A 54,866-nucleotide genomic window follows, 5' to 3' on the forward strand; every position below is an offset into this window, starting at 1 on the left:
TCACCATATTGGGCCGACATTTGTGGCCAAAGGGCGAATGGGGATTGCGCACGCGCGTCCTGGTCGCGCTGGCGCTCCTTGTTTTGGCCAAAGTGGCCAACGTCTACGTACCGATCCTCTACAAGCATGCCGTCGATGCGCTCGGCACGCCGCAAGGCCAGGCGATGGCGGTGCCTGTCGCGCTGATCCTGGCCTATGGCGGGGCGCGCGTGCTGGCGCAGGCCTTCGGCGAGGTCCGCGATGCGGTCTTCGCGCCGGTCGGGCAGCGCGCCATCCGCAATCTCGCGCTGCAGGTCTTCGGCCATCTCCATGGCCTGTCGCTGCGCTATCACCTCGAGCGCCAGACCGGCGGGCTGAGCCGCGTCATCGAGCGCGGCACGCAGGGCATGGAGTTCCTGATCCGCTTCACGACCTTCAACATCCTGCCGACGCTGCTCGAGATCGCCATGGTCGGCGCCATCCTGTGGCGGCTCTACGACTGGCGCTTCACTGCGGTGACGCTGGGCGTGATCGCCGGCTACATCGTCTTCACGATCACGGTCTCGGAATGGCGCATCCAGTTCGTGCGGCGCATGAACGATGCCGACACCGACGCCAACGCCAAGGCGATCGACAGCCTGCTGAACTACGAGACGGTGAAGTATTTCGGCAACGAGCGGCACGAGGCGCGGCGCTACGACGTCGGCCGGCGCCGCTACGAGACGGCGGCGATCCGGTCGAGCCGCACGCTCTCCCTGCTCAACATCGGGCAGGGCGTGATCATCGCGATCGGGCTGGCCGCCGTGATGGTGATGGCGGGCGGCGGCGTCGTCGACCGCACGATGACCGTGGGCGATTTCGTGGCGGTGAACGCCTTCCTGCTGCAGCTCTATGCGCCGCTCAACATGCTGGGCTTCGCCTATCGCGAGATCCGCGGCGCGCTGGTGAACATGGAGAAGATGTTCGGCCTGCTCGACGTGCCGCCGGAGATAGCGGACAGACCCGACGCGCCGGCGCTGAAGATCGGCGGCGGCGAGATCGTGTTCGATCACGTCGATTTCCACTACGAGAAGGCGCGGCCGATCCTGCACGACGTGAGCTTTCGCGTGGCGCCCGGCGATACCGTCGCCATCGTGGGCTCGAGCGGCGCGGGCAAGTCGACCGTCTCGCGCATCCTGTTCCGCTTCTACGACGTGGCGGCGGGACGAGTGCTGATCGACGGGCAGGACATCCGCGATGTCCGGCAAGCCAGCCTGCGCGCGGCGATCGGCGTCGTGCCGCAGGACACGGTGCTGTTCAACGACACGATCTACTACAACATCGCCTATGGCCGGCCGGAGGCGACCCGCGAGGAGGTCGAGCAGGCGGCGAAGCTCGCGCGCATCCACGACTTCATCATGGCCTTGCCGCAGAAATACCAGTCCACGGTCGGCGAACGCGGGCTCAAGCTGTCGGGCGGCGAGAAGCAGCGCGTGGCGATCGCACGGACCATCCTCAAGGACCCGCGCATTCTCCTGTTCGACGAAGCGACCAGCGCGCTCGACACGCGCACGGAGCAGGAGATCCAGCGCTCGCTCGAGGAGGTGAGCCGCGGTCGAACGACATTGGTGATCGCCCATCGCCTCTCGACCATTATCCATGCCGACGAGATCGTGGTGCTCGATCGGGGCCGCGTGGTCGAGCGCGGCCGGCACGGCGAGCTGCTGGCGCGCAATGGTCTCTACGCCGACATGTGGCGGCGCCAGCAGGAAGCCGCCGCCGAGGCCGAACGCAAGGTCGATGCCGAAGCCGGAGAGCTGCCGTCCTTCCGCTCGGAAGGGCACTTGCGTGTCGCCGAATAGCGTCCCGGCGCGCCGGCCGCTGGTGCCGATCCTCGCTGCCTGCGCCGCCGCCGGGCTGCTCGCGGGCGCGTCCTGGCCGCTCGTGCCGCTCGCCCTCGAGCGTCAGGGCGTCGACAAGGCTTCGATCGGCGTCATCGCCGCCGCCTGGGGTATCGGCATGCTGCTGACGGCCACGCGCATTCCCCGTCTCGCGGCCCGGTACGGCACGGTGCCGCTGATGGTCGGCGCCGTCGTCGTGGGCGCGGCGGTCTCGGTGGCTTACACGTTCACCAGCAGCCCCATCGTCTGGTTCGCGCTCAACCTGACGCATGGTGCGGTCGATGGCGTGCCGTGGGTCCTGAGCGAGATCTGGATCAACATGGTCGTCGAGGAACGCCATCGCAGCCGCGCCATGGCGATCTATGCGATCCTGATCGCGGCCGGCATGGCGCTGGGCCCGTTCGTCCTGCAGGCCGTAGGCGTCTACGGGCCGTTGCCGTTTCTCACCTGCGCCCTGATCGCCTTGTTGATCGCGCTCCCGCTGTTGCCGTACTGGAAAAGCGCACCGGCGATCGCGCCGCAGGCGGGAAGCGGTTTCGTGGCCGTCGTCCTCGCCGCACCGCTCGCCATGCTCGCCGCCTTCTCGACCGGGGTCGGCGAGCAGGTGGCGTTCAGCTTCCTGCCGGTCTATGCGGTGGGCGCCGGCGTGGCGCCGAAGACCGGTGCGCTGTGGCTTTCGGCGTTCGTGGTCGGAAATCTCGTCCTGCAATGGCCGATCGGCTGGCTGGCCGACCGCGTCGATCGGCGCGCCGTGCTGGCCGGCGCCACGATGGCCAGCGCCGCACTTGTCTTGTTGTTGACGTTGGCGCCGGCACATTCGCCGATCGTACTGGTCATCGTCCTTTTGTGGGGCGGGATTTCGTTCGGCATCTATCCTCTGGGGCTGGCGCTGCTCGGCCGGCGCTTCAGGCACGGCGACATCGCGCGCGCCAATACAGTGTTCTCGATGCTCTATATCGGCGGCGGCCTTGTCGGCCAGCCGCTGACCGGCGCCGCCATGGACCAATTCGGCGATGTCGGCCTCGGCTGGACGCTGGCCTTCTTCTATGTCGTGGCGGCGACCGGCGCGTTGTTGGCGTTGCGTGGGAGCGAGGGCGATCGGCATGTCGTCGAATAGCGTTGTTGCGGCGCCATGGCGCGCCCTGCTGCCGGTCTACGTCGCCTGCCTCGCCTTCGGCGTGCAGGTCGGCGCGTCGCTGCCGCTGGTGCCGCTCGCGCTCGAACGACGCGGCGTCGACAATTTCACGATCGGGCTCGTGAGCGCGGCCTGGGGCATCGGCATGGTCGCGACCGCGCATCGCATCCCCGCTGCCGCGGCGCGCATCGGCGCCACGCCGCTCATCTGCCTTTCGCTGCTGGTGACGGCGGCGATCGCCATCGCTTTCGCCTACACCGAAAGCACGCTGCTCTGGTTCGGGCTCAGCCTGCTGTCGGGCGTGTCGGGCGGTGTTCCCTGGGTCGTGAGCGAAATCTGGATCAATCTGGTGGTCGACGAGGGCCGTCGCGGCCGGGCCGTTGCGGTCTACTCGACCCTCGTCGCGCTGGGGCTCGCCGTCGGGCCTGTGATCCTTCAGGTCGTGGGCGTCTATGGGCCGCTGCCTTTCCTGGCGACGGCCGCCCTCACATTGTTGATCGCTGTCCCCTTGCTGCCGAGCTGGCGCACGGCGCCCGTGGTCGAGGAGAGCGCCTCCGGCGGCTTCCTGCGCACGGCGATGCTGGCATCCGTCGCGATGCTCGCGGCCTTTGCCTGCGGCCTGGGCGAGCAGGCCGCCTTCAGCTTCCTGCCGGTCTATGCGGTGGCGGCCGGCGTTCCGCCGCAGACCGGCGCCATGTGGCTTTCGGCCTTCGTGATCGGCAATCTCGCCCTGCAATGGCCGATCGGCTGGGCCGCGGACCATTGGGATCGCCGGAAGGTCCTGGCGATCTGTGCGCTGTTAAGCGCCGCCATGACCATCCTGCTGCCGATGATCGATCTGCACGGCTCGGGCATCCTTGCCCTGCTGCTGCTGTGGGGCGGCATTTCGTTCGGCATCTACACGGTGGGGCTGGCATTGCTCGGCCAGCGCTTCACCGGCGGCGACATTGCCGCCGCCAATGCGGCCTTCACGATCCTCTACACGGTCGGCGGGCTCGTCGGCCGGCCAATCACCGGCGCGATGATGGACGTGGCCGGGGCTCGCGGCTTCGGTCCGTCAATCGCGGTCTTCTACCTGATTGCCGGCGTCGGCGCCTTGCTGGCCTTGCGCCGGCGTGGCTGATAAAGCTTGCCTATCATGAGTCCGTCGGCTGCCAAATCCAGCGTCGCCGCCGATCCGCTGCTGCCACCATTGCTGGCTGGCGACCGGCGGGCGCTTGCCCAGGCGATCACGCTGATCGAGTCGACCCGGCCCGATCACCGCGAGCGTGCCGACGCGCTCCTGGCCGCCGTATTGCCGCATGCCGGCAAGGCGGCGCGGCTCGGCATCACGGGCGTGCCCGGGGTCGGCAAGTCGACCCTGATCGAACGCTTTGGCCTGTCGCTGCTGGAGCGGGGGCGGTCGCTTGCCGTGCTGGCGATCGACCCCTCGTCCAAGCGCGGCGGCGGCTCGATCCTGGGCGACAAGACGCGCATGGAGGAGCTGTCGCGGCGGACTGCAGCCTTCATCCGGCCATCGCCGGCCGGCGCGACACTGGGCGGCGTCGCCCGGCGCACGCGCGAGGCCATGCTGCTCGTCGAGGCGGCGGGCTTCGACACGGTGATCGTCGAGACGGTCGGCGTCGGCCAGTCCGAGACCGCCGTCGCCGACATGGTCGACATGTTCATCGTGCTCTTGTTGCCGGCCGGCGGCGACGATCTGCAGGGCATCAAGCGCGGCGTGATCGAGCTTGCCGACCTGATCGTGGTCAACAAGGCCGATGGCGACCTGAAGGCCACCGCGCGACGCTCGGCCGCCGACTACAAACATGCGCTGCGTATGCTGCGCTCTCCGACCGCGGGGTGGACTCCGGAGGTGACGACCTGCTCGGCGCACACCGGTGAGGGCGTGGCCGAGCTCTGGACGATCGTCGAACGCTTCAACGAGGCGGTGGGCGAGAAAGGCATTGCCCGCCGCCGTGCCGAGCAGGCCCGGGCCTGGATGTGGAACGAAGTGGGCGAGACCCTGCTTGCGGAATTGCGCAAGCATCCCGACGTCAAGCGGCTGGTGAGCGGGCTGGAGCGCGATGTCGAAAGCGGACGCTGCACGCCCGCCGCCGCCGCCCGTCGTATGCTGGAAGCGTTCCATGGCCGCTAAGTCCCTCGTCCGGCGGGCCCGCCGTGCCGCCCAAAAGACCGAACTGCCGTTCTGGAAGCGCAAGACTCTCGCCCAGATGACCAAATCCGAGTGGGAGTCGCTCTGCGACGGCTGCGGCATGTGTTGCGTCAACAAGCTGGAATACGAGGGCACGGGCGAGCTCGCCCAGACGGATACCTGCTGCAAGCTCCTCGATCCCAGGACCGCGCGCTGCAAGGACTACAGGAACCGCAAGAAAATCGTGCCGGACTGCATCCAGCTCACCCCACAAGTGGTGGCCAAGATGGACTGGCTCCCCAAGACCTGCGCCTATCGCCTGGTCCATTTCCGGCAGGATCTCTACTGGTGGCATCCCTTGGTCTCGGGTGACCCGGAAACCGTGCATCAGGCGGGAATCTCGGCCCGCGGCCGTGTGATTCCGGAGGATCAGGTCGAGGATATCAGCGAAAGGGTCGTGGATTGGTTCGCTTGACGACCTACCGTCGGGCCCTTAAAAAGCCGGCCGTCCCGCCCGTTGGCGGGATCGTTTTTTAGCGGAAATCGCCATGCCCCGTCGTTGCGCCCTGTCGGGCAAGTCCGTCCAGTACGGCCACAATGTGAGCCACGCCAACAACAAGACCAAGCGCCGGTTCATGTCCAACCTGCAGGTCGCTTCGGTCCTGTCCGACATGCTGGGTCATTCGGTGCGCCTGCGGCTGACGCCGCGCGGCATCAAGACGATCGAGCACAATGGCGGCATCGATGCCTACCTGCTGGGCACCAACGACGGCAAGCTCAGCCCCGAGATGCTCAGCCTGAAGCGCAGGGTCGTCTCGGCCAAGGCCAAGAAGGATGCAAAAAAGGCCGCGTAAGCGGCCTCAGACCGCTGACAAACCCCTGGCATTTGCCAGGGGTTTTTGATTCAAGGCGGTATGCTGAAGAAGGCGCTACCGCAACAGATCGAACTCGAACTCGTGGCGATCGAGGGTCTGGTTCCGAAGGATCACCTGCTCCGCAAGATTGAAGCGGTGATCGATTTCTCGTTTATCCATGAGCGTGTGGCGGGGCTTTACTGCCCCGACAATGGGCGCCCGCCGCTGGATCCGGTGGCGATGTTCAAGGCCCTGTTCATTGGCTACCTGTTCGGGATCCGCTCCGAACGGCAGTTGGTGCGCGAGATCGAGGTCAACATCGCCTATCGCTGGTTTTTGGGGCTGAAGCTGACCGATCCGGTATTCGACGCCTCGACGCTGTCGCAGAACCGACGCCGGCGCTACAACGACACGTCGGTCGCGCAGGACATCTTCGATGCGATCGTGGAGCAGGCGATCCGTCACGGCCTGGTCGATGGCACGGTGCTGTACACCGACTCGACGCACCTGAAGGCCAACGCCAACAAGAACCGCTATGACGTTGCCGTGGTCGCCAAGTCGCGTTCGGACTATTGGGATGCGCTTGATGCAGCGATCGGGGAGGATCGTGCCGCGCACGGCAAGAAGCCGCTGAAGGACAAAGCGCGCCAGCCGATCGAGAAGGAGACCAAGGTCTCACGCACCGATCCGGAGAGCGGCTACATGGTGCGTGACGGCAAGCCGAAGGGCTTCTTCTATCTCGACCACCGCACGGTCGATGGTCGCCTGGGCATCATCACTGACACCTATGCGACGCCCGCCAACGTGCATGATTCCATCGTGTATCTCGGCCGCCTCGACCGCCAACGCCGCCGCTTCGACTTCAATGTCGGCGCCGTCGGCCTCGATGCCGGTTATGCGACCACTGGCATTGCCAAGGGCTTGGAGGAGCGCGGTGTACTGGGCGTGATCGGCTATCGCCGACCGACGCCGCCGCGATCCGGCATGATGCCGAACAAGGCCTTCCACTATGAGGCAGAGGTGGATGGCTATCGGTGTCCGCAGGGCCAGCTTCTCACCTACGCCACCACCGATCGCACCGGATATCGACACTACACCAGCGATCCGGCCATTTGCAGAGCCTGCCCGTTGCTCGCTTCCTGTACGTCCAGCGCCAACGCAACGCGCCTGATTACCCGTCATGTCTGGGCCGAGGTTCGCGAGCGCACCGACGCTCATCGGCTGACCCCTTGGGGCAAGCGCATCTACAAGCGACGCAAGGAGACGGTCGAACGCTCCTTCGCTGATGCCAAGCAACTCCACGGCCACCGCTATGCCCGCTTCCGTGGTCTCCTCGCCGTGGCCTGCCAGTGCTTGCTGGCTGCCGCTGCCCAGAACATCAAGAAAATCGCTCTCGCAATGGCGCCTATCCCCGTTCCGGCCTGATCCGATCAAATTCCAACACCATCAACAAAAAACCCCGCTGAAAAATCGACGGGGTTTGTCAGCGGCCTGAGGCCGCGTAAGCGGCCTTTTACTTTGCCAGCTCGAACATCAGCAGCAGATTGCGCTGCAACGGGTTGAAGTTGTTGTCCGAGATCAGCCAGAGCAGGGTCTCTCCGTGCGATCCCGTGGCGGCGGACAGGCCTTCCAGATTGTCGACGGCATAGGGCGAGGCGAGAAAGGCCAGCTCCCTGGCATGGACGGCGGCGCCGGGCGCGAGCTGGCGGGCCTCGAACTGCATGACCCTGACCCGCACGCCGCGCACGATGTCGAAGGCGCGTTCGAGGAGGGCGAACGAGCCGTCCGGCAACCGCGTGATCGCCGTCGGATGGAACGACGGCGCGGTCGCGTACTCGAAACGACTCCAGGCATAATGGCCCTCGCCCGACGGCACGCCGATCCAGCCGACGTTGAAGCCTGGCCGCACCGAATATCTCTCGCTGATCGCGACCAGGCGGCCGTCAGGCAGGGCGGACAGAGCCTCGACACCGCCGTTGAACGGCTGGCGGCGGAACTCCAAGGGCAGGTCGACGGCGACCGGAATGCCATCGAGCGTGGGATAACGCCAGAGGCGGTGGTGGCGCTCGAACGACACCATCCACGAGCCGTCGGGCATATGCGTCATGGCCTCCGCATCGGCCCAGTCCTTGGCGGCCAGCGGCCTGCCGTCGGGCTGGCGCAGCGGCCCGATCCGGCCATCGCTCAACCCCGCGAGATTGCCGTCCTGGTCGTACTCGATGGTGGCTGTGAACCAGCCGCCGACGTCGGAGACCGAGGTGAGACGACGACCGTCGGGCGTCACGCTCAGGTCCGACCAGCCGCCGAAGTTGGCCGAGCTGGCGCTGAGCGAAAGCCCGCCGCGCCAGATCAGGCGGCCGACCTGCCGCTCGGCGGAGGCGTCGAGCCTGAACGGTTCCTGCTGCGCGCCGATCTCGATCGGCAACGACTGGGCATCGACCGGCGCCGCCGGCGGAACGGCGGCGCAGGCGACCGCAAGCAAGAGCAACAGGAAGACGACAGGGCGTACCGACCGGCCCAGGGAATGGTCTTTCGGGGCGGTCAGGCCGCGCGACGGCTGCCTGGCTTGTGGCCAGACCTCGCGACGCGGGCGGCGCGAACGTCCTTGTTGTCCTCCTCGTCGAACAAGGCGGCGAGCTGCTCCATCATCGTGCCGCCGAGCTGATCGGCGTCGACGATGGTGACCGCACGCCGGTAGTAGCGCGTCACATCGTGGCCGATGCCGATTGCGATCAGCTCGACCGGCGATCGCGTCTCGATCCAGTCGATGACGTCGCGCAGATGGCGTTCGAGATAGTTGCCGGGATTGACCGACAACGTCGAATCGTCGACCGGCGCGCCGTCGGAGATCACCATCAGGATCTTGCGCTCCTCCGTCCGCGGCAGCAGGCGGTTGTGCGCCCACAGCAGCGCCTCGCCGTCGATGTTCTCCTTGAGGATGCCCTCGCGCAGCATCAGGCCGAGGCTCTTGCGCGCCCGCCGCCACGGCGCGTCGGCCGGCTTGTAGATGATGTGGCGCAGATCGTTGAGGCGGCCCGGATTGGCGGGCTTGCCGGCGGCGAGCCACTGCTCGCGGCTTTGGCCGCCTTTCCAGGCGCGCGTCGTGAAGCCCAGGATCTCGACCTTGACGCCGCAGCGCTCCAGCGTGCGCGCCAGGATGTCGGCGCTCATCGCCGCCACGGTGATCGGCCGGCCGCGCATCGAGCCCGAATTGTCGATCAGCAGCGACACCACGGTGTCGCGGAAGTTCGTGTCCTTTTCCTGCTTGTAGGACAGCGAGTGCATCGGGTTGGTGATGATGCGCGTGAGCCGCGCCGCATCGAGCATGCCCTCGTCGAGGTCGAATTCCCAGGCCCGGTTCTGCTGCGCCAGCAACCGGCGCTGCAGGCGGTTGGCGAGCTTGCCGATGACGCCCTGCAGATGCGAGAGCTGCTGGTCGAGGTGGTTGCGCAGGCGGCCGAGTTCCTCGGCGTCACAGAGCTGGTCGGCCTCGACGATCTCGTCGAACTTGGTCGTGTAGGCGTGATACTGCTGGCCGAGCGGCTCGTTGCTGAGTGCCCCCGGCGGCAGCCACGGCCGTTCGGCGCGACCGGGTTCCTCCTCGTCGCCCGAGCCCATCTGCATCTCGGTCTGCGCCTGGTCGGCGACGGTCTCGGAGGCGTCCTCCTGCTCGGAGGCATCCTCGGTTTCCTCGCCCTGCGCGCCGTAGCCCTGGGTCTCGCTGGAGTCGCTCTGGTCGTCGCCTGTCTCGTTGGACTGCCCGTCGGCGTTCTCCTGGTCCTGCGAGTCCTCGGGATCCTCGTCCTGCAGATCCGCCGATTCGTCGCCGAGCTTCAGATCGCGGATGAGCTGGCGCGCGGCGCGGGCAAAGGCGTCCTGGTTGGAAAGCGCGTCCTTGAGCTTCTGGAAGTCGCGGCCGGCGGCGGACTCGACATCGGCGCGCCACATGTCGACCATCGCCTTGGCCGATTCCGGCGGCGCCGCCCCCAGAAGCTGCTCGCGTGCGATCAGGCCGATCACATCGGCGATCGGGGCATCGTCCTTGGTCTTGATCCGGGCATGGCCCCGCTGATCCGAACGCTGGCGCCACAGCGCCGCGAGATTGTCGGCAACGCCCGCCATGCGGCGTGCGCCGAGGGCCTCGACGCGCACCTGCTCCACCGCCTCGAAGATCGCCCGCGCGGTCTCGCCGCGCGGCACGCGGCGCAGATGCATCTTGCGGTCGTGATGGCGCAGCTTCAGCGCCATCGAATCCGCCTCGCCGCGGACGCGGCTGACATCCTCCACCGGAAGGTCGCGCGCCGGCACGGTGATGCGCGCCTCCTGGCCCAGCAGCGAACCGCCGTCGGGCACGAACGAGACGTTCACATCCCGGCGCGAGATCGCCCGCATGGTGGTGGCGGTGACGCGGCGGAACTCCTCGAGCGGAGTCGTGTCCTTGGCCATCGGCGCGCCTTCAGTGCAGCTTGCCGCCCTTGCCGCTGCTTGGCGGCAGGTCCCTGCCGAAGCAGCGCTGGTAATATTCGGCAAGCGTGCTGCGCTCGACCTCGTCGCACTTGTTGAGGAAGGTCAGTCGGAAAGCGAAGCCTATGTCGCCGCCGAAGATGCGCGCGTTTTCAGCCCAGGTGATCACCGTACGCGGCGACATCACGGTCGAGATGTCGCCGGCGATGAAGCCCGCCCGGGTGAGGTCGGCGAGCGCCACCATGGCCGAAATGATCTTGCGGCCCTCCTCGTTGTCGTAGGATGGCGTCTTGGCCGCTACGATGTTCACCTCCTGCTCGTGCGGCAGGTAGTTGAGCGTGGTGACGATCGACCAGCGGTCCATCTGGCCCTGGTTGATCTGCTGCGTGCCGTGATAGAGGCCGGTCGTGTCGCCGAGGCCGACCGTGTTGGCCGTCGAGAACAGGCGGAACGCCGGATGCGGGTGGATCACCTTGTTCTGGTCGAGCAGCGTCAGTTTGCCCTCGACCTCGAGCACGCGCTGGATCACGAACATGACGTCGGCGCGGCCGGCATCGTACTCGTCGAACACCAGCGCCGTCGGGTTCTGCAGCGCCCACGGCAGGATGCCTTCGCGGAACTCCGTCACCTGCTTGCCGTCGCGCAGCACGATCGCATCCTTGCCGATCAGGTCGATGCGGCTGATGTGGCTGTCGAGGTTGATGCGGATACAGGGCCAGTTGAGGCGGGCGGCGACCTGCTCGATGTGGGTCGACTTGCCGGTGCCGTGATAGCCCTGGACCATGACGCGGCGATTGAAGGCGAAGCCTGCAAGGATCGCCATCGTGGTGTCGTGATCGAACAGGTAGGCGTCATCGACCGCGGGCACGTGCTCCGTGACGGTGCTGAAGGCAGGCACCTCCATATCGGTGTCGATGCCGAACACCTGGCGGGCGGAGACCTTGATATCCGGCACCCCCGAGATGTTCTGGCGGGTGGCGGTCGTGGTAGAAGCCATCACACGGTTTCCTAACAAAACAAAGCCCGCCAAATTGCGGGCCTAAGTACAATAGTCGCAGGCCCTTTTGTGCGCTGCAAGCGGCCAATTGGCAGGCCAGATACGCGCCACCGTCACTCGGCCGGCAGATGTTCCGACGCCCGCAGGGTGGAATAGGCCGCGTTGATCTTCTTCAGCTTTTCCTCGGCCTCCCGCGCCCCGCCATTGGCATCGGGATGATGCAATTTGACCAGTTCCTTGTAACGAGATTTCACGTCCGCCTGGGTCAACGGCCATGAAAGTTCAAGAACCTCGATAGCGCTGCGCTCCGCAGGCGTCAGTTGCTCGCTGCCATCCACTCGCGCCGGCGGCCGTTCGCCGAGGCCGGCATCGTCGCTCAAGCCGAGCGGATCATGGAACCGCGGGCCGCCGCTGCGGGCCCCCAACGGCCAGACAGGCCGACGCCAGATCGTATCGGCCCGAATATGTTGCTCGATCTGGGCCGCATCAAGGCCGGCGAAATAGTCCCATCGCTTGTTGTAGTCGCGCACATGCTCGAGACAGAACCAGCGATATTCGTTCAGCCGGTCGCGCGCGCGAGGCGCGCGATATTCACCGTGCAGCCGGCAGCCGGGCGCCTCGCACACCCGCACGAAGGGCGGGGCGTCGTCGATCGCGGTCAGAGGTTTGGCTCGCCGTCGCGGCATTCGGCTAATATGTAAGCAAGCGATTGGCCGGACAAGAGAGGCGAACGATGGGCGCGGTGGCAATGGCGATTGACAAGAAGCTTCGAGAGCGCTTCGCGCCGCTGCGGCTCAGCATCGAGGATGAATCAGCGCGGCATCGCGGCCATGCCGGCTATCGCGAAGGCGGCGAATCCCATTTCCGGGTCGAGATCGTGTCGTCCGCCTTCGAGGGTCAGAGTCGGGTCGTCCGCCAGCGCCTCGTCTATCAGGCGTTGACGGACGAGTTTGCCGCCGGCCTGCACGCACTTGCGCTGACCACGCTTACGCCGCAGGAAGACCGCAGGTCATAGGATCAGCCGTCGAGCTCGATCTCCTTGCCGGCGGCGGCCGCGCGCACCGCGTCGGCGCCGGGACCGGTGTAGAAATGCGGCGCCCAGCGCTTCACTACCTCGCCGTCGGCCGACCAGGCGTGGCAGGTATCGATGACATAGGGCTTGCGTGGCGGTTTGGCCGCGCCGTTGCCGGCGGGCCTGGGTGCAATGCCGCTCTTCGCCCGATGGGCGCGGTTGAGCTCGCGCGCCTTGCCCGAGGAGACGGTCTGGAACGCCGTCGTTGCGACCGGCCCCAGGAGCTCGACGATATGGGTGCAGCCATGCACGCCGCCCAGCCGGGCGCGCACCTCGCGGTGGAAGCCGGCGCCGATCCGAAGGCCGATCAGCTTCTTGAAGTCGGGCGCGATCTGTCCGCAGATCTGGTAGGGCGACTTGTCCGTCACCGCCTCGACATCGACGATCGTGAACTTGTGGTCGAGCGTGAGGCGGATCGACATGTCGTGCACGTGTTCGCCGGCCTTCAACGGCCCGCGCCATTCGTTGGGATGCTCGTAGGTCTTCTCGTCGGTGATGCGGCCCTCGATGTCCCACAGGCCGTCGTCGCGGAAGAAGCCCTGGCAGGTGACGCGACGCGTATGCAGATGCTGTCGCCCGGCAGGCGGCGAAAGCGGCATGGCAAATCCTTTCGGCTGGTCCTCAGACGTTGGGCGCCTGTATGGCGTCGGGCGGCACGATGCGCAACTCGGCGATGCGCGTGCCCTCGCGCTTCAAAATCTCGAACCTGAAGCCGTAGAAGGCGTAGGTCTGGCCGACCTCCGGAATGCGCCGGGCCTCGTAGAGGACGAGGCCGGCAATGGTCGTGGCCACGTCCTCGGGCAGGTCCCAGCCGAACTCGCGGTTGAGATCGTGGATCGGCACGCTGCCCTGGCAGACGAGGCTGCCGTCCTCGCGCGGCACCACGCCGTGCTTGATGGCGTCGTGCTCGTCCTCGATGTCGCCCACGATCTCCTCGATGATGTCCTCCAGCGTGACGATGCCCTGCATGACGCCGTACTCGTCGACCACGATGGCGAAGTGCTCGTGGCGGTCCTGGAAGGCCTTCAGCTGGTCGAACAGGATGGTCGATTCGGGGATGAACCAGGGCGGCGTCATGACGTCGGCGATGCGAACCGTGTCCGGTCCGCCGGCCGCCTTGACCGCGCGAAACAGATCCTTGGCATGGACCACGCCGACGATGTTGTCGGGCTGCCCGCGATAGAGCGGGATGCGGGTGTAGGGCGCGGCCAGCATCTGCGTCACGATGGCGTCGGTCGGCTCGTCGGCATCGATCAGCGCCACGCTGCCGCGGTGGACCATGACGTCGCCGACCGTCCGGTCGCCGAGATCCAGCACCGAGCGCAGCATCGCCTTCTCCACCGGCGCATCCTCGTCGAGGTGGTCGATGCCGTGCAGCTCGATGGCCCCACGCAGGAGTTCGGCATGCTCTTCCGGGTCGGGCGCGCGGTCGGTGCGGATGCCGAGCCGATGCAGGAAGAACCGCGAGATCCAGGACACCGCGCGCGCCGCCGGGCCGAGGATAGTGAGGCTGACGAGGATGGACGGCGCCAGCATCAGCGCCACGCGGTCGGCGCGCAGCAGGGCCCAGGTCTTGGGCATTACTTCGGCAAAGATCACCACCATGACGCCGATCGCCACGGTCGCGTAGACGACTCCCGCGGCACCGAACAGCGCGGTCAGCACGGCGGTGGTGAGCGAAGCGGAGAAGATGTTGACGACGTTGCTGCCCAGCAGGACGGCGCTCACCGCCTCGTCCTTGCGATCGAGCAGCTGGTTGACAAGCTTCGCCTTGCGATTGCCCTGCTGGGCGAGGCGATGCATGCGCGGGCGCGAGGCGCCGGTGATGGCCGTCTCGGCCGCCGACAGATAGGCGCCGAGCAGGAGGCACAGCAGCACCAAAGGGGCTGCGGCAATCAGCGGGACGTCGAACTCCATGGATCGTCAGGCGGCGATGGCGGCATCGACAAGATCGCGCAGTGCCGCCATATCGACCTCGCGCGTGACGAACGCCTTGCCGATGCCGCGAGCCAGGACGAAGGTCAGACGGCCGGCTTCGGCCTTCTTGTCGCCGCGCATATGGTCGATCAGCCTTGCCGTATCCCATCGCCTGCGGTTGTCGCCGCCGATCGTGCGCAGCCGCACCGGCAGGCCGACGGCGCTGAGATGGCGGCGCACGCGCTCGGCGTCAAACGCGGGACAAAGGCCGAGCTTCGCTGACAGGTCGAAGGCGAGGGCCATGCCGGCGCCGACCGCCTCGCCGTGCAGCAGATCGGGCCCGAAGCCGGTCTCGGCCTCCAGCGCATGGCCGAACGTATGGCCGAGATTGAGGAGCGCGCGCAGGTCGGCGGTCTCGCGCTCGTCTGCCGCGACGATGCGCGCCTTCGCTCGGCAGCTATGCTCGATGGCGCAAGCGCGCGCGGCCGGGTCGCCCGCGACCAGAGCGGCGCCATGCGCCTCGCACCAGTCCCAGAAGGCGGCGTCGTCGATCAGGCCGTACTTCGCCACCTCGGCATAACCCGCCAGCAGTTCGCGGTGCGGCAGGGTGTCGAGCACGTCGGTGTCGGCGATCACCAGGCGCGGCTGGTGGAATGCGCCGACGAGGTTCTTGCCGTGCCGCGTGTTGATGCCGGTCTTGCCGCCGACCGACGAATCGACCTGGGCCAGCAGGGTGGTCGGCACCTGGATGAAATCGACGCCACGCAGCAGCACGGCGGCGGCGAAGCCGGTCAGGTCGCCGACGACCCCGCCGCCCAGCGCCACGAGCGTGGTCTTGCGGTCGGGCCGCCGGTCGAGCAGATCGTTCATCAGTCGGCCGAAGGCCGCGAACTCCTTGCTGCTCTCGCCCGCGGGCACAGTGACGTTGCCGGCTTCGATGCCGGCCTCCTTGAACGAGGCGGCGAGGCGGGCGCCGTATAGCGGCGCCACTACGTCGTCGCTCACCACGATCACGCGCGGCGCGGCGAGCAAAGGGGCGGCCAGCTCTCCCACGCGATCGATGAGCCGCGATCCGATGACGATGTCGTAGGCTCGGCCGGCGAGATCGACGCGGACGGTCCGGGCAGGGGAGGCTCGAGCGCTCATGCCGGCGCTTTCGCAGGTTGTGCGGCAAGATGCCGGCGCAGCGCTTCGATCACCTGCTCGGTGGTGACCTCGGCCGGTTGCGCCGTCGAATCCACCACCAGGTCGGCCTCGGCGTAGATCGGGTAGCGCTGGGCCATCAGCCGGGCAAGGATGTCGCGTGGATCGCCCTGCCGCAGCAGCGGCCGATGGGCCCGCTTCTTCACGCGCTCGAACAGGACGTCGAGATCGGCACGCAGCCACACGGTGATCGCCTGCGCCCGCAGGAGTGCCCGCGTGCTGGCGTCCATGTAGGCGCCACCGCCTGTGGACAACACGTGCGGCGGCCCCTCGAGCAGGCGCGCGATGACGCGCCGTTCGCCCGCCCGGAACTCGGTCTCGCCATGGCGCTCGAAAAATTCCGCTACCGTGCAGCCCGCCGCGCGCTCGATCTCGTCGTCGGCGTCGATGAACGGCAATTCCAGGCGCACGGCGAGCCGTTTGCCGATCGCGGTCTTGCCCGCACCCATCAAGCCAACGAGGGCCACGGCGCGGGACAAGGAGGGAGTGGAGGACGAATCGTTCACTTCATGCAGGGATGTCGCGCAAACCGGCGGCAGTTTCAAGCGACCGGCGATTGCCGGCCCGGCGTCGGATGGGTAGGTTGCCGCCGTGGCGCCCATTCGTTCCAGATCTCATTTTCGTACGGCCGCGCCCGTCAGGGTGTGGCCGTTGGTGATGGCCTTCATTGCCCTGGTGCTGGTGGCTGGCGGGCTTCTCCTCGTCGTGTTCGAGCCCCGTCCGCCCATGCGGCATTTCGAGGTGGCTGTCCCCAGTGATCGCTTTGCGCGCTAGCGCCGTCTTTTCGGTCGGCCTCGTGCTTTTGGCTGCCGGCGGCTGTGCGCAAAGCGCCAACGACCGGCCGAACGGCTTCCTGACCGAGAAGACCGGCGGCATGCAGGCGGATGCCTGGTCGGGCACCTCGCTGGCCTCGGCCAAGCAACTCGTGTCGGGTCTGCCGGCCGCGCCGCGCAGCCGGGCGCTGCGCGACCTGCAGTTCGAGGTCATGGTGAGCCAGCTCGTGCCGCCGCGGGCGGACGGCAGCCCGCCCCCCAGCCTGTTCGACCGCAAGGTCGATCGTCTGGCGGCGATGGGCGAGGGCGAAAGCCTCAACGAGATGGTGCGCAACGCCGGCGCCTACGGCGATCCGGCGATTGCCACCACGGTGGCCAACGCCATGATGATGGCGGGCGAGCGCGACGGCGCCTGCGCGATCGTCGACCATCATGCGCTGGTCGAGCCTTTCGCCAGTCGCGCCCGGATCGCCTGCACGCTGGTGCGGGGCGACAAGGACGCCGCGCTGGCCGACGTTGCTGCACTGCGTGGCCAAGATCCATCTCTTGCCTCCCTGGTCGAGGTCGCCGCCGGCACCGGAGCGCCCGCCGCCCTTGCGGCCGGACCGGCCGACGGGCCGGCGATGGTCATGTACTATCTCGCCCATGTGGCGCCGCCGTCGTCGCTGCTGTCGACGACGCAGCCGCCGTTGATCCGGGCGTTGGTCGGCCAGCCGGCCCTGCCGATGGCGACGCGCATCGACATCGCCGAGCGCGGCGAGGCACTGGCGATCATCGAGGCGAGCCGTCTTGCCGACCTCTATGTCGCCGCGTTGCGCGAGAACGCGCCCCTGCCGCCGGCGATGGAGCGTCGCGCCCGGCTGGTCGCCGCGGCCCGCGACGCCGCCAACCCGCAGGAGATCGCGGCCGCGGTGCGCGCCGTCTATGGCGAGACGCGCGGCAGCCCGCTCTTTCCCACGATCGCGCGGGCAAGCGCCGGAGCGCTCATGAACCTGCCGGCCAAGCCGGAATATGCCGACCTGGCACAGGAAGCGATTCGCGGCTTCCTGCTGCTGGGCGACAAGCAGCTCGCCAAGGCTTGGACGCAGCTCGCCCTGCAGGCGGCATTCAACAACGCGCGTGCCCAGGACGGGCTCGATCGGCTGATGCCGCTGATCGAGATCGCCGGTGTCGACAATGCACCGAAGCTTGCGCCGGAAGACGTCAATCGCTGGTACCAGGCACTGCGCCGGGACGATCCGGGCGCCGCGGCCTTGCGCGGCAATGCCTTGCTTGCGTTGTTTCGCGGCGTCGGCTTCGACATCCCGCCGGGATCGACCGACCTGCCCGAGACGCCGCCGCCAGGGGTCCGGCTGGTCATGCCTCCTGCCTCGATTCTGCGGGCGCTGCAGGCAGCCGGCGCGGCGCATCGGCGGGCGGAAGCATCCTTGCTCGCCAGCGACGCCGTCGGCGAGACCCCGCTGGCGGCGCTTCATCCCGCCGCCGCAGGCATCATCGTGGGCGCCCTGCGCGAGGCGGGCGAGCAAGGATCGGCACGCCTGTTCGCGGTCGAGGCGGCGATCGCGTACGGTCTGTGAGGCGCCGTGAAAGGGAAACAGGCCGCACCGGTATCGCGCGAGGTCGAGGCCTTTCTCGAGATGATCGCGGCCGAACGCGGCGCCTCGAAGAACACCGAGGCCGCCTATCGCAGCGACCTGGCCCACCTCGAAGCATTCCTGGCGCGTCGCAAGCAAAGATTGCGAACGGCCGATGCCGCGGCGCTGCGCGCCTACCTGAAGGCGCTCGACTATGTCGGCATGACGCCGCGCACGGTGGCGCGGCGGCTGTCGGTCATCCGCCAGCTTTTCCGCTTCCTGCTGGCCGAGCGCCTGCGCGACGACGATCCGGCGAGCGCCCTCGACTCGCCCCGGCTCGGCCGGCCGTTGCCCAAGGTGCTGTCGCGCGCCGAGGTCGACCGCCTGATCGACGCGGCGCGCGCAAAGGAAGGCGCCGATGGCGGCCGCATGGCGACGCTCCTCGAGATCCTCTACGGCACGGGGCTGCGCGTCTCCGAGCTGGTGACGCTGCCCTTGTCGGCCGTCGAGCGCGATCCGACGATGTTGGTGGTGCGCGGCAAGGGCGACAAGGAACGGCTGGTGCCGCTCTCGGACCCGGCACGACTGGCGATTGCCGCCTGGCTGCACATGCGCGCGGGCTTGTTGGGCGAAGGGCAGACCTCGCGCTATCTCTTTCCGTCGCGCGGCCGGACGGGCCACCTCACCCGCCAGCGCTTCACGCAGCTCCTCAAGGAGGCGGCGCTGGCCGCCGGCATCGATCCGGCGCGCGTGTCGCCGCACGTGCTGCGCCATGCTTTCGCCAGCCATCTGCTCGAGGGCGGCGCCGACCTGCGCAGCGTGCAATTGATGCTAGGCCACGCCGACATCGCGACAACCCAGATCTACACGCACGTGCTCGACGAGAAGCTGCGTGCGCTCGTGCAGGACAAGCATCCGCTGGCGCGGCGCCGGCGCCGGGCGGTTGACAGGACTCGGATGCCGGGCGACACCTCCTCGCGATGACGACGTATCTCGAATTCGAGAAGCCCATCGCGGAGCTCGAGAGCAAGATCGCCGAGCTCAGGCACGTGCCCAACTCCGCCGACGTGGACATCGCCGACGAGGTCATGCGCCTGCAGGAGAAGGTGCAGAAGCTTCTGCGCGCGACCTATGCGAAGCTGACGCCCTGGCAGCGCGTGCAGGTTGCCCGCCACGCCGAGCGTCCGCATGCCCAACGCTACATCGACCGGCTGATCACGGATTACACGCCGCTCGCGGGCGATCGCCTGTTCGGCGAGGACGCTGCGATCGTGGGCGGCATCGGCCGGCTCGACGGGCGCAGCCTCGTCGTGCTGGGTCAGGAGAAGGGCGACGACACCGAATCGCGGCTGAAGCACAATTTCGGCATGGCGCGGCCCGAAGGCTATCGCAAGGCGCAGCGGCTGATGCGGCTCGCCGACCGTTTCGGCCTGCCGGTGCTCACCTTCGTCGACACACCCGGCGCCTATCCCGGCATAGATGCCGAGGAACGCGGCCAGGCCGAGGCCATCGCCACCTCGATCGACACCTGCCTGGCGATCGGCGTGCCGCTGGTGAGCGTCGTGATCGGCGAGGGCGGATCGGGCGGCGCGCTGGCCATCGCCTCGGCCGATCGGGTGTACATGCTGGAGAACTCCGTCTATTCGGTGATCACGCCGGAAGGCTGCGCCTCGATCCTGTGGCGCTCCAACGCCAACGCGCAGGACGCGGCCGAGGCGATGAAGATGACCGCGACCGATCTCAAGAAGCTCGACGTGATCGACGAGGTCATCCCCGAGCCCATGGGCGGCGCCCATCGCGCGCCCGACGAGGCGATCGATTCGGTGGGCAAGGTCGTGTCGGCGGCGCTGGCCGATCTGGCGCAGCTCGACCGCGACACGCTGCGCCGCCAGCGCCAGGACAAGTTCCTCGCCATGGGCAAGAAGGGCCTGTAGGCGCGCGATCGCGATGGGCGCGCCGTTGCGTCTCAGCGTTCTCGACCAATCGCCGATCCGCAAAGGCGGCACGGCCGCGCAGGCGGTGGCCGAGACGTTGGCGCTGGCGCAGCTTTGCGACCGCCTCGGCTATCATCGCTACTGGCTCGCCGAGCATCACAGCAGCGAGGCGCTGGCCGGTTCGACGCCCGAGGTGCTGATCACGCGGGTTGCAGCATTGACGAACCGTATGCGCATCGGTTCGGGCGGCGTGATGCTGCCGCACTACAGCGCCTTCAAGGTGGCCGAGAATTTCCGCATGCTCGAGACGCTGTTTCCAGGCCGCATCGACCTCGGTATCGGCCGTGCGCCCGGCAGCGATCAGCGTACGTTGCGCGTGCTGGCCGACGGCCGGTCCAACTGGAACGATCCGGCGAGCTATCCCTATCAGGTACGCGATCTCGTGGCCTGGCTGCACGATGCCCTGCCGGAGGATCATGTCGGCCGCGGCGTGACGGCGCAGCCTTCGGGACCCACCGCGCCCGCTGTCTGGCTGCTCGGATCGAGCGACGAGAGCGCCGCGCTGGCGGCGCATTTCGGCCTGCCGTTCTGCTTCGCGCACTTCATCAATCCCGATGGCGGCGACGCGGCGACGCGCGCCTACCGCGCCCATTTCCGGCCGTCGGCGCTCCATGCCGAGCCGGCGGCGATGATGGCGATCACCGTCCTTTGCGCCGAGACCGACGAGGAGGCGGCACTGCTGGCGACGAGCCGCGAGGTCTGGGCCATGCGGCTCCTCGCGCGCGGCGAGGCGGGCCCGGTGCCGACGGTCGAGGAAGCGCTGGTCGAAGCGAGGACACCCGAGGCGCAGCGCTGGATGCCGCGGCTTCGACGCCGGTCGGTCGTCGGCTCGCCCCGAACCGCGCGCGAGGGCCTCGAACGGCATGCCGCGAGCTACCAGGTCGACGAGATCATGGCGGTCACGATCTGCTACGACTTCGGGAAGCGCAAACGCTCCTACGAACTGTTGGCGGAAGAGTTCGGGCTGGCGCCGTCCTAACCCTTGTCCTTCCCCGCCGTCGGGTTCCACATCGGCGCGGCCATGGTCTCGGCGAATTGCCTGAACATCAGGTTGAAGGAGATGCTGATGCGCTCGGTCCGGCCGTCATTGGCCGGCACGCTGTGCCGAAGCCAGGCCGGGAAGATCAGCAGCCGGCCGGGCTTGCTCTGCGCATCGGCGGCATTGGCGGTCAGCCGCGTGAACTGGCGCGGCCGCGGCATGATCATCGAAGGCCGCGGATCCTGGAACAGGATGCGCGAGCCCGAGTCGGGCACCGCCACGTAATAGACGCCGCTCAGATAGTTGTTGGGGTGATTGTGCGTGGGATGGTACGCGCCCGGCGGATTGATGTTGGCCCAGCAGCCGGTGATGGTCATGGGATGCTGATCGACCTGCAGGAAGCGGGCGACGCCGCGGGCCGCCATCTCGACGAGCTTCACGAAGTCGGCGAAGGCGGGGCGCGTGTGGAGGTCCTGCGGCGTCTGCCAGTTGCTGCCGACCGGCACCGTCGGGCGCGGCGAGATGATCTTCTCGATCTCGGCCTTGAGCCTGCCGTTGAGCAAGGCCGCCTCGGCAGGCTTCAGGTCGACGATCCAGACGGTCGTTGGGAAGAGTTCCTGGACTTCCTGCTTTTCGATCATTCCCCACTATAGCGAAGAAATCGCACGTCAAAATCCGCCCGCACAGGGGTGCGGGAACCCGTTTGCCGACGACCGTGTTCGGTGATCCAATTGTCGCCGAGCACAGACAGGATCGGGAGGACAATCATGGTCACCATCCAGCCGATCACGCCCGAATTCGCTGCCGAGGTGGGCGACGTCGACCTGGCGAGACCGTTGTCGCCGGAGGATCTGGCCGCCATTCGCACCGCCTTCACGCGCTATGCAGTGCTGGTCTTTCCGGACCAGACCTTCGATGACGAGCAGCAGCTCGCCTTCGCCCGCCATTTCGGGCCGCTGGAGACGACGGTCTTCAAGCTTCGCAAGGAGAACAAGCTTCGCCTGCACGAGAACCTCGCCGACGTGAGCAATCTCGGCAACGACGGCCGCATTCTCGAGACCGACAATCGACTGCGCCTCTACAATCTCGGCAACCGGCTGTGGCACACCGATTCCTCGTTCAAGCGCCTGCCGGCCTACTGCTCGATGCTGCATGGCCGCTCGATCCCGCCGGTCGGCGGCCAGACCGAATTCGCCGATCTGCGGGCGGCGTACGACGCGCTGGACGAGGGGACGAAGCGCCGCATCGCGGGCCTCGTCGCCGAGCACTCGCTGATGACATCGCGCGCGCGGCTCGGCTTCACCGACTTCGACGAGACCGAGCGCAAGGCCTTCGAGCCCGTGCCGCAGGTCGTGGTGCGCCGCCTGCCCGACAGCGGTCGCATGAGCCTCTATCTCGCGAGCCACGCCGGCGCGATCCGCGGCATGCCGCGGGCGGAAGCCGAGGCGCTGCTGAAGGAGCTGATCGAGCACGCCACGCAGCGGCAGTTCGTCTACAGCCACCGCTGGCGGGTGAACGACCTCGTGATGTGGGACGATCGCTGCACCATGCATCGCGGCATGGCCTTCGACGATCAGCGCTACAAGCGCGACATGCGCCGCGCCACGGTCTCCGACGTGGCTCCGACCTGCGAGCAGATGGGCCTGGCGGTGGCGGCGGAGTGATCAGCGCTGGATGTCGCCCGATCAGATGTAACTCTTTTCGTGTCATCCCGAGCCGAAGGCGAGGGATCTTTCGCAACGCCGATCAAAGATCCTTCGCTGCGCTCAGGATGACAAAGGTCCCTTTGTGGCGTCGCCGCCACGCGATTGACGGGTGAAGCGGCGACCCACAGCATCCCGTGGCGCCTTCCATGCTCCAATGCGATCAAACTGGCCGGCGGCATGCCGATGACGCGCTGCAGACCAACCCTGGTATAGCGCCCGTCGGCGGCGTTTTCGATCTGCGGCAGCAGGTGAAGTTCGTCGGGACGCGGCGCGCGAATCATGGCCCCGGATTGGGTACGCTGCTGCGAAGCCGGAAGGAAGTGCCATGACCATCGACATCGAGCCCCTGAAGGAGCAGCTCGGCCGCAAGGTGGAGGACGAGGACGTCGTCACCGAGGCGCCGCTCAAGGGCATGATCGCGACCTTCGACCGCGACGAGAAGGTGCCCAGGGCGGGCGAGCCGATCGCCCCGGGCTGGCATCTCTGCTTCCTGCATTCCTATGCCCGGCGCGCGGCGCTGGGCGAGGACGGCCTGCCCGTGCAGAGCGACGTGCTGCCGAAGATGCCGCTGCCGCGGCGCATGTATGCGGGGTCCACCTTCACCTTCGAGGGCGATATCCGCGTCGGCGACAGGCTGCGGCGCGAGACCGAGTTCACCGACGTGCAGCTTCGCACCGGCAGCACCGGCACCCTGATCGTCACCACCCAGACGCGGCGCATCTTCACGCCGCGCGGGCTCGCGCTCAGCGAGGCCGCCAGCACCGTGTTCCGCGAGGAAGTGAAGGCAGGTGCCAAAAGCGGCGTGCCGCTGCGTGACGCCGCCCCCAGGGACGTGCCCTGGCGGCGCACCATCAGGCCCGATCCGGTGATGCTGTTCCGCTATTCGGCGCTCACCTTCAACCCGCACCGCATCCACTACGACCGCACCTATTGCATCGAGACGGAGGGCTATCCGGGGCTGGTGGTGCACGGGCCGTTCGCGCAGCAATGCATCTTCGACCTGCTGCGCGACTCCCTGCCCGGCCGCCGGATCGCGACCGTGGCGCTGCGGGCCCGTGCGCCGCTGTTCGACGCGGCGCCGTTCGACGTGATCGGCCGGCCGACCCCGGACGGCAAGGGCGCCGAACTCTGGACAGTGACGCCGCAGGGCACGATCGCGGCGCAGGCGACGGCGACTTTCGCTTAATCGTTCGCGGCACCGAAGCGCAGCGGGCGGAAGAAGGCGCGGACATCCTCGACCAGAAGCTTCGGCTCCTCGAGCGCGGCGAAGTGGCCGCCGCTTGGCATGACGGTGTATCGCTTCAGGTTGTAGGCGCGCTCGATCCATTCCCGGGGCGGAGCAGGCGCGAGATCGGCCGGAAAGGCCGCGAAGCCGGTCGGCGTCTCGACGCGTTCGTCGGCAGGAAGGCCGCGCGGCTTCTGCTGGGCGGCCCCGCGATAGAGCCACGTCGCCGTGCCGGCGGTTCCCGTCAGCCAGTAGACCATGACGTTGTCGATGAGCAGGTCGATCGGGAAGCGGCGGTTCGGATCTCCGCCGCAGTCGCTCCAGTCGCGGAACTTCTCGACGATCCAGGCGGCGAGCCCCACGGGCGAGTCGGTGAGGGCCACGCCCAGGGTCTGCGGCCGCGTCGCCTGGATGCGCTGATAGGCGGTCTTGTCGTCGAGCCCGCCGCGCATCGTCTCGAGCCAGGTCTTCTCCGCCGCGCTGAGCCCGGCCGTCCCGAGATCGATGCCGGGTCTCAGCCCCATCATGTTGAGATGGAGCCCAACCACGCCCGAGTGCCACTCGTCCTTCTCCTCCCTTCGCGGGTGGTCGAAGGCGAGCCACGACGAGACCACGGCGCCCCAGTCGCCGCCCTGCACGCCATAGGGGCGGCGATAGTTGAGCTTGTCGTGGACCAGCCGGTGCCAGAGATCGGCAATCGCACGGGGACCGATCGGGCCCACGCTGCCGTCCTCGCGGATCGGCGGGCCGGAGAAGCCGTAGCCCGGCAGGGACGGCACGATCACGTCGAAGGCGTCGAGCGGATCGCCGCCGTGGCGCTCGGGATGGGCGAGGACATCGATGACGTGCAGGAACTCGACGATCGAGCCCGGCCAGCCATGCGTGATCACGAGCGGCATCGGCCGCGGCGCGCCCTCCATCTCGGTGCCCGGCTCGCGGATGAAATGGATGCGTTGCGGGCCTATATCGACCAGATAGTTGGGCCAGCGGTTGATCGCCTCCTGGCAGCGCTGCCAGTCGTAGCCATGCCGCCAGTGGTCGACGAGGTCGGCGAGGAAGCCGGGGTCCGTGCCCGACGCCCAGCTCCCCCGATCGGCGATGGCCGTCGGAGGCCGCCAGCGTCGCAGCCGCTCGTCGAGATCGATCAGCGCGTGTTCCGGGATGTCGATCTTGAAAGGCTCGGGCGTGTCGTATCGCATCAAGCCATCATAGCGGAGATCAGCCTTCCAGCAGCTCCGACCTGAGCCTTGCGCGGGCGGCCGAATCGAGCCCGAGCGCCTTCTCGGCGAAAGCCTCGGCACTGCCGAAATCGGCGTGCACCACCTCGAAGGCGGCTTCCAGATAGGGCCGACGTGCCTCGATGATGGCGGCGCGGGTGTGCAGATCGAGCTCGGGATAACGGCCGACATGGCCGATCCAGAGCTCGTTGGTGCGCAGGTAATCCTCCACCACCGTGTCCCACGGAACGCCGAGCAGGGTGAGCAGCAGGGCCGATGCGAAGCCCGTGCGGTCCTTGCCGGCGGTGCAATGGAATATCAGCGGCCGATGCCGGCCATCGCTCAGTGTCGCGAAGAGCGTGCGGAAGCCCGGCGTACAGCGGCGCGGATAGTCACGGTAGTGGTCGGTCAGGTATTGCATCATCAGGAAGGGCGAGGCGGTGCCATCCTCGATGGCGCGCCGGATCTTGTCGCCGATGCCCGGCTCGATATGGGCGCCGACGATCCGGCAGGCGACCCCGTTCAGGCGGTGCGGCGTCTCGGCCGCTTCGTTGACGCCGCGCAGATCGACGATCGTGCGCACGCCGAGCTTGCCGACGGCGGCGCAGTCGGCCGCGGTCAGGGTACCGAGATGAGCCGAGCGGAAGATTGCGCCGCGACGAACGCGGCGGCCATCGGCGGTGCGGTAGCCACCCAGGTCCCGGAAATTGGAGCCGCCCTCGAGCGGCACGACGAAGGGGAGCGTGATCGTGTCCATGCGCATTGGATTATCACGCCCGGCATTGTGAAATCTTGTCCGTTTTGGGTCAGAATTTTTGCGACAAGGTCATCAGGACCGTCCGCCGCAGGCCGAACTGCGGGGCGCCAACGCCTACGCCGGTGCCGTCGCGGAGCTGGTAGACATGGTCGAAGAGATTGAGCACGTCGAGGCGGACCGTGGCGCCGCGCGTGCCCTTGATCGGCAGCCGCTGCGCCAGCGACAGGTTGACCACGGCGTAAGTCGGCAGCGAGGCGTCGTTCGGCGTCACGACGGTCTTGCGCAAGCCGGTGCCCACGAGCACATCGCCGGAGAGGCGGGTCGCCCACTCCGAGTCCGGATTGAAGGTGTAGGAAACGCCTGCCGAGCCGGTCACGCTTTGGCTGTGGTCCAGATAGATGGAATGCTGCGCGATGTAAGCCAGCTCGTCGGGGGCGAAGTTGAACTGCGCCGAATCGATGTCGGTTCCTCGAGCGTCCGACCAGGCGACGTTGCCGTAGAGCGACCACGGCCCCGAGTCGTAGCTGCCCGTGAGCTCGACGCCCTTCACTTGCGCGTTGGCATAGTTGAACGAGGTCAGCACGATCGGCGAGCCGAACTGGCCTTCGTCGAGCAGGTTGCGGGCGATCTTGTAGTAGGCATCGAAACCGAACTTCAGCCCGGGCCCGGGGCGCACCTCGAAGCCCGCGTCGAAATAGTGCGCGCGCTCGGCCTTCACCGGATCGTTCCGCGTCACGGCCGGCGCTGCGGTCGTGCCGGCGGTCGCGGCGATGGCGGCGTTGTTCACCTGGGCAAGCGGTGGCGGCGTGAAATAGCGGGCGTAGCCCGCGTGCGCGGTCAGGATATCGTTGGGCTGCCAGACGACGTTGACTCGCGGACTCAGCTGGTTTTCCCGGGTGGCGCCGTCGATCGCGTCGAAGCGCAGGCCGTAGTTCACGGTGACGGTCGGGCTTACCTTCCATTCGTCCTGCAGGTAGACGCCGTAGGTCCAGCCGACGAGGTCGGAGCCGAAGGCGATGCCTGAAGGTTGATCGCTGGTCGGGACACCGGCGCCGTCGGTGGGAAGGACCTGGGCGCTGGTGAGGCTCGTGGCCCGCTCGCGCTGCACGAGGAAGCCGGCGCGCAGCGTGTGGCTGGGCGTGGCCTTCCAGCTTCCATCGAACTGAAGGCCGGTCGCGAGGTCGGTCCGATTCGCCCACGGCGCGATGCCATTGAACATCAGGTCGCCCACGGGATCCGGCTGATAGTCGAGGACCGACCAGCGGGAGAAGGCTGAAAGCTGGAAATCGGCGTTTCCGTGATGCTTCTGCAGCGACAGGATGCCGAAATAGGTGTCTTCCCACTGGAGCTGATCGAGGAGGCTGCTGCTGAACGCCGTGCTGCCGTTGACTGCGAATTGCGGCGTCTGGCCGGGATTGTTGGGGATCTCGAAGCGCGCATGCGAGCCGCCGCCGATGAAGCTCACGCGCGTGTCCTCGTCGAGGATGCCGGTGATCTTGGCCAGCGCGTGCCACTGGTCGGTGCTGTCGTGGATCGGATTGTCGGACGATGTGGGGTTCTCGATGCCCACGCCGTTGTGCAGGAATTGCCCGGTCAGGAAGTAGTCGATCCTGCCGCTGCGGCCGCCATAGGACAGGGACGGCTGGTAGTAGCTGCGCGAGCCCGCCGTCGCCGAGGCTTCGGCGCCGGGATCGCTGCTGCCCGACTTCAGGGTCAGGTCGACGACCCCGGCCTGGCGGAAGCCGTACTGCGCCGGCAGTGCGCCGGTGATCAGCGACATCCTGCTGGCGTACTGGGTGGCGAGCGCATTGCTGAACAGCGACAGCCCTTCGGGAAGCTGCACGCCGTCGAGACGGTACTGCAGGTTCGCGTGATCACCGCGGACATGCACTTGCCCGAAGCTGTCCTGCGCGACGCCGGGTGCGCGCAGCAGCACCTTGTCGATGGGCGTCAGCTGGCCTTGCGGGAGGGCGTCGATCGCGCCGGGGGTGAAATCGTAGCGGCTGGCGCCGAGACTCGGCTGGATCGAGCCGCGCGCCTCGTCGAGACGCTTGGCCGTGACCGTGATCTCGAGGCCGCTGCCGCCTGCTGCAGGGGGCGCCGCGACGGCCGGCGGGAACGGCGTCGTCGTGGGCGGCGGGCTGCCTGGCGCTGTCTGGGCCATCGCCGGTCCGGCGAGGGCCGTCCCGAGCACGAACGCCGCTTTGCCTCGCCAGAATTGCGCCGGCTCCTGCCGCATCGTTCTCCCCTTTGGATCGTGAGCGAGGAAGTTATAATATAACATTTCATTTGGTCAACCATGTTCAAGCGGGCCAACGCCCGCTTGGCGGAAGGTTCAGGGTTGGGTGGAGGGCGGCTTCAGACGCGCCCGTGGCAGTGCTTGAACTTCCGGCCCGAGCCACAGGGGCAGGGCGCGTTGCGCGCGACCTTGCCCCAGGTCGACGGATTGTTGGGATCGATCGCAGCCTTGCCGGCCGCCGGACGCGCAAGCGTCGCCACGCCGCCGCCCGGAGGACCGGCCGGATCGAAGCCGGCCTCGCCGGCCATTGACGACGCGAGCACCGGATCCTCGTGGATCTCGTGCATCTGCACCGGCTCGGGCATGGGCGGCGGCTCCATGCGAAGCTGCAGGTTGGCGAGCACGTTGACGACCGATTCGCGAAGCCCCGTCAGGAGGTCGCTGAAGAGATTGAAGGCCTCGCGCTTGTATTCGTTCAGCGGATCCTTCTGGCCATAGGCACGCAGGCCGATTCCCTGCCGCAGATGGTCGAGGTGCAGCAAATGCTCCTTCCAGCTCTGGTCGAAGAGCTGCATCAGGACGCTCTTCTCCACCTGACGCCAGACTTCCGGCCCGTACTGGGCCGCCTTCTGGGCGAACAGCCGATCGACCGCCTCGTTCAGCCGCGTCTTGATCTGCTCCTCGGCGATGCCTTCTTCCTGCGCCCAGGCATCGATCGGCAGATCGAGCCCGAAGGTGCGCTGCACCTCGTCCTTGAGCTCGGCGATCTTCCATTGCTCCGCATAGGCGTCCTCGGGGATGGCGCGCGAGACCATGCCGTCCACGACGTCGCGACGCATGCCGACCACGACGTCGGCGACATCCTCGGTCGCCATCAGCTCGAGGCGTTCCTTGTAGATCTCCTTGCGCTGGCTGTTCATGACGTCGTCGAAGCGCAGGAGGTTCTTGCGGATCTCGAAATTGCGGGCCTCGACCTTGCCCTGCGCGGTCTCCAGCGCCTTGTTGAGCCAGCGATGGGTCAGCGCCTCGTCGTCGGCCATGCCCTTCTTCTGCACCCAGTCGAGCACCTTGTTGCCGCCGAAGATGCGCATCAGGTCGTCTTCCAGCGACAGGAAGAACTTCGAGCCGCCCGGATCGCCCTGGCGGCCCGAACGGCCGCGCAGCTGGTTGTCGATCCGGCGGCTTTCGTGCCGCTCGGTGCCGACCACGTAGAGGCCGCCGGCCGCGCGCACGATCTCGCGGTCGCGCGCGACGTCGGCTCTGATCTTGGCCGCGATCTGCTCGAGCTCGGCCGCGCGCGCGGTCTCGTCGGGGATCCGGGCGGCGACCTCGGTCTCGGCCTGGCGCAGCAGCATGTCGGCGTTGCCGCCGAGCTGGATGTCGGTGCCGCGGCCGGCCATGTTGGTGGCGATGGTGACCGCTCCCGGCCGTCCGGCCTGCGCCACGATCTCCGCTTCCTGCTCGTGATAGCGCGCATTGAGGACGTTGTGCGGGATCCTGGCCTTCTTGAGCTCGGCCGACAGCGCCTCCGACTTCTCGATCGAGACGGTGCCCACAAGCACGGGCTGGTTGCGGTCGCGGCACTCGCCGATCAGCTTGACGATGGCGCGCGTCTTGTCGGCGAGCGTGCGGTAGACCTCGTCGTCGTTGTCCTTGCGGGCGACCGGCACGTTGGTCGGGATCTCGACCACCTCGAGCTTGTAGATCTCGGCGAACTCGGCCGCTTCCGTCATGGCCGTGCCGGTCATGCCGGCCAGCTTGGGGTACATGCGGAAGAGATTCTGGAAGGTGATGGAGGCCAGAGTCTGGTTCTCGCGCTGGATCTCGACCTTCTCCTTGGCCTCGAGCGCCTGGTGCAGCCCTTCCGAGTAACGCCGGCCCGCCATCATGCGGCCGGTGAACTCGTCGATGATGACGACTTGGCCGTCCTTGACGATGTAGTCGACGTCGCGCGCAAAGAGCTTGTGGGCCCGCAGCGCCTGCGTGACGTGGTGCAGCAGCGTGATCTGGGAGGGCGCATAGAGGCTCTGTCCCTCGGGCAGGAGACCGTCCGCGCGCAGGAGGTCCTCGACCGCCTCGATGCCTGTCTCGGTAAAGGTGACCTGCCGGTTCTTCTCGTCCTTCTCGTAGGCGTCGGGCTTGAGGCGCGGGATCACCACGTCCGCCCGCCGGTAGAGCTCGGAGGAATCCTCGGCCGGCCCCGAGATGATGAGCGGCGTGCGCGCCTCGTCGATCAGGATCGAGTCGACCTCGTCGACAATGGCGAAATTGAACGGGCGCTGGACCATGTCGTCGCGACGGAACTTCATGTTGTCGCGCAGATAGTCGAAGCCGATCTCGTTGTTGGTGCCGTAGGTGATGTCGCTGGCGTAGGCCGCGCGGCGCTCCTCGTCGCTGAGATTGTGGACGATGGTGCCGACCGTCAGGCCGAGGAAGGTGTAGATCTTGCCCATCCATTCGGCGTCGCGGCGGGCGAGGTAGTCGTTCACCGTCACGACATGGACGCCCTTGCCTTCGAGGGCATTGAGGTAGACCGGCAACGTGGCGACCAGGGTCTTGCCCTCGCCGGTCTTCATCTCGGCGATCTTGCCGGCATGCAGCACCATGCCGCCCTTGAGCTGGACGTCGAACGGCCGCTGGCCCAAGGTACGCTTGGCCGCCTCGCGGACGGTGGCGAAGGCCTCGATCAGGAGATCGTCCAGGGTCTCGCCCTTGGCCAGGCGCTCGCGGAACTCGGTTGTCTTGCCGCGCAGTTGCTCATCGGAAAGCTTGGCGAATTCAGGCTCGAGCGCGTTGATCCTCGCGACAGGCCTGTCGAAGCCCTTGACGACACGGTCATTGGCCGTCCCGAACAGGCTCCGGGCAAGCGCTCCCAGCATTAAACCCTCGATATTCTAAAGACTTAGGCGGGCACCCGGCCCGCCCTGCCTATCACAGATAGAGAGCGCGCCCGGGAGTGTCAACGCAAGCACCATCAGCCGCTTCGGCAGGCCGCACCGGTTTGCGGAAAAGCGCCGCAATTGGGGGCGACGAAGAGCGTCTGTTGGCCGGGCGCTTGCTTGCGGGGGGCGGCGCTGTGTAAACGGAGCCGCCAGCGGCCGTCGCCCTACTTCTCCTGACCGTCATCCTTCCTCATTTGTACCGGAGCCTTTCATGAGCCTTCGCCTGCGCCCCGTGCGTGTTGCCGTCGCCCTTTGTGCCGTGGCCGGCATGGCGGGCGTCGCCGCAGCCCAGCAGCCTGCTCCGAAAGGGCCTGCCCCCGTCTCGCCGCCTGCGGCCAAGCCGGCCGAGGCGCCGAAGGACCCGGTCGTCGCGGTCGTCAACGGCCAGCAGATCCACCTTTCCGACCTCGAGATCGCCCAGCAGTCGCTGCCGCAGCAGTATCGCAACGTGCCGCTCGCAGCCGTGTTCCCGGCGCTGCTCGACCGCATGGTCGACAGCAAGCTGGTCGAGCAGGACGGACGCAAGAACAAGGTGACGGACGATCCGGCGTACAAGAAGCGCCTGGCCTTCGTCGAGGACCAGGTCGTCCAGGATTTCTGGCTGCAAAAGCAGATCGCCGAGAAGCTTACCCCGGAGAGGATGAAGCAGGCCTACGACGAGAAGGTCAAGAACATGCCCGCGGAGGACGAGGTGCATGCGCGCCATATCCTGGTGGCCACCGAGCCCGAGGCCAAGGCGATCATTGCCGAGCTGAAGAAGGGCACGCCTTTCGACAAGCTTGCCAAGGAGAAGTCCACCGACAAGGCGTCCGGCGCCGAAGGCGGCGATCTCGGCTGGTTCAAGAAGACGGACATGGTGAAGGAATTCGCCGACGCCGCTTTCGCCTTGAAGAAAGGCGCGCTGGCCGAGACGCCGGTCAAGACCCAGTTCGGCTATCACGTGATCAAGGTCGAGGATCGCCGCAAGGCGCCGCCGCCGTCGTTCGACGAACTCGCCGACCAGATTCGCCAGGATGTTGCCCGCGAGACGGTGACGGCGATGCTCAATCAGCTGCGGGCCGACGCCAAGATCGAGAAGTTCAACATCGATGGCAGCCCGCCCGCACCGGCGGCGCCCGCGACACCGGGTGCCACGCCGGCCAAGCCGGAAGCGCCGGCGAAGAAGTAAAACTCCCGTTTTTCGACATTTCTGGTGTAGGCTCCGCTCTTCGGCCGCTTGGCGATGGCCCGGCCGCGGAGAGGGAGTCCCATGGCCGGAAAGCACGCCGTTTCGCCGCTCGCGCCCAAGACGACGCCGACGCTGCCGCGCGTCGCGGGCGTCAAGCTCGCATCGGCGGCGTCCGGCGTGCGCTATGCCGGCCGTGACGACGTGATGCTCGCGGTGCTGCCCGCGGGAGCAACCGTCGCGGGCGTGCTCACCAAGTCCAAGACCTGCTCGGCGCCGGTCGACTGGTGCCGCAAGAACCTGTCGCGCGGCAGGATCCGCGCAATCCTGGTCAATGCCGGCAACGCCAATGCCTTCACCGGCAAGCTGGGCGACAAGGCGGTCGAGGAAAGCACGCGCGCTGTCGCTCAGGCGCTCGGCTGCCCGCGCAACGAGGTGTTCATGGCCTCGACCGGCGTGATCGGCCAGCCGCTCGAGTGGGAGAAGATCGCCGCGGTCGTGCCGGCCCTGATCAAGGGGGCCCGCGAGGACAACTGGGCGTCCGCGGCCGCGGCCATCATGACGACCGATACTTTCCCCAAGCTTGCCACACGCCAGGCGAAGATCGGCGAGCGGACCGTCACCCTGAACGGCTTTCTCAAGGGTTCCGGGATGATCGCGCCGGACATGGCGACCATGCTCGGCTTCGTCTTCACCGACGCCAAGGTCCCGGGCACGGTCCTGCAGAAGCTCCTTTCCGATTCCGCCGACAAGTCGCTGAACTGCGTCACTGTCGATGGCGATACCTCGACCAGCGACACGCTTCTCCTGGTGGCCGCCGGGACGGCCCGCCATGCGCCGATCGAGGAGGCCGACGATCCGGTGCTGGTCGACTTCAAGCGGGCGCTGGACGAGGTGCTCATCGAGCTGGCCCAGCTTCTCGCCCGCGACGGCGAGGGTGCCACCAAGTTCGTGACCATCAACATTGGCGGCGCCTCGTCCAATGGCGCCGCGCGCAAGATCGGCCTGGCCGTCGCGAACTCGCCGCTGGTGAAGACCGCGATCGCGGGCGAGGATGCGAACTGGGGCCGCATCGTCATGGCGGTCGGCAAGTCGGGCGAGCGCGCCGACCGCGACAAGCTGAGGATCTCGATCGGCGGCGTGAAGATCACCGATGGCGGCCAGGTCGTGCCCAACTACGACGAGGCGCCGGTTGCCAGACATATCAAGGGCACGGATGTCGTGATCGACATCGATCTCGGGATCGGACGCGGCCGCGCCACGGTGTGGACCTGCGATCTGACGCACGGCTACATCGACATCAACGGCAGCTATCGTTCTTGACCACATCCTTCAGCGAAGACTGTCCAGGTGGTCCGCCGCTGCTCGGCGATCGCCCGCTCGTGCTGGTGGCGGCGGTCGCGCTGGTCGATCCCGATGGCCGTCTGCTGATCGCGCAGCGGCCGGCGGGCAAGCCGATGGCGGGTCTGTGGGAGTTTCCCGGCGGCAAGGTGGACAGGGGCGAGACGCCCGAGCAAGCGCTGGTGCGCGAGCTGCATGAGGAGCTCGGCATCGAGACCGCGACGAGCTGTCTCGCGCCGGTGGCTTTCGCCAGCCACGGCTACGAGACGTTTCATCTCCTGATGCCGGTCTTCGCCTGCCGCAAATGGCTCGGCACGCCGCGCCCACGCGAGGGCCAGGCCCTGAAATGGGTGTGGCCGGCCGAGCTCGGGCGCTATCCCATGCCACCCGCCGACCGGCCGCTGATCGGCTTGCTGAGCGACCTTCTCTAAGCCGCCGGCTTCAGGCAGCCAACGGGAGGGTGACGCCCTGGCGCCAGCCTGTCAGGCGGCGGAAGATCACGGCCTGGGCGGTCGCGATCAGCGCCGCTCCGGCGTAGGAGACGAGGGTGGCGACCGTCCAGGCGACGATGGCGGCCCCGGTCGTGCCACCCAGCAGCCCCTGCACCAGCGACAACGGCACGAGGGCCGCGATGATCGTCGCGATGCCGCTGGTGAAGAAGATCACGAACAGCACGCCGATGATCGGCCAGGCGTTGCCGCGGCTCGCCGCCCAGGCCTGCCGCGGCGTAAAGGGAACGTCGACCGCAGGCGCGGCGAGGCTGAAGCTGACGCGCAGGGCAAGCAGCGCCGAAATGAAGAAGCCGGTGCCGAGCGGTGCCGCCATCGCTTCGCGCCGGGCGATCTCCGGGTCGAGCGGAACCTGGCCAAGCGCGGCGGGCTCGATCGGGCCGGCCGTCAGCGTAAAGGCGGCCAGCAGCAGGAAGGTGATGCCGGCGATCTTGAGCAGCTGGACGAGGAACGTCGTCTCGCGTGCCGACCAGCGAAGGCCGGGCAGATGACCGAGCTGCCGCGGCCCGAGGAGCACGACGCGCATCCACGCGACGAGAAACATGACAGTGGGGATCACGTCCGCGGCCTTCTCGAGAAGGACGACCACCAGTGAATCGGCGACGATCGCGTCGCCCACGACCCTGAGCAGCAGCGAGAGGATCCAGGGGATCGTCACGAGGTGGAAGAAGAGGGCGAGGTTGTTGAAGAAAAAGCCGAAGCTCTCCGACAGGACATCGCCGAACGACAGTCTGGCAGCCGACACGATCAGTTCCGCTCCACTTTCACCCCGGTGCTCATTTCGGTCGTGCCCAGCGCCGTGGCCAGTCGGTGCCGCGCCGCGCCTGGTTTGAGCGGCCTGGGCTGCGACGGATGCGGCGCCCAGCCATGGAGGAACAAGACCTCGAAGCTCGCCGTCACGCGTCCGGACGGCGCGCCAAAGCGTTCGGCGTAGATTTCCGCCGCGCGCACGAGCGTGGCGCGCCGGCTGAAGCCGCGCCTGCGCTCGCTGACAAGGTTGGCCTCGCCCATGGCGCCGAGGTCGCGCATCAGCGCAAACGCGTGCTGGTACTCGACGTCGATCGTGTCGCTGTCGGCCACCGGCAGGGCGAACCCCGCCCGCTGCAAGAGGCTAGCGGCGTCGCCGAGCTCGGCGAACGGCGAGACGCGCGGGCTCAATCCCCCTTCGACCTCGCTTTCCGCCAGCGCGAGCGCCTGGCGAAGCTGCCACAGCGTGCTGCCGCCCAGCATGGCGGCAAGGAACAGGCCGTCGGGCTTGAGGATGCGGGCGATCTGGATCAGCGTACCGGGCAGATCGTTTATCCAGTGGAGATTCATGGCGCTCAGCACGAGGTCGAAGCGGCGAGCCGCGAAGGGCAACGCCTCTTCGTCCGCGACGACAGCCGGGCCGGCGGCGCGGGCAGCGAAGTCGAAGCCCAGGTCCGAGCGCACCAGCCGGTCCACCGAGCGGCGGTCGCCGAGCGCCGCCGCGATCTCGTCGCCATGGCAGCCGAGGTCGAGCGCCAGGGGGAAGGTGCGGCGCACATCGTCCAGCCGCTCGACCAGGCGCTTTGCGATCTCGCGCTTCAGAAACGAGCGCTGTTCCCAGCCACGTGCCGTCCGTTCACGCCTGAGGCGAAGGACGGCACGATCGAAAACCAGCAGAGGATCAGGCGATGTCACGGCCTGTATGTAGGGCGAAAGGCACCCGAGGCATAGAGGCTCCGCCCTGATGCCGGCGCAATTGCCCCTACTAATTCGCGCCATGCTGCGACAAGTTTGCGCCATCGCGGGCCGGCGTCTCATCGACAGCATCCTGCCGCCGCTCTGCCTGGGGTGCGGCGAGATCGTCGGGCCGGGCGGCGCACTTTGCGCGGCGTGCTGGCCGAGCTTCTCGTTCATCGCCGCGCCCCAATGCGCGCGCTGCGGGACGCCCTTCGCGGAAGATCTGGGACCGGAGGCCTTGTGCGCCGCCTGCCTCACCCGGGCACCGCGGTTTCGCCGGGCGCGCGCCGCCCTGCTGTACGACGATCGAAGCCGCCGCCTCATCCTGCCGTTCAAGCACGGCGACCGGACCGACATGGCGCGCACGTGCGGGACCTGGATGGCACGGGCCGGCGCAGAGCTTCTTGCCGAGGCCGACCTCGTCGCGCCGGTACCGCTTCATTGGCGACGCCTCTTCACCCGGCGCTACAATCAGGCGCTGCTTCTGGCGCGCCATCTCGTGCAGGATCAGCCCGTCAAGCTGGCGCCCGACCTGCTGCTGCGCCGGCGCTGGACCGGATCGCAGGCCGGCCTTGCGGCCAAGGAGCGTCGGCGCAATGTCCGTGAGGCGTTCGCGATCCATCCGCGCTGGAGGGATGCCGTGAAAGGCAAGGCTGTGCTGCTGATCGACGACGTGCTGACCACCGGCGCGACGGTCGAAGCCTGCGCCCGCGCCCTGCAGCGTGTCGGCGCGCGGCACGTTGATGTCCTGACGCTGGCGCGGGTTGTCCGGCCGGCGCTATAGTCGACCGGAGGAGTCCTTCATGGCCAAGGTCGAGATCTACACCACGCCGTTTTGTGGCTACTGCGCCCGAGCCAAGGGGTTGCTCGACAAGAAGGGTGCCGCCTACGACGAGATGGATGTGATGGAAGATGCGGCCAGGCGCGCCGAGATGCGCGAGCGTTCCAGGCGCAGCACGGTGCCGCAGATCTTCATCAACGGACAGCATATCGGCGGTTCCGATGAACTGGCTGCCCTCGAGCGGGCGGGCAGGCTCGATGCCTTGCTCGCCCAGCCGGGCTGACGGGAATACCCATGACGACCACATTCAAGGCCGGCTTGATCCAGACCAACGTCAGCAACGAGATGGCTGAGAACGTGGCTTTCGTGGCGGCGCAGGCGCGTCTCGCCCGGGATGCCGGCGCCGATTTCATCATGACCCCCGAGAATACCGGCCTGATCGGCGCCAACCGGGCGGAGACGCTGGCCAAGGCCGAGGTCGAGGAAAATCACGCCATGCTTGCCGCGTGCCGCGCTGCGGCACGCGAGACGGGCGCCTGGTTCCTGCTGGGGTCGATCCATGTGCGCGTGCCGGGCGAGGCGCAGATCCGCAACCGCTCCTATCTCATCGACGCGAGCGGCAACGTGGTGGCGAGCTACGACAAGATTCACATGTTTGACGTGCAACTCGCCGGCGGCGAGAGCTACCGCGAGTCCTCGACCTTCAAGCCGGGCGAGAAATCGGTGCTGGCCGAGACGCCGTGGGGCGTCCTGGGCATGACGATCTGCTACGACCTTCGCTTCCCGTACCTCTATCGCGATCTCGCCCATGCCGGCGCGACCATGCTTGCGATTCCCTCCTCCTTCACCGTACCGACGGGCCAGGCGCACTGGCATACGCTGATGCGCGCCAGGGCCATCGAGACCGGCTGCTTCGTCTTCGCGCCGGCGCAGGTCGGCACCCACAAGGGCTCGAACCGCAAGACTTACGGCCATTCCATCGCGGTGGCGCCATGGGGCGAGGTCGTGGCGGATGCCGGTGGCGAGAAAGCGGGCTTCGTGATTGCGGAAGTCGATCTCGGCAAGATTGCGGAGGCGCGCAAAATGGTGCCGTCGCTGACGCACGACCGTCCGTACGCGGCACCGGTCCTCCATCGCGCCCCGCTGGCCAAGGCTGCCGAATAGCCGGCCAAGCCTCTACCACCAATTCGATTCACACCGAGCGCGATGCCCCTCTTGCGCCCACTGCGGGCACACCCCATCATATTGGCACTCTCCCGCCGGGAGTGCCAATAGCCGGAAATACCTGTCCTTCATGATTTTGTATCGACTGCGCTGCTCCAAAGGCCACGAATTCGAGAGCTGGTTCAAGGACAGCAAGACCTACGAACGCCAGGAGAAGAAGTCCTTGATCGGCTGCGCTGTCTGTGGCGACGCCAAGGTTGCGCGCGCGATCATGTCGCCGCGCATCGGCAAGGGCGGCGACAAGGTCGAGATGGAGGCGGCGTCCCCGCAGCCCCAGGCTCCGGTTCCGGCGCCGTCTGCCGAGCAGCAGAAGGTCGCGGCGCTCGCCCGCCACATGCCCAAGGAGCTGCGCCAGGCGCTCCTGAAGGTGCGCGCCGAGGTGGAGAAGAACTGCGAGCATGTCGGCGACAGGTTCGCCGAGGAGGCGCGGAAGATTCACTACGGCGAGAGCGACAAGCGCGGCATCTATGGCGAGACGACGGACGAGGAAGCGGCGGCCCTGACCGAAGAAGGCATCGAGTTCGGCCGCCTGCCCTGGATTCCGCGCGGCAACTGAGCATCAGGCCGGCCTCGCCGCAGCGGGGCCCTTCAAGTTGAGCAGATTGGCCGTCAGGATCAGCGCCGCCCCGAGCACAATGAAGAGATCGACTCCCTCGGCGTAGACCAGCCAGCCGGCGAGCGCTGCCAGCGGGACGCGCAGGAAGTCCATCGGCACGACGGTCGTCGCATCGGCATGGTGCAGAGCGCGGGTCATGCAATAGTGCGAGTAGGTGCCGACGAAGCCAATCACCAGAAGCCACGCCCACACGTAGGACGAGGGCCATCGCCAGACGAGCAATCCCGGGACGAGCCCCACCACCGACTGGATCACCATCATCCAGAAGATGATGGTGATCGTGCTCTCGGTGCGCGTCAGCGTCTTCACCATGATCACCGATGCAGCAAAGCCCACGGCGGCGGCAAGCGCGATGAGCTGGCCGACGCCGGCCGAGCCGGAGAACGGCCGTACGATGATGGCGACGCCGAAGAGGCCTGTGACGACGGCGATGTTCTTCCACACGCCCATGCGCTCGCCGAGGAAGCTGACCGCGAGGATCGCCGTCCAGATCGGCATGGTGAATTCGATCGAGACCACCTGCGCGAGCGGGATCAGGGTCAGGGCCATCAGCCAGGCAAACTGCGCCCCGTAATGGACTACGTTGCGTGCGATATGGAGCCATGGCCGCGAAGTGCGGATCGCGTCGAGGCCGCTTGCGCCGCGCAGCAGCGGATAGAGCATGAAGAGGCCGAGGACGGAGCGGATCATCGTGACCTGGAAGACATGAAGCTCGCGCGTGGCTTCGCGGCCCGCCACGGCCATCACCGTCATGCAGCAGAGCCATCCCGCCATCCATGCCGCGGCCTTGACTGTCGGCGACGACAGCGGCCGGGCATGGGCTTCAGTTCGTTGCGCTTCGGCGGGCAGGGGACTTGCTCCCATACAGCATGTAGTTCACGTCGAGATCGCTCTTGTGCAGCGACCAGGTGCGGCTCAGCGGACTGTAGACGACGCCGACGATCTCCTGGGCCGCTATGCCGCCGGCGGCGAGCCCGTGCACGACCTCGGATGGCTTCAGGAATTTGCGCCAGTCGTGGGTTCCGCGCGGCAGCCAGCGCAGCAGATATTCCGCGCCGGCGATGGCGAGGGCCCAGGCCTTGGCGGTCCGGTTGAGGGTCGAAAGGAAGACCAGGCCGCCGGGCTTCACGAGCCGGCCGCAGGCCTCCAGGAAGACCTCGGCTTCGGCCACGTGCTCGGCGATCTCGAGCGCCAGCACGATATCGAACTGGGCGCCCGAACCGGCCAGCGCCTCGGCCGTGGCGGTGCGATAGTCGATATCGAGCTCCTGCCGACCGGCGTGAAGGCCGGCGATGGCGATATTGCGCTTGGCGGCGTCGATGCCGGTCACCCGCGCCCCGAGGCGTGCCATGGGCTCGCAAATCAGGCCGCCGCCGCAGCCGATGTCGAGCAGCGAGAGCCCGCGCAACGGCGAGCCGCCCAGCGCGTCGCGCCGCCAATGGTCGGCGGCGCGATCGCGAATATAGCGGAGGCGGACCGGGTTCAGCCGATGAAGCGGCGCGAACTTGCCGGCTGGATCCCACCATTCGTCGGCAATGCGTGAGAAGCGCTCGACCTCGGCCGGATCGACCGTCGAGGCGCGGGGGATATGCGTGGAAGCGGCCATGGCTGCCCTTGACCCGTGAGGTGCTGCCGGTGTCTATACCGCGCTTTCGAGCAGGTCCATGGCGCGCATCGTTCTCAAATTCGGCGGCACCTCGGTCGGCGACACGGATCGCATCAAGAACGTGGCGCGCAAGGTCAAGGCCGAGGTCGAGCGCGGAAACGAGGTCGCTGTCGTGGTGTCGGCGATGTCCGGCGCCACCAACCAGCTCGTGAAATGGGTCAACGAGATCGCCCCTTTGCACGATCCCCGGGAATACGATGTCGTCGTCGCCACCGGTGAGCAGGTGACCATCGGCCTCCTTGCGATGGCGCTCCAGCAGGCGGGCGTGAAATCGCGGTCGTGGGTGTCCTGGCAAATCCCGATCAAGACCGACCGCGCCCATGCCAGGGCGCGCATCCAGGACATCGACATCCGCGAGGTGGCGCGGACGATGGCCGAGGGCGAGGTGCCGATCGTGCCGGGTTTCCAGGGCGTTTCGCCCGAGGGCCGGGTGACGACGCTCGGCCGCGGCGGCTCGGACACGTCGGCGGTCGCGCTAGCGGCGGCGCTCAAGGCCGACCGTTGCGACATCTACACCGACGTCGACGGTGTCTACACGACCGATCCGCGTATCGTCGAGAAGGCCCGCAAGATCGACCGCGTGACCTACGAGGAAATGCTCGAGATGGCCTCGCAGGGCTCGAAGGTGCTGCAGACCCGGTCGGTGGAGCTGGCAATGAATCATCACGTGCGCGTGCAGGTGCTGTCGTCGTTCGACTCGGCGCTCGGCAGCGACCTGCCCGGCACGCTGGTTGTGGACGAGGACGAAATCATGGCTGAGGGACTCGAGAAATCCGTCGTGAGCGGCATCGCCTTCTCCAAGGACGAGGCCAAGGTCACCGTCACCCACGTGGCTGATCGTCCCGGCGTCGCGGCCGCCATCTTCGGTCCGCTGGCCGACGCCAACATCAACGTCGACATGATCGTACAGAACGTGTCGCTCGACGGCAGCTCGACCGACATCACCTTCACCGTGCCGCGGGCCGATCTCGCCCGCGCGGTCGAACGGCTGGAGCGCACCAGAACCGAGGTGAAGTTCACCGAGGTCAAGTCCGACACCAACGTCGCCAAGATCTCGGTGATCGGCGTCGGCATGCGCAGTCATGCCGGCGTCGCCCTCAAGATGTTCGAGACCCTGGCCAGCAAGGGCATAAACATCCAGGTGATCTCCACCTCGGAGATCAAGGTGAGCGTGCTGGTGGCGGCGGAATACACGGAACTGGCCGTCCGGGCGCTGCATACCGCCTATGAGCTCGATGCCGCCCAGCCCATGCCCGCATGAGGTTGCCTCATGCGCGGAACAAATAGTCGGTAGGCATTTCGGCGCAGCTCTTGCTATAAGCGCCCTATGCACGGCGCGCGCATTCATGCCATCCGCCAAGACGTCCGCCTCGCCTGGCCGGAGGCGGGATGGCACGCCTGCGCCTGCATCATCGACCGTAGCTTTGTCGTCATCCGACTCAAGCATCTAGCGGTCTGACCATGGAGAGAGGGACTCCTTTGGCCGGACCGCGAATGCTCCTAAAGCGGCTCCGGGACACGATGGCGCGTGGCGTCTCTGCAGAGGAGACGCTCGGCGAGGTCGTGCGGCTGGTCGCCAACGAAATGGTGGCCGAGGTCTGCTCGATCTACATCCTGCGGGCGGGCGAGGTGCTCGAGCTGTTCGCAACCCAGGGCCTCAATCCTACCGCCGTGCATCGCACCCGCCTTCGCGTCGGCGAGGGCCTGGTGGGCGACATAGCGGCCCATGGCCGGCCGCTCGCCCTGGACGACGCGCAGAGCCATCCGCAATTCGCCTACCGGCCGGAGACCGGCGAGGAGGTCTACCATTCGCTGGCCGGCGTGCCGATCCTGCGTGCCGGCCGCGTGCTGGGTGTCCTGGTCGTGCAGAATCGCACGCGCCGCCAGTACGACGAGGAAGAGATCGAGACCCTGCAGACCATCGCCATGGTGCTGGCGGAGATGGTCGCGGCCGGTCATCTCGTCAGCCCCAACGAGGTCCAGCAAGTCGACGGGCTCGGCCTGCTGCCGCTCCGTATCGACGGTGTGCAGCTCACGACCGGCGTCGCCATCGGCCGCGCCGTGCTGCACGAGCCGCGCATCGTCATCCAGCGTGTCGTGGCCGAAGACGTCCATGCCGAGCAGAAGCGTTTCGAGGAGGCGCTCGAGTCGGTCCGCGACGAGGTCGACCGCATGCTCGAGGCGCACGACATGCAGTCGGGCGAGCATCGCGAGGTGCTCGAGACCTTTCGCATGTTCGTCGACGATCGCGGCTGGCGGGAACGCGTGCGCGAGGCCATCGGCTCGGGCCTGACGGCGGAAGCCGGCGTCCAGCGCGCCTTCGACGATGTGCGCACCCGCCTGGGCCAGTCGACCGATCCCTATATCCGCGAGCGCCTGAGCGACCTGCAGGATCTCACCAACCGCCTTCTGCTGCGGTTGACCGGAAGGGCCGCGGCCGAACCAAGCGCCCAGCCCGACGACGTGATCGTCATCGCCCGCGACATGGGGCCCGCCGAACTGCTCGACTACGACCGCGCCCGCCTGCGCGGCGTGGTGTTGGAGGAAGGCTCGGCCATGAGCCATGTCGCGATCGTGGCGCGCGCTCTCGACATTCCGGTTGTGGGACGCGCGCCCGACGTGCTGTCTCGCGTCGAGCCGGGCGACGCCATCGTTGTCGACGGCGACAGTGCACAGGTTCTGGTGCGACCGGCCGAGGACGTGTTGCAGACGGTCTATGCCGCGATCGAGGCGCGCACCGAGCGCCGGCGCAAGTACGCGGCCCTGCGCGACCTGCCATCGGCGACCCGGGACCAGGCGCGCATCGGCCTGCACATGAATGCCGGCCTGCTGATCGACATGCAGCATCTGGAGGAAACCGGCGCCGACGGCGTCGGTCTCTACAGGACCGAGATCCCGTTCATGGTGCGCTCGGAATTCCCCGACGTGGAAGCGCAGGCCTGGCTCTATGGCCGCGTGCTCGACATCGCCGACGGCCGCCCCGTGACCTTCAGGACGCTCGATGTCGGTGGCGACAAGGTGCTGCCCTATATCGACTCGTTCGGCGACGACAATCCGGCGATGGGCTGGCGCGCGATCCGCATCGGGCTCGATCGTCCGGCGATGTTGCGCCGCCAGTTGCGCGCGCTGATTCAGGCGGCCGGCGGAAGGCCGCTGTCGGTGATGTTCCCGATGATCGCCGACGTGTCGGAGCTGATGGCTGCGCGTCGCTTGCTCGACCTCGAGCTCGAGCGCGCCCGCCGGCGCGGCCTGCCGGAGCCCGGCCGCCTGCGCGTTGGCATAATGTTCGAGGTCCCGGCGCTCGCCTGGCAGCTCGACAGTCTGTTGCCTCACGTCGACTTCGTTTCCGTTGGTACGAACGACCTGATGCAATTTCTGTTTGCGGCGGACCGGGGGAATACGCGGGTGGCGGCGCGCTACGATAGCTTGTCGCCTGCCCTGCTCCGACTGCTACATTTTGTTGTGGAAAAGACCCGACCGGTCGGCGTCGACCTCGCCGTGTGCGGCGAGATGGCGGGCCGGCCGGTCGAGGCGCTGGCACTGCTGGCAATCGGCGTTCGTACTTTGTCGATGTCGCCGGCGTCGATTGGTCCCGTTAAGGCTATGATTCGTTCTCTCGATCTCGCGGAAGCAAGCGCGTTTGTATCTTCGGCGCTGGCGCAACCCGACCGACCCCTGCGCGAGACGCTGCGCTTGTTCGCGGCGGATCATGCCATCGAAATTTAGCGTCGCAGACGAATCGCTTTTGCCCTTGTAAAGCGCCTCTGGTAAAACTCGGCCGAAGGCAGGGCGGCGGGGACGATTCATGCCGGATCAGGTTGAGTGGCGAGCGGCGGAGCATGACACCACGACAGGGCATGCCGTTGGTCGGTTGTTGCGCGAACAGCGCGAAGAGCGTGGTATCAGCATCGAGGAAGTGGCAAAGAGCCTGCGCATTCGTGCGGCCTTCCTCAAGGCAATCGAACAGGGCCGTTTCGAGGAGCTGCCGGGTGCGGCCTATATCCCTGCCTTCCTGCGCGGCTATGCGAGCTATCTCGGCCTCGATGCCCAGAAGGTCCTGACGGCCTACCAGCTCTCCGGCTCCTTGCCCGTCGTGCGGCCGGTTTCCCTGCCGGCCGACTTCCCGATGGCCGAAAGGCGGGCTCCGGTCGGCCTTGCAGTGTTGACGGTGCTGCTGGTGATCGCCGCCGGCTATGCCGTTTGGCACTATCTGCCGCAGCAGCAGCCGATCGTTGCCGAGAAGGTACCGCCCGTGCCGGACCGCCTGCTTGCGGAGCGACCGGCGAAGGACGATGCCTCGACGAGCGAGACGGCTCATCTTGCGTCGGCGCCTGCGGTCGTGACGCCCAGCCAAGTCCAGTCGAAGGTCCGTTCGGCGCCGCCGGCCCCCTCGACGCCGGCCCGTGCGCCGGCCGCCGCTTCAGCGTCCCCGACGACTCCGCCCGAGACACCTCTCGTGCCGCCGCCGGCGGTGATCGCCGTGCCGGCTGCGCCGCCGCCGGTGATGATGACAGTGCCGTCCGCCGGGCAGGCGCTCGCCGCGCAGCCGCCGGCGATCGAGACCCAGCCTGCGCCGCCGCCCGCGGCCGAGACGCAAGAGGCCGTGGCGCGCCCGGCGCCGCCGACCAGCACCGATCCCGCCATGGTCGTCGCGACCCCGACCAAGTCGGACACCAAGGTGATCGTCCGGTCGAACAGCTGGGTCGAGCTGCGGTCTCCCAATGGAGACGTTCTGGCGCAGACTTACGTGCGAGCCGGCGAGAGCTATATCGTGCCGGCGGGTATCTCCTATCGCATCATCGAAGCCCGTTGAGCGGCCGCCCGGCTGGATAAGCCGGCCGCCCATCGCTACATTGGCGGCATGAGCATCAGGCCTTATCGCGATATCGTGCGCCGCCAGTCGCGGCAGGTGATGGTCGGCTCCGTCGCCGTGGGCGGGGGCGCCCCGATTTCGGTGCAGACCATGACCAATACGCTGACGGCGGATGCCGAAGCGACGATTGCGCAAATCCGCCGTTGCGAGGAGGCGGGGGTCGACATCATCCGTGTGTCCTGCCCCGACGAGGATTCGACGGCGGCTTTGTCGCGGATCGTGAAGGCATCGAAGGTGCCGATCGTGGCCGACATCCATTTCCACTACAAACGGGCAATCGAGGCGGCCGATGCAGGTGCGGCTTGCCTGCGCATCAATCCGGGCAATATCGGCAACGCCGACCGGGTGCGCGAGGTGGTGAAGGCCGCCAAGGATCACGGCGTGTCGATGCGCATCGGCGTCAATGCCGGGTCGCTGGAGAAGGATCTCCTGGAGAAGTACGGCGAGCCTTGTCCGGAGGCGATGGTCGAATCGGCCCTCGACCATGCACGCATCCTGCAGGATCATGATTTCCACAACTTCAAGATCAGCGTGAAGGCGTCCGACGTCTTCCTGGCCGTCGCCGCCTACCAGCAGCTTGGCGATGCCTGCGATTACCCGCTGCATATCGGCATCACGGAGGCAGGCGCCTTGCGCACCGGCACCGTGAAGTCGGCCATCGGGCTGGGCTCGCTCCTGTGGGCGGGCATTGGCGACACCATTCGCGTCTCGCTCTCGGCCGAGCCGGAGGAGGAGGTGCGGGTCGGCTTCGAGCTTCTCAAGGCCCTGAACCTCCGTCATCGCGGCGTCAACATCGTCTCCTGCCCGTCCTGCGCCCGTCAGCAGTACGACGTCATTCGCACCGTCGAGGCGCTGGAGAAGCGGGTGGCGCACATCACCACGCCCATGACCGTGTCCGTGATCGGCTGCGTCGTGAACGGGCCCGGCGAGGCGCGCGAGACCGACATCGGCTTCACCGGCGGCGGCAACGGCACGCATCAGGTCTACGTCGCCGGCGTACCGCACCATCGCCTGAAGGATGCGAGCATCGTCGATCATCTGGCCGAGCTGATCGAGAAGAAGGCGGCCGAGATCGAGGCGGCGAAGGCTGCGGGCAAGGCCGAGGACGCCGACCGGCATCGCGTCGCCGCGGAGTAGCGGCGCTTCCATATCTTCCTCGGCAGCTCTTTCCCAAGGCGATGTCACGTGAGCAAACGCCAACCCGTACGGGGTACGCACGATCTTCTTCCCGATGAGTACAGGCGCTTCGCCCACGTGGTGGAGACCGCACGCGATGTCGCCCGCCTCTACGGCTACCGCGAGATGGCGACGCCCATCTTCGAGTTTACCGAGCTGTTCGCGCGCAGCATCGGCGAGACCACGGACGTCGTCTCCAAGGAGATGTACACCTTCAACGACCGCGGAAACGAATCGCTGACGCTGAGGCCGGAATACACCGCAGGCATTTGCCGCGCATTCATCTCCAACGGCGAACTGGCCCAGCAGCTTCCGCTCAAGGTCTTCGCCGCCGGGCCCATGTTCCGCTACGAACGGCCGCAGAAGGGCCGCCAACGGCAGTTCCACCAGATCGACGTCGAGGTGCTGGGCGCGCCCGAGCCGGGCGCCGACATCGAGGTGATCACGCTCGCCGCCGACATCCTGGAGCGGCTGGGCATCCTCGACCGCTGCGTGCTGAAGCTCAACTCCCTAGGCGATCCGGAATCGCGCCAAGCCTATCGCCGCGTCCTGTACGACTACTATTGCCAGCACGAGAGCAGGCTCTCCGAGGATTCGCGGAGCCGGCTGCAGCGAAATCCTCTGCGCATCCTCGACAGCAAGGATGACGGCGACAAGGCAGTGAACGCCCTGGCGCCTTCGTTCACCGACCACCTGAACGCCGCCAGCCGCGAGTTCTTCACCGCAGTGAAGGGCGGCCTGACCGCCGCTGGCATCCCGTTCGAGATCGATCCTGCCCTGGTGCGCGGCCTCGACTACTATACGCACACGGCGTTCGAGTTCGTGACCACCCATATCGGCGCGCAAGGCACCGTGCTGGGCGGCGGGCGGTACGACGGCCTGATCGAGGAGCTGGGTGGTCCGCCGACGTCGGGCATCGGCTGGGCAGGCGGCATCGAGCGGCTGATGATGCTGGCCAACGAGCCGGCGCCGCTGCCGCGGCCGGTGGTGATCGCGCCGCTGGGTGCCGCCGCGGAGGCGAAGGTGCTCGGCATCGCGCGGGCCTTGCGGCGGGCCGGCATCGCCGTCGAGCAGGACTATCGCGGCACCATGAAGCGGCGCCTGCAGCGTGCCAACAAGCTCAAGGCGCGCGCCGTCGTCATCATAGGCGACGACGAGCTCGCCAAGGGTGTGGCCCAGGTCAAGGACCTCGACAGCGGCGCCCAGCGCGAGGTGGCGCTCGACCGGCTCGCCGCCGCCCTCGACGGTTGATGCCGTGTCGCTCTGGCAGAAGCTCGACCAGGTTGTGGCGCGCCACGCCGAGCTGCAGGCGGCGCTCGCGGACGGCACGCTCGACTCGCAGAAGTTCGTTGCGGCGTCCAAGGAATATGCCGATCTCGGGCCGCTGGTCGACGCCGTCAATGCCTGGCGCAAGGCGGAGCAGGAGCTGAAGGACGCCGAGGCGCTGGCGGCCGATCCCGACATGAAGGCGATGGCGGAGGAGGAGGCGGCCGAGCTCAGGAAGCGCCTGCCCGCGCTCGAGCGCACCGTGAAGCGCATGCTGCTGCCGAAAGACGCCGCCGACGAGCGGAACGCAATCCTCGAGATCCGCGCCGGCACCGGCGGCGAGGAGGCGGCGCTTTTCGCGGCCGATCTTTTCCGTATGTACCAGCGCTATGCGGCCGAGCACGGCTGGAAGTTCGAGGTGATGGAGGTCTCCGATACCGGCATCGGCGGCTACAAGGAGGCCATCGCCATCGTCAGCGGAAAGGGCGTGTTCGCCCGTCTGAAGTTCGAATCGGGCGTTCATCGCGTGCAGCGGGTGCCGGCAACGGAGGCCTCGGGCCGGATCCACACCTCGGCGGCGACGGTGGCCGTGCTACCGGAAGCCGAGGAGTTCGACGTCAAGATCGACGAGAAGGATCTGCGCATCGACGTTTTCCGTTCGTCGGGCCCGGGCGGCCAGTCGGTCAACACGACCGACTCGGCGGTGCGCATCACCCATATCCCGACCGGCGTGGTGGTCAGCCAGCAGGACGAGAAGAGCCAGCACAAGAACAAGGCCAAGGCGATGAAGATCCTGCGTGCTCGCCTCTACGATGCCGAGCGCCAGCGGCGCGATGATGCGCGGGCCGCCGACCGCAAGGGCCAGGTCGGAAGCGGCGATCGCAGCGAGCGTATCCGGACGTACAATTTTCCCCAGAGCCGCGTGACCGACCATCGCATCAACCTGACGCTCTACCGGCTCGACGAGGTGATGGAAGGCCGTGCACTCGACGAGATCATCGACGCGTTGATCGCCGACGACGAGGCGTCGCGCCTGGCGGAGCTGTCGACCTGACCGCCACGTACGACACGCTGCTGCGCGACACCGCCGTCGCGCTGACGGCGGCCGGCATCGACAATGTCCGCCTCGAGGCGCGCCTGTTGCTGGCGAAGGCCTCCGGCCTTTCGGTCGAGGCGCTGATTGCGCATGGTCCCGAGTCCGCTCCGCCGCCGGTCGTGGCTGCTTTGCGCTCTCTGACGGCCCGACGCGTTCAACGCGAGCCGATGGCCTACATTCTGGGCGAGCGCGAATTCTGGGGATTGCCCTTCAAGGTGACGCCCGCGGTGTTGGTGCCGAGACCCGACAGCGAGACACTGATCGAAGCGGCGTTGACGCTGCTGGCCGACCGGCATCGCGCCTGGCGGCTGCTCGATCTCGGCGTGGGGTCGGGGTGCCTGCTGCTGACGCTCCTGAAGGAACTGCCGCAGGCAAACGGCGTCGGGCTGGAGGCCTCCCACGATGCTCTCGCAGTCGCGCGGCGCAACGCGGTTTCTCTGGGCGTCACGTCCCGAGCGACCCTCGTGCAGGGCGATTGGCGGCAGGCGGGCTGGGAGGACCGGCTGGGCGGCCCGTTCGACCTCGTCGTGTCCAATCCGCCCTATATCGAGACGGCGGCGATTTCGGGATTGATGCCGGAAGTCTCCCGCTACGAGCCGCGCGCGGCCCTCGACGGCGGTCCGGACGGTCTGGACGCTTACCGCACGATCAGCCTGGCTGGTTGCAGGCTGGTCACCCCCGGCGGCCACCTGCTGATGGAGGTTGGGCAGGGTCAAGCCACTGAGGTAGCTGGCATTTTTGCCGCTGCCGGCCTGTCGCCGCGGCCCCCGTGGAAGGATTTGGGGGGTGTTGAAAGAGTGGTCGGGGCGCGCCATTAAAAGGTTGGCAAAGCAGGGCTTTGCGACTACGTTCCATTGGCCCCTTGGGGAGGCTTGGCCCGGTCCGGCATGTGCCGGCGGGCAATCAACCCGCGATATATTGAGCCGGCACGGCGCCCGGGAAGGGCAAAGGGGCTCGCGAGCAACAACACCGTCCGGCATACAAACGGCTCTAGGTTAATGAGACCAAACAATCGTCAGCGGTCGCGCGGCGGCCGTAGTGGTGGTGGCGGTGGCGGCCATCACAAGCAGCATCACAATCCCAACCGTCCGCCGAACCGGAACCAGATCTTCGACAGCAGCGGTCCCGACGTCCGGGTCCGCGGCAACGCCCATCAAGTATTCGACAAATACCAGGCACTGGCCCGCGAAGCGGCCGCGTCGGGCGATCGGATCATGGCGGAGGCCTATTGGCAGTATGCCGATCACTACTTCCGGGTGATCCAGTCGATGGGCGGCTTCACGCATCGCAACAACCAGGGCTGGGGAGAGGGCAGCGGCGAGGAAGGCCAGCAGCCGGGCGCTCCGCAGCAGCCCGGCCAGCCGCCTTTGCCAGCCCAAGCCAACGGCAATGGCGCCGGATATGCGCCCGAAGGTCGGAATGCCGACCGCGGCCAGAACGAAGCGGAGCCCGGCTTGGGTGGCGTAGCCTTCCTGCAGAACGGCCGTGCTACCGCCAATCCCGATCCGGCGGCCGAGGATCAGCCGGACGTTCCGGATTTCACACCGGCGACCACCGGTCGGCGCGGTTAGTCCAGCGCCGCGCGGCGGCGCGCGGGTCCTTTTGGCTTCCTTGTGTGAGTGAAGACCATCGGCCCTGAAGGGCCGATGGGCGTTGTCGTGCCCGAAGGCGAAAAGCCTTAAGCCGGGTCCGGTCTTGCACCTTTGCGTGCTCACCCCATATCGAGCGCAGGATGCCCGGATAGGGGTCCGCTCTTTCGCCTGCCGCTGGACGGGGGCGTGACATGAAAGGGTAGAGTGAGATGAACCAAGAGAAATACACGGAGCGCATGCGGGGTTTCCTGCAGAGTGCCCAGATGCTGGCGCTGCGCTCGGGCCATCAGCGCTTCATTCCCGACCATTTGCTGAAAGTGCTGCTCGACGACCCCGAGGGGCTGGCGGCCAATCTGATTGCCGCCGCGGGCGGCGATTCTCGGGCGGTGCATCGCGCGGTCGAGGCGACGCTTGCCAAGCAGCCCAAGGTCGAGGGCCAGGGTGCCGGCCAGATCTACATGGCGCCGGAAACCGCGCGCGTTTTCGACCAGGCCGAGGCCATAGCCGAGAAGGCGGGCGATTCCTTCGTGACCGTCGAGCGCATGTTGATGGCGCTGGTGCTGGCCAAGGGCACCGATGCAGCCGAGGCGCTGGCCAAGGGCGGCGTCACACCGCAAGCGCTCGAGAAGGCGATCGCTGACCTGCGCAAAGGACGCACTGCCGATTCACCCACGGCCGAAGGCAGCTACGACGCGCTCAAGAAATATGCCCGCGACCTCACCCAGGCGGCGCGCGAGGGCAAGCTCGACCCGGTGATCGGTCGTGACGAGGAAATCCGCCGCACCATCCAGGTGCTGAGCCGCCGCACGAAGAACAATCCCGTGCTGATCGGCGAGCCCGGCGTCGGCAAGACCGCCATCGCCGAGGGGCTCGCGTTGCGCATCGTCAACGACGACGTGCCCGAATCGCTCAAGGGCAAGAAGCTGATGGCGCTCGATCTCGGCGCCATGGTCGCGGGCGCCAAGTATCGCGGCGAGTTCGAGGAGCGGCTGAAGGCCGTGCTTTCCGAGATCGCCGCCGCCGAGGGCGACATCATCGTCTTCATCGACGAGCTGCACACGCTGATCGGCGCCGGCAAGGCCGACGGCGCGATGGATGCGTCAAACATGCTGAAGCCCGCGCTGGCGCGTGGCGAGCTGCATTGCGTCGGTGCAACCACCCTCGACGAGTACCGCAAGCACATCGAGAAGGACGCAGCCCTTGCCCGCCGCTTCCAGCCCGTGTTCGTGGCCGAACCGACGGTCGAGGACACGATCTCGATCTTGCGCGGCCTCAAGGAGAAGTACGAGCTGCATCACGGCGTGCGCATCGCCGACGGCGCCATCGTTGCCGCCGCGACGCTTTCCAACCGCTACATCACCGACCGTTTCCTGCCGGACAAGGCGATCGATCTGATGGACGAGGCGGCGAGCCGCATCCGCATGCAGGTCGACAGCAAGCCCGAGGAGCTCGACGAGCTCGACCGGCGCGTCATCCAGCTCAAGATCGAGCGCGAGGCGCTCAAGAAGGAGAGCGATCAGGCATCGCGCGACCGGCTGGAGCGGCTCGAGAAGGATCTGGCCGAGCTCGAGCAGAAGTCCGCCGCGCTCACCGCGCAGTGGAAGTCGGCCAAGGACAAGCTCGCCGACTCGCAGAAGCTCAAGGAGCAGCTCGACAAGGCGCGCTCCGAGCTCGAGATCGCGCAGCGCAAGGGCGAGCTGGGCCGGGCGGGCGAACTCGCCTACGGCGTGATTCCCGATCTGGAGAAGAAGCTCAAGGAGGCCGAGGGCCAGGCCGTCCAGGGCGGCAAGGGGGTGAAGGAGGAGGTCACGCCCGAGGATATCGCCGCCGTCGTCTCGCGCTGGACCGGCGTGCCCGTCGACAAGATGCTGGAAGGCGAGCGGGCCAAGCTCCTGCGCATGGAGGAGCAGCTCGGCAAGCGCGTTATCGGCCAGGAAGAGGCGATCCGCGCCGTCTCCAACGCCGTGCGCCGTGCGCGTGCCGGCCTGCAGGATCCCAACCGGCCGATCGGCTCGTTCCTGTTCCTCGGCCCCACCGGCGTGGGCAAGACGGAGCTCACCAAGGCGATCGCCGAGTTCCTGTTCAACGACGACCAGGCGATGGTGCGCATCGACATGAGCGAGTTCATGGAGAAGCATGCCGTCAGCCGCCTGATCGGCGCGCCTCCGGGTTATGTCGGCTACGACGAAGGCGGCGTGCTGACCGAAGCGGTGCGGCGTCGGCCGTACCAGGTGATCCTGTTCGACGAGGTCGAGAAGGCGCACCCGGACGTCTTCAACGTGCTGTTGCAGGTCCTCGACGACGGCCGTCTGACCGATGGGCAGGGCCGCACGGTCGACTTCAAGAACACGCTGATCGTGCTCACCTCCAACCTCGGCAGCTCCTATCTGGCCGCGCTCAAGGAGGGTGAATCGACTGACACCGTGCGCGAGCAGGTGATGGAGGAGGTGCGTCGCGCCTTCCGGCCGGAGTTCCTCAACCGCCTCGACGAGATCCTGCTGTTCAGTCGTCTCAGCCGCGCGAACATGACGGACATTGTCGAGATCCAGCTCAATCGCCTGCGCAAGCTGCTCAGCGACCGCAAGATCGACCTCGAGGTCGACGGCAAGGCGCTGCAATGGCTGGCCAACCGCGGCTACGACCCGGTCTACGGCGCGCGGCCGCTGAAGCGGGTGATCCAGCGCAGCCTGCAGAATCCGCTGGCGACCCTGCTGCTCGAAGGCAAGATCGCCGACGGGCAGACCGTGGAGATCGGTGTCGAGAAGGGCGAGCTCACCGTCGACGGCGAGCGGGTCATGAGCGAAGCCGCCGACTGATCCATCGTCGAAGCAAATGGCCGTCCGCCGACGAGGCGGGCGGCTTTTTTGGTGCGCCAGGCATGGCGCGTAGGTGCGAGGGCACGATTTGACCGAGTTGGTATCCGGTCGAAGACTTGGAGGTGGAAGTCCTTCACGGGCCCTGGTGATGGGAACCGTTAGCCGAACGGCAAGGGCGTCATCGTGAGATGGGGTCTGAAGGAAGCTGCAGGCAAAGTGCCGGCCTGACGAACAGGAAGCGCATATGAGGCGTCCGCCTCTGGGCGAGGGAGCCAAGAAGCCCGAAGCCCGAATATCACCCGGAAGGGGCGGGCGTAGATGCGCCAGGTAGATGGCACGAAGGTCACGCGCATTACCCTGGGAGATCTGCCGTCTTGCCCCTGGCAACAGGTGTGCTACCGGCGCTGCGAGGCGGCGGGATGGGGCGGCAGGAGTCAGCAGAGGCCGTAGTAGTCGGCGAACCGGGTCGACAAAGGGCCGAACATCAAGTGCCGGAGGGAGGTCGGTCTTTCGATGGTGACAACAGACGCAGGCGATAGCGCTGAGATGCGCCATGCCCGCCCCGAGGGTAGCGGCCGGCAGCCGCGAGAGCAGGGGACGGGTGCGTCAACCACCACGGCAAGACCGCGACCTTCCCATCCGGAGGAGGAGATGCGGCTGATGGAGAAGATCGTCAGCCGAGAGAACATGATGGCGGCCTACCATCGGGTGATGACGAACAAGGGCGCCGCAGGCATCGATCGGATGACTGTGGAGCAGTTGGCGCCGCACCTGAAGGAGCACTGGCCGCGCGTCAGAGAGGAACTGTTGGACGATCGATACAGGCCCAAGCCGGTGCGTGGGGTCGAACTCCCCAAGCCCGGCGGCGGGATGCGCCAACTGGGCATCCCGACGGTCCTGGATCGGCTGATCCAGCAGGCGATGCATCAGGTGCTGATGCCGCTGTTCGATCCGGGCTTCTCAGCGTCCTCGTACGGCTTCCGTCCGGGGCGCAGCGCGCACGACGCGGTGCTTGCCGCGCGGGCGCACATGGCCGATGGCCGACGCTTTGTGGTCGACCTCGACCTGGAGAAGTTCTTCGACCGGGTGAACCACGACGTGCTGATGGCACGGGTGGCACGCCGGGTCGAGGACAAGCGGGTATTGCGGCTGATCCGCCGCTACTTGCAGGCTGGGTTGATGACGGGCGGGTTGACGACGGTACGGACCGAAGGCACGCCGCAAGGTGGGCCTTTATCCCCGTTGCTGTCGAACATCCTGCTCGACGATCTCGACAAGGAACTCGAGCGACGGGGCCATGCCTTCTGCCGCTACGCCGACGACTGCAACATCTACGTGCGGACGAAGGCAGCCGGCGAGCGGGTGATGGCGTCGATCACACGGTTCCTTGCCGAACGACTGCGGCTGAAGGTCAACAGCGCCAAGAGCGCGGTTGACCGTCCTTGGGTACGAACGTTCCTGGGATACACCGTGACGTCCCACAAGCAGCCGCGCCTTCGGGTGGCGGCCAAGAGTGTGGGCCGGCTGCGGAACAAGCTCAGGATGACGCTACGCCAAGGACGCGGACGAACCCTGGCCCGGACCGTCGAGGACCTCGCTCCAATCCTGCGTGGCTGGATGCAATACTTCCGGCTGGCGCAGGCAAAGGGGGCCTTCGAGGACCTCGATGGCTGGCTGCGGCGCAAGCTGCGCGGCCTGCTGTGGCGGCAGTGGAAGCGTCCGCGTACACGCGCCAAGCGACTGATGCAGCGCGGCATCGATCAGGCTCGGGCGTGGCAGTCCGCCACCAACGGACGCGGCCCCTGGTGGAATGCCGGGGCCAGCCACATGAACAACGCCTATCGTGCCGCCTTCTTCGCCACCCTCGGCCTGCCGTCGCTCCAGCAACTGCATCATCGCCTCACCCGCGCTTGACGAACCGCCGTATACGGAACCGTACGTACGGTGGTGTGGGAGGGGGAGGCTGTGAAGCCTCTCCCTACCCGATCCTCGCTTGCCTA

49 protein-coding genes and 1 pseudogene (1 of these 50 running past the window's edge) are annotated in these 54,866 nt (G+C 67.3%); 32 read left to right on the forward strand and 18 right to left on the reverse strand.

Annotated elements, in window-relative coordinates; all coding sequences use genetic code 11:
- Window positions 1-44: 44 nt before the first annotated feature.
- From OJF58_RS13700 to OJF58_RS13730, 7 genes are all read left to right on the forward strand, one after another.
- Window positions 45-1,820 carry an ABC transporter ATP-binding protein/permease gene (locus OJF58_RS13700; protein ID WP_300778166.1) on the forward strand — a complete coding sequence of 592 codons (1,776 nt, stop codon included), beginning with the start codon at window positions 45-47 and terminating at the stop codon, window positions 1,818-1,820.
- A complete protein-coding gene (locus tag OJF58_RS13705) occupies window positions 1,807-2,976 on the forward strand; it encodes an MFS transporter (RefSeq protein WP_300778168.1) in 1,170 nt (389 codons plus the stop codon). The genes OJF58_RS13700 and OJF58_RS13705 overlap by 14 nt, the downstream gene beginning before the upstream one ends.
- Window positions 2,963-4,117, forward strand: a complete 1,155-nt coding sequence (locus OJF58_RS13710; RefSeq protein WP_300778169.1) for an MFS transporter — start codon at window positions 2,963-2,965, stop codon at window positions 4,115-4,117. The genes OJF58_RS13705 and OJF58_RS13710 overlap by 14 nt, the downstream gene beginning before the upstream one ends.
- A gap of 15 nt (window positions 4,118-4,132) precedes the next feature.
- Complete coding sequence (meaB, locus tag OJF58_RS13715) at window positions 4,133-5,131, forward strand: methylmalonyl Co-A mutase-associated GTPase MeaB (RefSeq protein ID WP_300778170.1); 999 nt, start codon at window positions 4,133-4,135, stop codon at window positions 5,129-5,131.
- Complete coding sequence (locus OJF58_RS13720) at window positions 5,121-5,603, forward strand: YcgN family cysteine cluster protein (RefSeq protein WP_300778172.1); 483 nt, start codon at window positions 5,121-5,123, stop codon at window positions 5,601-5,603. Before meaB ends, OJF58_RS13720 begins: the two co-directional genes overlap by 11 nt.
- Window positions 5,604-5,676: 73 nt before the next feature.
- A complete protein-coding gene (rpmB, locus tag OJF58_RS13725) occupies window positions 5,677-5,982 on the forward strand; it encodes a 50S ribosomal protein L28 (RefSeq protein ID WP_300778174.1) in 306 nt (101 codons plus the stop codon).
- 60 nt (window positions 5,983-6,042) lie between these two features.
- On the forward strand, window positions 6,043-7,407 hold the full coding sequence (locus OJF58_RS13730) for an IS1182 family transposase (RefSeq protein WP_300778177.1): 1,365 nt from the start codon (window positions 6,043-6,045) through the stop codon (window positions 7,405-7,407).
- A gap of 88 nt (window positions 7,408-7,495) precedes the next feature.
- Here OJF58_RS13730 and OJF58_RS13735 read toward each other — a convergent pair whose 3' ends face one another.
- The 4 genes from OJF58_RS13735 to OJF58_RS13750 all read right to left on the reverse strand — a co-directional run bounded on the left by OJF58_RS13735 (window position 7,496) and on the right by OJF58_RS13750 (window position 12,129).
- Window positions 7,496-8,470, reverse strand: a complete 975-nt coding sequence (locus OJF58_RS13735; RefSeq protein ID WP_300778178.1) for an esterase-like activity of phytase family protein — start codon at window positions 8,468-8,470, stop codon at window positions 7,496-7,498.
- 53 nt (window positions 8,471-8,523) lie between these two features.
- Window positions 8,524-10,428, reverse strand: a complete 1,905-nt coding sequence (cobT, locus tag OJF58_RS13740) for a cobaltochelatase subunit CobT (protein WP_300778180.1) — start codon at window positions 10,426-10,428, stop codon at window positions 8,524-8,526.
- A 10-nt stretch (window positions 10,429-10,438) separates the two neighbouring features.
- Window positions 10,439-11,443 carry a cobaltochelatase subunit CobS gene (gene cobS, locus OJF58_RS13745; protein ID WP_300778182.1) on the reverse strand — a complete coding sequence of 335 codons (1,005 nt, stop codon included), beginning with the start codon at window positions 11,441-11,443 and terminating at the stop codon, window positions 10,439-10,441.
- A gap of 113 nt (window positions 11,444-11,556) precedes the next feature.
- On the reverse strand, window positions 11,557-12,129 hold the full coding sequence (locus tag OJF58_RS13750) for a J domain-containing protein (protein ID WP_300778184.1): 573 nt from the start codon (window positions 12,127-12,129) through the stop codon (window positions 11,557-11,559).
- Window positions 12,130-12,176: 47 nt separating this feature from the next.
- Here OJF58_RS13750 and OJF58_RS13755 point away from each other — a divergent pair, with 47 nt between their 5' ends.
- Window positions 12,177-12,458, forward strand: coding sequence for a BolA family protein (locus tag OJF58_RS13755; protein ID WP_300778185.1), 282 nt, complete (start codon window positions 12,177-12,179; stop codon window positions 12,456-12,458).
- A 2-nt stretch (window positions 12,459-12,460) separates the two neighbouring features.
- Here the strand turns inward: OJF58_RS13755 and OJF58_RS13760 are convergent, their stop codons facing one another.
- Genes OJF58_RS13760 through OJF58_RS13775 form a run of 4 tightly spaced genes read right to left on the reverse strand, consistent with a single transcriptional unit; the run spans window position 12,461 to window position 16,237 of the window.
- The gene (locus tag OJF58_RS13760) at window positions 12,461-13,114 is read right to left on the reverse strand and encodes a DUF2889 domain-containing protein (RefSeq protein ID WP_300778186.1); all 654 of its coding nucleotides are present in this window, start codon (window positions 13,112-13,114) and stop codon (window positions 12,461-12,463) included.
- 22 nt (window positions 13,115-13,136) lie between these two features.
- Window positions 13,137-14,432 (reverse strand): HlyC/CorC family transporter, encoded by a 1,296-nt coding sequence (locus OJF58_RS13765; RefSeq protein ID WP_300778187.1) that lies wholly within the window; start codon window positions 14,430-14,432, stop codon window positions 13,137-13,139.
- Between the two features lie 6 nt (window positions 14,433-14,438).
- A complete protein-coding gene (gene aroB, locus OJF58_RS13770) occupies window positions 14,439-15,578 on the reverse strand; it encodes a 3-dehydroquinate synthase (RefSeq protein WP_300778188.1) in 1,140 nt (379 codons plus the stop codon).
- Entirely contained in the window at window positions 15,575-16,237 is a 663-nt protein-coding gene (locus OJF58_RS13775; protein WP_300778189.1) for a shikimate kinase, read from the reverse strand. The genes aroB and OJF58_RS13775 overlap by 4 nt, the downstream gene beginning before the upstream one ends.
- Before the next feature lie 152 nt (window positions 16,238-16,389).
- Between OJF58_RS13775 and OJF58_RS13780 the strand changes: the two genes are divergently transcribed.
- Genes OJF58_RS13780 through OJF58_RS13795 form a run of 4 tightly spaced genes read left to right on the forward strand, consistent with a single transcriptional unit; the run spans window position 16,390 to window position 20,955 of the window.
- The gene (locus OJF58_RS13780) at window positions 16,390-17,985 is read left to right on the forward strand and encodes a hypothetical protein (protein WP_300778191.1); all 1,596 of its coding nucleotides are present in this window, start codon (window positions 16,390-16,392) and stop codon (window positions 17,983-17,985) included.
- A gap of 6 nt (window positions 17,986-17,991) precedes the next feature.
- Window positions 17,992-18,966 (forward strand): site-specific tyrosine recombinase XerD, encoded by a 975-nt coding sequence (locus OJF58_RS13785; RefSeq protein ID WP_300778192.1) that lies wholly within the window; start codon window positions 17,992-17,994, stop codon window positions 18,964-18,966.
- Window positions 18,963-19,916 carry an acetyl-CoA carboxylase carboxyltransferase subunit alpha gene (locus OJF58_RS13790; RefSeq protein WP_300778194.1) on the forward strand — a complete coding sequence of 318 codons (954 nt, stop codon included), beginning with the start codon at window positions 18,963-18,965 and terminating at the stop codon, window positions 19,914-19,916. The genes OJF58_RS13785 and OJF58_RS13790 overlap by 4 nt, the downstream gene beginning before the upstream one ends.
- Window positions 19,917-19,929: 13 nt before the next feature.
- Window positions 19,930-20,955 carry an LLM class flavin-dependent oxidoreductase gene (locus OJF58_RS13795; protein WP_300778195.1) on the forward strand — a complete coding sequence of 342 codons (1,026 nt, stop codon included), beginning with the start codon at window positions 19,930-19,932 and terminating at the stop codon, window positions 20,953-20,955.
- Here OJF58_RS13795 and OJF58_RS13800 read toward each other — a convergent pair.
- Window positions 20,952-21,596, reverse strand: a complete 645-nt coding sequence (locus OJF58_RS13800) for a TIGR02466 family protein (protein ID WP_300778197.1) — start codon at window positions 21,594-21,596, stop codon at window positions 20,952-20,954. The two genes, OJF58_RS13795 and OJF58_RS13800, sit on opposite strands and share 4 nt — an antisense overlap.
- Before the next feature lie 126 nt (window positions 21,597-21,722).
- On the opposite strand from OJF58_RS13800, the gene OJF58_RS13805 reads away from it, so the two are divergent.
- Together OJF58_RS13805 and OJF58_RS13810 are read left to right on the forward strand one after the other, a co-directional pair.
- Window positions 21,723-22,619 carry a TauD/TfdA family dioxygenase gene (locus OJF58_RS13805; RefSeq protein ID WP_300778198.1) on the forward strand — a complete coding sequence of 299 codons (897 nt, stop codon included), beginning with the start codon at window positions 21,723-21,725 and terminating at the stop codon, window positions 22,617-22,619.
- A gap of 367 nt (window positions 22,620-22,986) precedes the next feature.
- Complete coding sequence (locus OJF58_RS13810) at window positions 22,987-23,847, forward strand: MaoC family dehydratase N-terminal domain-containing protein (protein ID WP_300778199.1); 861 nt, start codon at window positions 22,987-22,989, stop codon at window positions 23,845-23,847.
- Here OJF58_RS13810 and OJF58_RS13815 read toward each other — a convergent pair.
- From OJF58_RS13815 to secA, 4 genes are all read right to left on the reverse strand, one after another.
- Window positions 23,844-25,085, reverse strand: coding sequence for an epoxide hydrolase family protein (locus tag OJF58_RS13815; protein ID WP_300778200.1), 1,242 nt, complete (start codon window positions 25,083-25,085; stop codon window positions 23,844-23,846). The two genes, OJF58_RS13810 and OJF58_RS13815, sit on opposite strands and share 4 nt — an antisense overlap.
- A gap of 19 nt (window positions 25,086-25,104) precedes the next feature.
- A complete protein-coding gene (locus OJF58_RS13820; RefSeq protein ID WP_300778201.1) occupies window positions 25,105-25,866 on the reverse strand; it encodes a tyrosine-protein phosphatase in 762 nt (253 codons plus the stop codon).
- Window positions 25,867-25,909: 43 nt separating this feature from the next.
- Window positions 25,910-28,099, reverse strand: a complete 2,190-nt coding sequence (locus tag OJF58_RS13825) for a TonB-dependent receptor (RefSeq protein WP_300778202.1) — start codon at window positions 28,097-28,099, stop codon at window positions 25,910-25,912.
- A 119-nt stretch (window positions 28,100-28,218) separates the two neighbouring features.
- Complete coding sequence (gene secA / locus OJF58_RS13830; protein WP_300778203.1) at window positions 28,219-30,978, reverse strand: preprotein translocase subunit SecA; 2,760 nt, start codon at window positions 30,976-30,978, stop codon at window positions 28,219-28,221.
- A 274-nt stretch (window positions 30,979-31,252) separates the two neighbouring features.
- Between secA and OJF58_RS13835 the strand changes: the two genes are divergently transcribed.
- From OJF58_RS13835 to OJF58_RS13845, 3 genes are all read left to right on the forward strand, one after another.
- On the forward strand, window positions 31,253-32,209 hold the full coding sequence (locus tag OJF58_RS13835) for a peptidylprolyl isomerase (RefSeq protein WP_300778205.1): 957 nt from the start codon (window positions 31,253-31,255) through the stop codon (window positions 32,207-32,209).
- A gap of 81 nt (window positions 32,210-32,290) precedes the next feature.
- Entirely contained in the window at window positions 32,291-33,529 is a 1,239-nt protein-coding gene (gene argJ, locus OJF58_RS13840) for a bifunctional glutamate N-acetyltransferase/amino-acid acetyltransferase ArgJ (protein ID WP_300778206.1), read from the forward strand.
- A 38-nt stretch (window positions 33,530-33,567) separates the two neighbouring features.
- Window positions 33,568-33,978: a (deoxy)nucleoside triphosphate pyrophosphohydrolase gene (locus OJF58_RS13845; RefSeq protein ID WP_300785267.1), complete on the forward strand. Its 411-nt coding sequence runs from the start codon at window positions 33,568-33,570 to the stop codon at window positions 33,976-33,978.
- A 10-nt stretch (window positions 33,979-33,988) separates the two neighbouring features.
- On the opposite strand, the gene OJF58_RS13850 is transcribed toward OJF58_RS13845, so the two are convergent.
- Window positions 33,989-34,801 (reverse strand): hypothetical protein, encoded by an 813-nt coding sequence (locus tag OJF58_RS13850; protein WP_300778207.1) that lies wholly within the window; start codon window positions 34,799-34,801, stop codon window positions 33,989-33,991.
- 2 nt (window positions 34,802-34,803) lie between these two features.
- The gene (locus OJF58_RS13855) at window positions 34,804-35,850 is read right to left on the reverse strand and encodes a methyltransferase domain-containing protein (protein ID WP_366526769.1); all 1,047 of its coding nucleotides are present in this window, start codon (window positions 35,848-35,850) and stop codon (window positions 34,804-34,806) included.
- Here OJF58_RS13855 and OJF58_RS13860 point away from each other — a divergent pair.
- The 5 genes and pseudogenes from OJF58_RS13860 to OJF58_RS13880 form a co-directional block, all read left to right on the forward strand.
- Window positions 35,801-35,956, forward strand: a pseudogene (locus OJF58_RS13860) (double zinc ribbon domain-containing protein); the annotation flags it as partial. The gene OJF58_RS13855 and the pseudogene OJF58_RS13860 sit on opposite strands and share 50 nt — an antisense overlap.
- A gap of 42 nt (window positions 35,957-35,998) precedes the next feature.
- Window positions 35,999-36,544 carry a ComF family protein gene (locus tag OJF58_RS13865; protein WP_300785271.1) on the forward strand — a complete coding sequence of 182 codons (546 nt, stop codon included), beginning with the start codon at window positions 35,999-36,001 and terminating at the stop codon, window positions 36,542-36,544.
- 19 nt (window positions 36,545-36,563) lie between these two features.
- Complete coding sequence (gene grxC / locus OJF58_RS13870; protein WP_300778208.1) at window positions 36,564-36,824, forward strand: glutaredoxin 3; 261 nt, start codon at window positions 36,564-36,566, stop codon at window positions 36,822-36,824.
- Window positions 36,825-36,835: 11 nt separating this feature from the next.
- Complete coding sequence (locus OJF58_RS13875; protein ID WP_300778210.1) at window positions 36,836-37,705, forward strand: carbon-nitrogen hydrolase family protein; 870 nt, start codon at window positions 36,836-36,838, stop codon at window positions 37,703-37,705.
- 130 nt (window positions 37,706-37,835) lie between these two features.
- Complete coding sequence (locus OJF58_RS13880; protein ID WP_300778211.1) at window positions 37,836-38,321, forward strand: DUF1178 family protein; 486 nt, start codon at window positions 37,836-37,838, stop codon at window positions 38,319-38,321.
- 3 nt (window positions 38,322-38,324) lie between these two features.
- Here the strand turns inward: OJF58_RS13880 and OJF58_RS13885 are convergent, their stop codons facing one another.
- Together OJF58_RS13885 and ubiG are read right to left on the reverse strand one after the other, a co-directional pair.
- Window positions 38,325-39,155, reverse strand: coding sequence for a DMT family transporter (locus OJF58_RS13885; RefSeq protein WP_300778212.1), 831 nt, complete (start codon window positions 39,153-39,155; stop codon window positions 38,325-38,327).
- 49 nt (window positions 39,156-39,204) lie between these two features.
- Window positions 39,205-39,987: a bifunctional 2-polyprenyl-6-hydroxyphenol methylase/3-demethylubiquinol 3-O-methyltransferase UbiG gene (gene ubiG, locus OJF58_RS13890; RefSeq protein ID WP_300778214.1), complete on the reverse strand. Its 783-nt coding sequence runs from the start codon at window positions 39,985-39,987 to the stop codon at window positions 39,205-39,207.
- Window positions 39,988-40,045: 58 nt separating this feature from the next.
- Between ubiG and OJF58_RS13895 the strand changes: the two genes are divergently transcribed.
- The 10 genes from OJF58_RS13895 to ltrA all read left to right on the forward strand — a co-directional run bounded on the left by OJF58_RS13895 (window position 40,046) and on the right by ltrA (window position 54,780).
- Entirely contained in the window at window positions 40,046-41,308 is a 1,263-nt protein-coding gene (locus OJF58_RS13895; RefSeq protein WP_300778216.1) for an aspartate kinase, read from the forward strand.
- A gap of 260 nt (window positions 41,309-41,568) precedes the next feature.
- A complete protein-coding gene (ptsP, locus tag OJF58_RS13900) occupies window positions 41,569-43,773 on the forward strand; it encodes a phosphoenolpyruvate--protein phosphotransferase (protein WP_300778217.1) in 2,205 nt (734 codons plus the stop codon).
- A 79-nt stretch (window positions 43,774-43,852) separates the two neighbouring features.
- Entirely contained in the window at window positions 43,853-44,860 is a 1,008-nt protein-coding gene (locus tag OJF58_RS13905) for a helix-turn-helix domain-containing protein (RefSeq protein ID WP_300778218.1), read from the forward strand.
- 48 nt (window positions 44,861-44,908) lie between these two features.
- Window positions 44,909-46,057 (forward strand): flavodoxin-dependent (E)-4-hydroxy-3-methylbut-2-enyl-diphosphate synthase, encoded by a 1,149-nt coding sequence (gene ispG / locus OJF58_RS13910; protein WP_300778219.1) that lies wholly within the window; start codon window positions 44,909-44,911, stop codon window positions 46,055-46,057.
- 48 nt (window positions 46,058-46,105) lie between these two features.
- On the forward strand, window positions 46,106-47,347 hold the full coding sequence (hisS, locus tag OJF58_RS13915) for a histidine--tRNA ligase (RefSeq protein WP_300778220.1): 1,242 nt from the start codon (window positions 46,106-46,108) through the stop codon (window positions 47,345-47,347).
- Window positions 47,348-47,351: 4 nt separating this feature from the next.
- A complete protein-coding gene (gene prfA, locus OJF58_RS13920) occupies window positions 47,352-48,416 on the forward strand; it encodes a peptide chain release factor 1 (RefSeq protein WP_300778221.1) in 1,065 nt (354 codons plus the stop codon).
- A gap of 20 nt (window positions 48,417-48,436) precedes the next feature.
- Entirely contained in the window at window positions 48,437-49,276 is an 840-nt protein-coding gene (gene prmC, locus OJF58_RS13925) for a peptide chain release factor N(5)-glutamine methyltransferase (RefSeq protein WP_300785272.1), read from the forward strand.
- A 180-nt stretch (window positions 49,277-49,456) separates the two neighbouring features.
- Window positions 49,457-50,029 carry a DUF4167 domain-containing protein gene (locus OJF58_RS13930; protein ID WP_300778223.1) on the forward strand — a complete coding sequence of 191 codons (573 nt, stop codon included), beginning with the start codon at window positions 49,457-49,459 and terminating at the stop codon, window positions 50,027-50,029.
- 230 nt (window positions 50,030-50,259) lie between these two features.
- Complete coding sequence (gene clpB, locus OJF58_RS13935) at window positions 50,260-52,866, forward strand: ATP-dependent chaperone ClpB (RefSeq protein ID WP_300778226.1); 2,607 nt, start codon at window positions 50,260-50,262, stop codon at window positions 52,864-52,866.
- Between the two features lie 660 nt (window positions 52,867-53,526).
- A complete protein-coding gene (gene ltrA / locus OJF58_RS13940) occupies window positions 53,527-54,780 on the forward strand; it encodes a group II intron reverse transcriptase/maturase (protein ID WP_300778228.1) in 1,254 nt (417 codons plus the stop codon).
- An 83-nt stretch (window positions 54,781-54,863) separates the two neighbouring features.
- On the opposite strand, the gene OJF58_RS13945 is transcribed toward ltrA, so the two are convergent.
- On the reverse strand, window positions 54,864-54,866 hold the end of the coding sequence (locus tag OJF58_RS13945; RefSeq protein ID WP_300778229.1) for a peptidoglycan DD-metalloendopeptidase family protein. 1,410 nt of this gene lie beyond the right edge of the window; the window shows 3 of its 1,413 coding nt (coding positions 1,411-1,413); the start codon falls outside the window, past its right edge — the gene reads right to left on this strand; the stop codon is at window positions 54,864-54,866.

Source organism: Enhydrobacter sp. (assembly GCF_030246845.1).
GTDB lineage: Bacteria > Pseudomonadota > Alphaproteobacteria > Reyranellales > Reyranellaceae > Reyranella.

Excerpts from the sequence above, each read along its gene's own strand:
- OJF58_RS13905 (WP_300778218.1), top strand. The coding sequence starts at position 43,853 with ATGCCGGATCAGGTTGAGTGGCGAGCGGCGGAGCATGACACCACGACA.
- OJF58_RS13775 (WP_300778189.1), bottom strand. The coding sequence starts at position 16,237 with ATGGGCGCCACGGCGGCAACCTACCCATCCGACGCCGGGCCGGCAATC.
- OJF58_RS13710 (WP_300778169.1), top strand. The coding sequence starts at position 2,963 with ATGTCGTCGAATAGCGTTGTTGCGGCGCCATGGCGCGCCCTGCTGCCG.
- OJF58_RS13800 (WP_300778197.1), bottom strand. The coding sequence starts at position 21,596 with ATGATCGAAAAGCAGGAAGTCCAGGAACTCTTCCCAACGACCGTCTGG.
- aroB (WP_300778188.1), bottom strand. The coding sequence starts at position 15,578 with ATGAGCGCTCGAGCCTCCCCTGCCCGGACCGTCCGCGTCGATCTCGCC.
- OJF58_RS13885 (WP_300778212.1), bottom strand. The coding sequence starts at position 39,155 with ATGGCGGGATGGCTCTGCTGCATGACGGTGATGGCCGTGGCGGGCCGC.
- argJ (WP_300778206.1), top strand. The coding sequence starts at position 32,291 with ATGGCCGGAAAGCACGCCGTTTCGCCGCTCGCGCCCAAGACGACGCCG.
- rpmB (WP_300778174.1), top strand. The coding sequence starts at position 5,677 with ATGCCCCGTCGTTGCGCCCTGTCGGGCAAGTCCGTCCAGTACGGCCAC.
- cobT (WP_300778180.1), bottom strand. The coding sequence starts at position 10,428 with ATGGCCAAGGACACGACTCCGCTCGAGGAGTTCCGCCGCGTCACCGCC.
- OJF58_RS13760 (WP_300778186.1), bottom strand. The coding sequence starts at position 13,114 with ATGCCGCTTTCGCCGCCTGCCGGGCGACAGCATCTGCATACGCGTCGC.
- OJF58_RS13720 (WP_300778172.1), top strand. The coding sequence starts at position 5,121 with ATGGCCGCTAAGTCCCTCGTCCGGCGGGCCCGCCGTGCCGCCCAAAAG.
- ispG (WP_300778219.1), top strand. The coding sequence starts at position 44,909 with ATGAGCATCAGGCCTTATCGCGATATCGTGCGCCGCCAGTCGCGGCAG.
- clpB (WP_300778226.1), top strand. The coding sequence starts at position 50,260 with ATGAACCAAGAGAAATACACGGAGCGCATGCGGGGTTTCCTGCAGAGT.
- meaB (WP_300778170.1), top strand. The coding sequence starts at position 4,133 with ATGAGTCCGTCGGCTGCCAAATCCAGCGTCGCCGCCGATCCGCTGCTG.
- OJF58_RS13880 (WP_300778211.1), top strand. The coding sequence starts at position 37,836 with ATGATTTTGTATCGACTGCGCTGCTCCAAAGGCCACGAATTCGAGAGC.
- cobS (WP_300778182.1), bottom strand. The coding sequence starts at position 11,443 with ATGGCTTCTACCACGACCGCCACCCGCCAGAACATCTCGGGGGTGCCG.
- OJF58_RS13810 (WP_300778199.1), top strand. The coding sequence starts at position 22,987 with ATGACCATCGACATCGAGCCCCTGAAGGAGCAGCTCGGCCGCAAGGTG.
- OJF58_RS13820 (WP_300778201.1), bottom strand. The coding sequence starts at position 25,866 with ATGCGCATGGACACGATCACGCTCCCCTTCGTCGTGCCGCTCGAGGGC.
- OJF58_RS13730 (WP_300778177.1), top strand. The coding sequence starts at position 6,043 with ATGCTGAAGAAGGCGCTACCGCAACAGATCGAACTCGAACTCGTGGCG.
- OJF58_RS13825 (WP_300778202.1), bottom strand. The coding sequence starts at position 28,099 with ATGCGGCAGGAGCCGGCGCAATTCTGGCGAGGCAAAGCGGCGTTCGTG.
- OJF58_RS13790 (WP_300778194.1), top strand. The coding sequence starts at position 18,963 with ATGACGACGTATCTCGAATTCGAGAAGCCCATCGCGGAGCTCGAGAGC.
- OJF58_RS13835 (WP_300778205.1), top strand. The coding sequence starts at position 31,253 with ATGAGCCTTCGCCTGCGCCCCGTGCGTGTTGCCGTCGCCCTTTGTGCC.
- ptsP (WP_300778217.1), top strand. The coding sequence starts at position 41,569 with ATGGCGCGTGGCGTCTCTGCAGAGGAGACGCTCGGCGAGGTCGTGCGG.
- OJF58_RS13750 (WP_300778184.1), bottom strand. The coding sequence starts at position 12,129 with ATGCCGCGACGGCGAGCCAAACCTCTGACCGCGATCGACGACGCCCCG.
- OJF58_RS13875 (WP_300778210.1), top strand. The coding sequence starts at position 36,836 with ATGACGACCACATTCAAGGCCGGCTTGATCCAGACCAACGTCAGCAAC.
- OJF58_RS13855 (WP_366526769.1), bottom strand. The coding sequence starts at position 35,850 with ATGCTGTCGATGAGACGCCGGCCCGCGATGGCGCAAACTTGTCGCAGC.
- OJF58_RS13765 (WP_300778187.1), bottom strand. The coding sequence starts at position 14,432 with ATGGAGTTCGACGTCCCGCTGATTGCCGCAGCCCCTTTGGTGCTGCTG.
- OJF58_RS13815 (WP_300778200.1), bottom strand. The coding sequence starts at position 25,085 with ATGCGATACGACACGCCCGAGCCTTTCAAGATCGACATCCCGGAACAC.
- grxC (WP_300778208.1), top strand. The coding sequence starts at position 36,564 with ATGGCCAAGGTCGAGATCTACACCACGCCGTTTTGTGGCTACTGCGCC.
- OJF58_RS13930 (WP_300778223.1), top strand. The coding sequence starts at position 49,457 with ATGAGACCAAACAATCGTCAGCGGTCGCGCGGCGGCCGTAGTGGTGGT.
- ltrA (WP_300778228.1), top strand. The coding sequence starts at position 53,527 with ATGGAGAAGATCGTCAGCCGAGAGAACATGATGGCGGCCTACCATCGG.
- OJF58_RS13795 (WP_300778195.1), top strand. The coding sequence starts at position 19,930 with ATGGGCGCGCCGTTGCGTCTCAGCGTTCTCGACCAATCGCCGATCCGC.
- OJF58_RS13805 (WP_300778198.1), top strand. The coding sequence starts at position 21,723 with ATGGTCACCATCCAGCCGATCACGCCCGAATTCGCTGCCGAGGTGGGC.
- OJF58_RS13895 (WP_300778216.1), top strand. The coding sequence starts at position 40,046 with ATGGCGCGCATCGTTCTCAAATTCGGCGGCACCTCGGTCGGCGACACG.
- OJF58_RS13755 (WP_300778185.1), top strand. The coding sequence starts at position 12,177 with ATGGGCGCGGTGGCAATGGCGATTGACAAGAAGCTTCGAGAGCGCTTC.
- ubiG (WP_300778214.1), bottom strand. The coding sequence starts at position 39,987 with ATGGCCGCTTCCACGCATATCCCCCGCGCCTCGACGGTCGATCCGGCC.
- secA (WP_300778203.1), bottom strand. The coding sequence starts at position 30,978 with ATGCTGGGAGCGCTTGCCCGGAGCCTGTTCGGGACGGCCAATGACCGT.